General features: G+C 60.0%; 55 protein-coding genes and 1 riboswitch (2 of these 56 only partly in view). Of the genes, 32 read left to right on the top strand and 23 right to left on the bottom strand.

All coding sequences use genetic code 11. The annotated features are described in order from the left end of the window. From rpsE to rplQ, 10 genes are all read left to right on the top strand, one after another. A protein-coding gene (gene rpsE, locus PL597_RS17720; protein ID WP_003495208.1) for a 30S ribosomal protein S5 crosses the window boundary here: on the top strand, positions 1-532 show its 3' portion. Its footprint begins 38 nt before the window's first position; the window shows 532 of its 570 coding nt (coding positions 39-570); the start codon falls outside the window, past its left edge; it ends in the stop codon at positions 530-532. 11 nt (positions 533-543) lie between these two features. Then, positions 544-750 carry a 50S ribosomal protein L30 gene (rpmD, locus tag PL597_RS17715; protein ID WP_003495212.1) on the top strand — a complete coding sequence of 69 codons (207 nt, stop codon included), beginning with the start codon at positions 544-546 and terminating at the stop codon, positions 748-750. Positions 751-766: 16 nt separating this feature from the next. Beyond that, the gene (gene rplO, locus PL597_RS17710; protein ID WP_077983835.1) at positions 767-1,246 is read left to right on the top strand and encodes a 50S ribosomal protein L15; all 480 of its coding nucleotides are present in this window, start codon (positions 767-769) and stop codon (positions 1,244-1,246) included. Positions 1,247-1,464: 218 nt separating this feature from the next. Next, positions 1,465-1,632, top strand: coding sequence for a hypothetical protein (locus PL597_RS17705; RefSeq protein ID WP_165691255.1), 168 nt, complete (start codon positions 1,465-1,467; stop codon positions 1,630-1,632). After that, positions 1,577-2,917, top strand: coding sequence for a preprotein translocase subunit SecY (gene secY / locus PL597_RS17700; RefSeq protein WP_077983846.1), 1,341 nt, complete (start codon positions 1,577-1,579; stop codon positions 2,915-2,917). Before PL597_RS17705 ends, secY begins: the two co-directional genes overlap by 56 nt. Further along, positions 2,914-3,504 (top strand): adenylate kinase, encoded by a 591-nt coding sequence (locus PL597_RS17695; protein WP_077983834.1) that lies wholly within the window; start codon positions 2,914-2,916, stop codon positions 3,502-3,504. The genes secY and PL597_RS17695 overlap by 4 nt, the downstream gene beginning before the upstream one ends. Positions 3,505-3,806: 302 nt before the next feature. Continuing rightward, positions 3,807-4,175: a 30S ribosomal protein S13 gene (gene rpsM / locus PL597_RS17690; RefSeq protein WP_035263425.1), complete on the top strand. Its 369-nt coding sequence runs from the start codon at positions 3,807-3,809 to the stop codon at positions 4,173-4,175. Between the two features lie 137 nt (positions 4,176-4,312). Then, positions 4,313-4,702 (top strand): 30S ribosomal protein S11, encoded by a 390-nt coding sequence (gene rpsK / locus PL597_RS17685; RefSeq protein WP_003495225.1) that lies wholly within the window; start codon positions 4,313-4,315, stop codon positions 4,700-4,702. A gap of 195 nt (positions 4,703-4,897) precedes the next feature. Continuing rightward, the gene (locus tag PL597_RS17680; RefSeq protein WP_003495228.1) at positions 4,898-5,908 is read left to right on the top strand and encodes a DNA-directed RNA polymerase subunit alpha; all 1,011 of its coding nucleotides are present in this window, start codon (positions 4,898-4,900) and stop codon (positions 5,906-5,908) included. Between the two features lie 118 nt (positions 5,909-6,026). Next, positions 6,027-6,452: a 50S ribosomal protein L17 gene (rplQ, locus tag PL597_RS17675; protein WP_003521014.1), complete on the top strand. Its 426-nt coding sequence runs from the start codon at positions 6,027-6,029 to the stop codon at positions 6,450-6,452. 375 nt (positions 6,453-6,827) lie between these two features. On the opposite strand, the gene msrQ is transcribed toward rplQ, so the two are convergent. Both msrQ and msrP read right to left on the bottom strand, forming a co-directional pair. Then, the gene (gene msrQ / locus PL597_RS17670) at positions 6,828-7,481 is read right to left on the bottom strand and encodes a protein-methionine-sulfoxide reductase heme-binding subunit MsrQ (RefSeq protein ID WP_271365823.1); all 654 of its coding nucleotides are present in this window, start codon (positions 7,479-7,481) and stop codon (positions 6,828-6,830) included. A 2-nt stretch (positions 7,482-7,483) separates the two neighbouring features. Next, positions 7,484-8,425 carry a protein-methionine-sulfoxide reductase catalytic subunit MsrP gene (gene msrP, locus PL597_RS17665; RefSeq protein WP_271365822.1) on the bottom strand — a complete coding sequence of 314 codons (942 nt, stop codon included), beginning with the start codon at positions 8,423-8,425 and terminating at the stop codon, positions 7,484-7,486. Positions 8,426-8,738: 313 nt separating this feature from the next. On the opposite strand from msrP, the gene ilvD reads away from it, so the two are divergent. Beyond that, a complete protein-coding gene (gene ilvD / locus PL597_RS17660) occupies positions 8,739-10,574 on the top strand; it encodes a dihydroxy-acid dehydratase (protein ID WP_077983831.1) in 1,836 nt (611 codons plus the stop codon). 433 nt (positions 10,575-11,007) lie between these two features. Beyond that, positions 11,008-12,009 (top strand): serine hydrolase domain-containing protein, encoded by a 1,002-nt coding sequence (locus PL597_RS17655; protein ID WP_191217960.1) that lies wholly within the window; start codon positions 11,008-11,010, stop codon positions 12,007-12,009. Between the two features lie 15 nt (positions 12,010-12,024). On the opposite strand, the gene PL597_RS17650 is transcribed toward PL597_RS17655, so the two are convergent. Next, complete coding sequence (locus tag PL597_RS17650) at positions 12,025-12,375, bottom strand: lysozyme inhibitor LprI family protein (protein ID WP_142911488.1); 351 nt, start codon at positions 12,373-12,375, stop codon at positions 12,025-12,027. A gap of 175 nt (positions 12,376-12,550) precedes the next feature. Between PL597_RS17650 and PL597_RS17645 the strand changes: the two genes are divergently transcribed. After that, positions 12,551-13,957 carry a DegQ family serine endoprotease gene (locus PL597_RS17645; protein WP_077983827.1) on the top strand — a complete coding sequence of 469 codons (1,407 nt, stop codon included), beginning with the start codon at positions 12,551-12,553 and terminating at the stop codon, positions 13,955-13,957. Then, complete coding sequence (locus PL597_RS17640; RefSeq protein ID WP_137410630.1) at positions 13,954-15,270, top strand: replication-associated recombination protein A; 1,317 nt, start codon at positions 13,954-13,956, stop codon at positions 15,268-15,270. The genes PL597_RS17645 and PL597_RS17640 overlap by 4 nt, the downstream gene beginning before the upstream one ends. A 112-nt stretch (positions 15,271-15,382) precedes the next feature. On the opposite strand, the gene PL597_RS17635 is transcribed toward PL597_RS17640, so the two are convergent. After that, a complete protein-coding gene (locus tag PL597_RS17635) occupies positions 15,383-15,697 on the bottom strand; it encodes a DUF1883 domain-containing protein (RefSeq protein WP_077983825.1) in 315 nt (104 codons plus the stop codon). Between the two features lie 242 nt (positions 15,698-15,939). Between PL597_RS17635 and PL597_RS17630 the strand changes: the two genes are divergently transcribed. From PL597_RS17630 to PL597_RS17610, 5 genes are all read left to right on the top strand, one after another. Beyond that, positions 15,940-17,754 (top strand): methyl-accepting chemotaxis protein, encoded by a 1,815-nt coding sequence (locus PL597_RS17630; RefSeq protein WP_269827079.1) that lies wholly within the window; start codon positions 15,940-15,942, stop codon positions 17,752-17,754. A gap of 176 nt (positions 17,755-17,930) precedes the next feature. Further along, positions 17,931-19,214, top strand: a complete 1,284-nt coding sequence (locus PL597_RS17625) for an extensin-like domain-containing protein (RefSeq protein WP_271365821.1) — start codon at positions 17,931-17,933, stop codon at positions 19,212-19,214. A gap of 498 nt (positions 19,215-19,712) precedes the next feature. Then, positions 19,713-20,534: a sulfite exporter TauE/SafE family protein gene (locus PL597_RS17620; protein WP_271365820.1), complete on the top strand. Its 822-nt coding sequence runs from the start codon at positions 19,713-19,715 to the stop codon at positions 20,532-20,534. 105 nt (positions 20,535-20,639) lie between these two features. Continuing rightward, on the top strand, positions 20,640-21,566 hold the full coding sequence (locus PL597_RS17615; protein WP_077983844.1) for an ABC transporter ATP-binding protein: 927 nt from the start codon (positions 20,640-20,642) through the stop codon (positions 21,564-21,566). Next, entirely contained in the window at positions 21,563-22,324 is a 762-nt protein-coding gene (locus PL597_RS17610; RefSeq protein ID WP_077983822.1) for an ABC transporter permease, read from the top strand. Before PL597_RS17615 ends, PL597_RS17610 begins: the two co-directional genes overlap by 4 nt. A 156-nt stretch (positions 22,325-22,480) precedes the next feature. On the opposite strand, the gene PL597_RS17605 is transcribed toward PL597_RS17610, so the two are convergent. The 5 genes from PL597_RS17605 to PL597_RS17585 form a co-directional block, all read right to left on the bottom strand. Then, positions 22,481-23,266 (bottom strand): SDR family oxidoreductase, encoded by a 786-nt coding sequence (locus tag PL597_RS17605; protein WP_077983821.1) that lies wholly within the window; start codon positions 23,264-23,266, stop codon positions 22,481-22,483. A 24-nt stretch (positions 23,267-23,290) separates the two neighbouring features. After that, a complete protein-coding gene (locus PL597_RS17600) occupies positions 23,291-24,250 on the bottom strand; it encodes a sugar-binding transcriptional regulator (RefSeq protein ID WP_162520294.1) in 960 nt (319 codons plus the stop codon). Positions 24,251-24,270: 20 nt separating this feature from the next. Further along, positions 24,271-25,740, bottom strand: coding sequence for an FGGY family carbohydrate kinase (locus PL597_RS17595; RefSeq protein ID WP_271365818.1), 1,470 nt, complete (start codon positions 25,738-25,740; stop codon positions 24,271-24,273). 114 nt (positions 25,741-25,854) lie between these two features. Beyond that, the gene (locus PL597_RS17590) at positions 25,855-26,811 is read right to left on the bottom strand and encodes a transketolase family protein (RefSeq protein WP_271365817.1); all 957 of its coding nucleotides are present in this window, start codon (positions 26,809-26,811) and stop codon (positions 25,855-25,857) included. Then, positions 26,811-27,620, bottom strand: a complete 810-nt coding sequence (locus PL597_RS17585; protein ID WP_137410625.1) for a transketolase — start codon at positions 27,618-27,620, stop codon at positions 26,811-26,813. Before PL597_RS17585 ends, PL597_RS17590 begins: the two co-directional genes overlap by 1 nt. Before the next feature lie 439 nt (positions 27,621-28,059). Between PL597_RS17585 and PL597_RS17580 the strand changes: the two genes are divergently transcribed. The 4 genes from PL597_RS17580 (at position 28,060) to PL597_RS17565 (ending at position 32,504) form a co-directional block, all read left to right on the top strand. After that, entirely contained in the window at positions 28,060-29,040 is a 981-nt protein-coding gene (locus PL597_RS17580) for an ABC transporter permease (RefSeq protein WP_271365815.1), read from the top strand. A gap of 133 nt (positions 29,041-29,173) precedes the next feature. Then, positions 29,174-30,103: a sugar ABC transporter substrate-binding protein gene (locus PL597_RS17575; RefSeq protein WP_173989411.1), complete on the top strand. Its 930-nt coding sequence runs from the start codon at positions 29,174-29,176 to the stop codon at positions 30,101-30,103. A 119-nt stretch (positions 30,104-30,222) separates the two neighbouring features. Continuing rightward, complete coding sequence (locus tag PL597_RS17570; RefSeq protein WP_271365814.1) at positions 30,223-31,701, top strand: sugar ABC transporter ATP-binding protein; 1,479 nt, start codon at positions 30,223-30,225, stop codon at positions 31,699-31,701. Positions 31,702-31,715: 14 nt separating this feature from the next. Further along, on the top strand, positions 31,716-32,504 hold the full coding sequence (locus PL597_RS17565; protein WP_271365813.1) for an SDR family oxidoreductase: 789 nt from the start codon (positions 31,716-31,718) through the stop codon (positions 32,502-32,504). Positions 32,505-32,700: 196 nt separating this feature from the next. Here PL597_RS17565 and ribB read toward each other — a convergent pair whose 3' ends face one another. After that, positions 32,701-33,342, bottom strand: a complete 642-nt coding sequence (gene ribB / locus PL597_RS17560; protein WP_271365812.1) for a 3,4-dihydroxy-2-butanone-4-phosphate synthase — start codon at positions 33,340-33,342, stop codon at positions 32,701-32,703. A 120-nt stretch (positions 33,343-33,462) separates the two neighbouring features. After that, positions 33,463-33,613: riboswitch (FMN riboswitch) on the bottom strand. A gap of 283 nt (positions 33,614-33,896) precedes the next feature. Between ribB and PL597_RS17555 the strand changes: the two genes are divergently transcribed. Then, positions 33,897-34,499 (top strand): hypothetical protein, encoded by a 603-nt coding sequence (locus PL597_RS17555; RefSeq protein WP_271365811.1) that lies wholly within the window; start codon positions 33,897-33,899, stop codon positions 34,497-34,499. Positions 34,500-34,764: 265 nt separating this feature from the next. Here PL597_RS17555 and PL597_RS17550 read toward each other — a convergent pair whose 3' ends face one another. Genes PL597_RS17550 through PL597_RS17540 form a run of 3 tightly spaced genes read right to left on the bottom strand, consistent with a single transcriptional unit; the run spans position 34,765 to position 36,465 of the window. Beyond that, positions 34,765-35,472 (bottom strand): TIGR02281 family clan AA aspartic protease, encoded by a 708-nt coding sequence (locus PL597_RS17550; RefSeq protein WP_077983810.1) that lies wholly within the window; start codon positions 35,470-35,472, stop codon positions 34,765-34,767. Then, positions 35,469-35,660 carry a DUF1289 domain-containing protein gene (locus PL597_RS17545; RefSeq protein WP_137410623.1) on the bottom strand — a complete coding sequence of 64 codons (192 nt, stop codon included), beginning with the start codon at positions 35,658-35,660 and terminating at the stop codon, positions 35,469-35,471. Before PL597_RS17545 ends, PL597_RS17550 begins: the two co-directional genes overlap by 4 nt. 19 nt (positions 35,661-35,679) lie before the next feature. Continuing rightward, positions 35,680-36,465 (bottom strand): adenosylcobinamide-GDP ribazoletransferase, encoded by a 786-nt coding sequence (locus PL597_RS17540; RefSeq protein ID WP_321186475.1) that lies wholly within the window; start codon positions 36,463-36,465, stop codon positions 35,680-35,682. 152 nt (positions 36,466-36,617) lie between these two features. Here PL597_RS17540 and cobT point away from each other — a divergent pair, with 152 nt between their 5' ends. Next, positions 36,618-37,652, top strand: coding sequence for a nicotinate-nucleotide--dimethylbenzimidazole phosphoribosyltransferase (cobT, locus tag PL597_RS17535; protein ID WP_137410621.1), 1,035 nt, complete (start codon positions 36,618-36,620; stop codon positions 37,650-37,652). Positions 37,653-37,660: 8 nt separating this feature from the next. Further along, the gene (locus PL597_RS17530; RefSeq protein ID WP_080790424.1) at positions 37,661-38,065 is read left to right on the top strand and encodes a diacylglycerol kinase; all 405 of its coding nucleotides are present in this window, start codon (positions 37,661-37,663) and stop codon (positions 38,063-38,065) included. Positions 38,066-38,078: 13 nt separating this feature from the next. On the opposite strand, the gene pdhS2 is transcribed toward PL597_RS17530, so the two are convergent. Next, the gene (gene pdhS2 / locus PL597_RS17525; RefSeq protein WP_077983806.1) at positions 38,079-39,614 is read right to left on the bottom strand and encodes a two-component system sensor histidine kinase PdhS2; all 1,536 of its coding nucleotides are present in this window, start codon (positions 39,612-39,614) and stop codon (positions 38,079-38,081) included. A gap of 108 nt (positions 39,615-39,722) precedes the next feature. Here pdhS2 and PL597_RS17520 point away from each other — a divergent pair, with 108 nt between their 5' ends. The 3 genes from PL597_RS17520 (at position 39,723) to PL597_RS17510 (ending at position 41,512) form a co-directional block, all read left to right on the top strand. Beyond that, positions 39,723-40,316: a thermonuclease family protein gene (locus PL597_RS17520; RefSeq protein WP_077983805.1), complete on the top strand. Its 594-nt coding sequence runs from the start codon at positions 39,723-39,725 to the stop codon at positions 40,314-40,316. Then, the gene (locus PL597_RS17515; protein ID WP_162520293.1) at positions 40,309-40,953 is read left to right on the top strand and encodes a uracil-DNA glycosylase family protein; all 645 of its coding nucleotides are present in this window, start codon (positions 40,309-40,311) and stop codon (positions 40,951-40,953) included. Before PL597_RS17520 ends, PL597_RS17515 begins: the two co-directional genes overlap by 8 nt. 70 nt (positions 40,954-41,023) lie before the next feature. Beyond that, complete coding sequence (locus PL597_RS17510) at positions 41,024-41,512, top strand: Lrp/AsnC family transcriptional regulator (protein ID WP_003507846.1); 489 nt, start codon at positions 41,024-41,026, stop codon at positions 41,510-41,512. Here PL597_RS17510 and PL597_RS17505 read toward each other — a convergent pair. The 6 genes from PL597_RS17505 to PL597_RS17480 all read right to left on the bottom strand — a co-directional run bounded on the left by PL597_RS17505 (position 41,473) and on the right by PL597_RS17480 (position 45,594). Next, complete coding sequence (locus PL597_RS17505) at positions 41,473-41,718, bottom strand: hypothetical protein (RefSeq protein ID WP_269825055.1); 246 nt, start codon at positions 41,716-41,718, stop codon at positions 41,473-41,475. The two genes, PL597_RS17510 and PL597_RS17505, sit on opposite strands and share 40 nt — an antisense overlap. Before the next feature lie 14 nt (positions 41,719-41,732). Next, positions 41,733-42,557: a class I SAM-dependent DNA methyltransferase gene (locus PL597_RS17500; RefSeq protein WP_077983804.1), complete on the bottom strand. Its 825-nt coding sequence runs from the start codon at positions 42,555-42,557 to the stop codon at positions 41,733-41,735. 84 nt (positions 42,558-42,641) lie between these two features. Continuing rightward, a complete protein-coding gene (locus PL597_RS17495; protein ID WP_077983841.1) occupies positions 42,642-42,908 on the bottom strand; it encodes an usg protein in 267 nt (88 codons plus the stop codon). Between the two features lie 169 nt (positions 42,909-43,077). Then, a complete protein-coding gene (locus PL597_RS17490; RefSeq protein ID WP_142911477.1) occupies positions 43,078-43,908 on the bottom strand; it encodes an ABC transporter permease in 831 nt (276 codons plus the stop codon). Next, positions 43,905-44,708: an ABC transporter permease gene (locus PL597_RS17485; RefSeq protein ID WP_077983802.1), complete on the bottom strand. Its 804-nt coding sequence runs from the start codon at positions 44,706-44,708 to the stop codon at positions 43,905-43,907. The genes PL597_RS17490 and PL597_RS17485 overlap by 4 nt, the downstream gene beginning before the upstream one ends. Before the next feature lie 112 nt (positions 44,709-44,820). Further along, complete coding sequence (locus PL597_RS17480; protein ID WP_077983801.1) at positions 44,821-45,594, bottom strand: ABC transporter substrate-binding protein; 774 nt, start codon at positions 45,592-45,594, stop codon at positions 44,821-44,823. A gap of 337 nt (positions 45,595-45,931) precedes the next feature. Here PL597_RS17480 and PL597_RS17475 point away from each other — a divergent pair, with 337 nt between their 5' ends. Continuing rightward, the gene (locus PL597_RS17475; RefSeq protein WP_137410617.1) at positions 45,932-48,148 is read left to right on the top strand and encodes an OmpA family protein; all 2,217 of its coding nucleotides are present in this window, start codon (positions 45,932-45,934) and stop codon (positions 48,146-48,148) included. Between the two features lie 281 nt (positions 48,149-48,429). On the opposite strand, the gene PL597_RS17470 is transcribed toward PL597_RS17475, so the two are convergent. Both PL597_RS17470 and PL597_RS17465 read right to left on the bottom strand, forming a co-directional pair. Further along, positions 48,430-49,353 (bottom strand): pseudouridine-5'-phosphate glycosidase, encoded by a 924-nt coding sequence (locus PL597_RS17470; RefSeq protein WP_077983800.1) that lies wholly within the window; start codon positions 49,351-49,353, stop codon positions 48,430-48,432. A 29-nt stretch (positions 49,354-49,382) separates the two neighbouring features. Continuing rightward, positions 49,383-50,324: a carbohydrate kinase family protein gene (locus PL597_RS17465; RefSeq protein WP_269827071.1), complete on the bottom strand. Its 942-nt coding sequence runs from the start codon at positions 50,322-50,324 to the stop codon at positions 49,383-49,385. 246 nt (positions 50,325-50,570) lie between these two features. Between PL597_RS17465 and recA the strand changes: the two genes are divergently transcribed. Together recA and alaS are read left to right on the top strand one after the other, a co-directional pair. Then, entirely contained in the window at positions 50,571-51,659 is a 1,089-nt protein-coding gene (gene recA / locus PL597_RS17460; RefSeq protein ID WP_269827070.1) for a recombinase RecA, read from the top strand. Positions 51,660-51,893: 234 nt separating this feature from the next. Continuing rightward, positions 51,894-54,557, top strand: a complete 2,664-nt coding sequence (alaS, locus tag PL597_RS17455) for an alanine--tRNA ligase (protein WP_269827069.1) — start codon at positions 51,894-51,896, stop codon at positions 54,555-54,557. 99 nt (positions 54,558-54,656) lie between these two features. On the opposite strand, the gene PL597_RS17450 is transcribed toward alaS, so the two are convergent. Then, on the bottom strand, positions 54,657-54,868 hold the end of the coding sequence (locus tag PL597_RS17450; RefSeq protein ID WP_077982014.1) for a glutathione S-transferase family protein. The gene runs 415 nt beyond the window's last position; the window shows 212 of its 627 coding nt (coding positions 416-627); its start codon lies beyond the right edge, outside the window — the gene reads right to left on this strand; the stop codon is at positions 54,657-54,659.

Here is a 54,868-nt window from a genome sequence, read left to right as displayed (position 1 = left end):
GAACCGTGAAGAGCGCGATAGCGAATTCGTCGACAAGCTGGTCGCGATCAACCGCGTTGCAAAGGTTGTTAAGGGTGGCCGTCGCTTCGGCTTCGCCGCTCTCGTCGTCGTTGGCGACCAGAAGGGCCGCGTTGGCTTCGGTCACGGCAAGGCTCGTGAAGTTCCGGAAGCGATCCGCAAGGCAACGGAAAGCGCAAAGCGCGATCTGATCTTCGTTCCGCTGCGCGATGGCCGCACGCTGCATCACGACGTCAATGGCCGTCACGGCGCAGGCAAGGTTCTGCTGCGTTCGGCCAAGGCCGGTACCGGTATCATCGCCGGTGGTCCGATGCGCGCCGTTTTCGAAACGCTCGGCGTTCATGACGTTGTTGCAAAGTCGACCGGTTCGTCGAACCCGTACAACATGGTTCGCGCTACGTTCGACGCTCTGAAGCATCAGGTTCATCCGAAGGACATCGCTGCACAGCGCGGTCTGAAGTATGCGACCCTTCAGGCTCGCCGTGCCGCTTCCGGCAACGCTTCTGAAGAATAAGGAGCTGGATCATGGCCAAGAAGACTACTGAAGCCAAGAAGACTGTTACGGTCGAACAGATCGGCAGCCCTATTCGCCGCCCGGCAATCCAGCGTCAGACGCTGGTCGGTCTGGGTCTCAACAAGATGCATCGTCAGCGCACCCTGGAAGACACTCCTGCGGTTCGCGGCATGATCCGTGCGGTCCAGCATCTCGTTCGCGTCGTTGACGAGAAGTGAGACGGAGTAACCTATCATGAAACTCAATGAAATCAGAGATAACGAAGGCGCCTCCAAGGATCGTATCCGCGTAGGTCGCGGTATCGGTTCCGGCAAGGGCAAGACCGGTGGTCGCGGTGTGAAGGGTCAGAAGGCTCGTTCGGGCGTCGCGATCAACGGCTTCGAAGGCGGTCAGATGCCCATCTACCGTCGTCTGCCGAAGCGCGGCTTTAACAACATTTTCGGTTCCGAATATGCTGTTGTGTCGCTCGGCCGCATTCAGACCGCCATCGACGCCAAGAAGCTTGACGCTTCCGCAACGATCGATGCCGCTGCTCTCAAGGCTGCCGGCGTTATCCGCCGCGCCAAGGACGGCGTACGCATTCTCGCCGACGGCGAGCTGAAGGCAAAGGTCGCTTTCGAAGTTGCCGGCGCTTCCAAGCCTGCGATCGAAAAGATCGAAAAGGCTGGCGGCTCGATCAAGCTTCTCGCTGTTGCAGCGGAAGCCGCCGAGTAATATATAAACTTCAGACGCCCGGTGCGCATGTCGCTCCGGGCGTTTGCGCTCCCTGGCCACTGTTGCTTTCGATCTAAATCGATTTATAGAGCATCAGGGCAATCTCTTCGCGGTGTGCTTTCTTGGCCCCGCTTGCGGCAGAAAGTGCCGCAGGGAGAGCCTCACAGTTCTTGAACTTCCGTAGGGGAGGGGATAGGACATAAAAAACAGGGTGAGGCATGATGGCGGCCAAGAGCTGCATTCGTCCGAAGCCCGGTTTTGACCAGTATCTTTTAGACCTTTCCGCATTGGCCGGTGTTGCTGGCTGGCAAGGGTCATTCGGAGAAATTTATGGCTTCAGCAGCGGAACAACTGGCTTCGAACCTGAATTTTTCGACCTTCGCTAAGGCGGAGGATCTGAAAAAGCGTCTCTGGTTTACTCTTGCCGCACTTCTCGTCTACCGTCTCGGCACCCATATTCCGCTTCCGGGCCTGAACCCCGAAGCCTATGCGCAGGCCTTCCGCGGTCAGGCCAACGGTATTCTTGGTCTTTTCAATATGTTTGCGGGTGGCGCCGTCGAGCGCATGGCGATTTTCGCCCTCGGCATCATGCCTTACATCTCCGCTTCGATCATCGTGCAGCTCATGACCTCGGTCGTGCCCTCGCTCGAAGCGTTGAAGAAGGAAGGCGAAGCCGGCCGCAAGATCATCAACCAGTATACACGCTACGGTACGGTGCTGCTCGGCACGCTGCAGGCCTATGGCATTGCGGTCGGGCTTGAAAGCGGCAACGGTCTCGTGGTGGATCCGGGCATGTTCTTCCGCATCTCCACCGTCATCACGCTGCTCGGTGGTACGATGTTCCTCATGTGGCTCGGCGAACAGATCACCTCGCGCGGTATCGGTAACGGTATTTCGCTGATCATCTTCGCGGGCATTGCCGCGGGCCTGCCCAAGGCGCTGGCCGGCACGCTGGAACTTGGCCGCACCGGCGCGCTGTCGACCCCTCTCATTCTGATGGTCGTCATCATCGCTATCGGCGTCATCGCGCTTATCGTCTTCGTGGAGCGCGCGCAGCGCCGCCTGTTGATCCAATATCCGAAGCGCCAAGTCGGCAACCGGATGTTCCAGGGCGATACTTCGCATTTGCCGCTGAAGCTCAACACCGCCGGCGTCATTCCCGCGATCTTCGCATCGTCGCTGCTGCTTTTGCCGGCAACGGCTGCGGGTTTTGCCGGAAACACCAACCTGCCGGGCTGGGCGACGTCGATCATTGCGTCGCTGCAGCACGGACAGCCGTTGTTCATGGCGCTCTACGGCCTGCTGATCGCGTTCTTCGCGTTTTTCTATACGGCGATCGTCTTCAATCCGAAGGACACCGCAGATAACCTCAAGAAGCATGGCGGCTTCATTCCGGGCATCCGTCCGGGCGAGCGCACCGCGGAGTACATTGATTACGTCCTGACCCGCATCACGGTGGTCGGCGCGATTTATCTGGTCTTCGTGTGTATCCTTCCTGAGACACTTATCGCACGGACGGGCATTCCATTAGCCCTTGGTGGTACTTCGCTTTTGATCGTTGTCAGTGTAACTCTGGATACGGTTGCGCAGATTCAGGGTCACCTGATCGCCCAGCAGTATGAAGGCCTGATCAAGAAGTCGAAGTTGCGTGGAGGAAAGAGGGGACGATGAGACTGATATTTTTGGGTCCGCCGGGTGCGGGCAAGGGAACCCAGGCCAAGCGGCTGACGGACAAGTACGGGATCCCGCAGCTTTCCACCGGTGACATGCTGCGCGCTGCGGTCAGCGCGGGCACCGAAATTGGCAAGCGCGCCAAGGCCGTCATGGATGCCGGCGGGCTGGTATCCGACGATATCGTCAATCAGATCGTTTCCGAGCGCATCGAAGCACCGGACTGTGCCAAGGGTTTCATTCTCGACGGTTATCCGCGCACCGTTCCGCAGGCCAAGGCTCTTGCCGACAACATGCGCAAGAAGAACCTGGTTCTCGACGCCGTCATCGAACTCAAGGTGGACGAAGAGGCGTTGATTCGCCGAATCGAAAACCGCGTCGCTGAGACCATCGCGGCTGGCGGCACTGTCCGTTCGGATGACAATCCGGAAGCTTTCCGCAAGCGTCTTACGGAATATCGCGAGAAGACCGCGCCGCTGTCTGCCTATTACAGCGAGCAGGGCGAGCTTGTGGCGCTCGATGGCATGGCTGATGTCGATGCCGTCACTGAGGCCATCGAGCGCGTTCTCGAGAAAGCCTCTGCCTGATCGAGAGAATGAATGGGTGAGGGCCGTTACGTTCTTGCCCATCTTCCATTTCCGAAAGGCGGCTGATCCTCTGGATCGTAAAAGAATCTTGGCGGAGCCGGTTGCTTTTTTGCGCTGATTCCGTTAAACACCGCGCCAACTCGCGACATCCCAAGCGACTGGCGCGGATTTCCCTTAGGGAAGGGAGATCCGGGTTCAGTCGTTTTGACTTGTCACGGACACCAATTTGAACTGGCGGTCTTTCGGCCGCTCAAATGGAATCACCACTTGCCGGATGGCAACTGGAACCAAGGAGAAGAGACGTGGCACGTATCGCTGGCGTCAACATCCCGACTGCGAAGCGCGTTGTTATTGCGCTGACCTACATTCACGGGATCGGTCCGAAATTCGCGCAGGAAATCATGGACAAGGTCGGTCTTCCGGCTGAGAAGCGCGTTCATCAGCTGACGGATGCTGAAGTTCTTCAGATCCGTGAAGCCATCGACCGCGACTACCAGGTCGAAGGCGACCTGCGTCGTGAGACCTCGATGAACATCAAGCGTCTGATGGACCTCGGTTGCTACCGCGGCCTGCGTCACCGTCGTGGCCTTCCGGTCCGCGGTCAGCGCACGCACACCAACGCCCGCACCCGCAAGGGTCCGGCGAAGGCTATCGCTGGTAAGAAGAAGTAATTTTCCGGTTCTCCGGAAAGGGGAGGCTGGTGCAGTCCGCGCCAGCCTTTCTGAGTTTGGCGTAAGGCTCCAGAAGGGCTGATCGCCGGTGTAGCCGCTGGTGTTACGGCGGTGAAGAGATCAATGAAAGGTATAAAATGGCCAAGGAAGCCGCACGCGTCCGTCGTCGCGAACGCAAAAATATCACGTCTGGCGTCGCGCACGTCAACTCGACCTTCAACAACACGATGATCACCATCACCGACGCACAGGGCAATGCTATTGCCTGGTCGTCCGCTGGTGCCAAGGGCTTCAAGGGTTCGCGCAAGTCGACCCCGTTCGCTGCCCAGATCGCTGCTGAAGATTGCGCGAAGAAGGCTCAGGAACACGGCATGAAGTCGCTTGAAGTTGAAGTTTGCGGTCCGGGTTCCGGCCGTGAATCGGCACTTCGCGCTCTGCAGGCTGCCGGTTTCATGATCACCTCCATTCGCGACGTGACGCCGATCCCGCACAACGGTTGCCGTCCGCGCAAGAAGCGCCGCGTCTGACGCGACCGTGGTTCGGAAATTCCGCCTTTCCTCAGGTCTGGCGGAATTTTCGTGTATCTGGCGTGTGCGCGTCGATTTCGATCGACGGACTTGCGCTCAAGAACCCACCGATGAACCCCTGAATTTGGTTCCTCTCGGTGTTTTCATGCTCGGTCCGTCACGATTGGATGGTGGCGGCGAACGGAAGGTTTAAAGATGATTCAGAAGAACTGGCAGGAACTTATCAAGCCGAACAAGGTCGAGTTCACCTCGTCCAGCCGCACCAAGGCAACGCTGGTTGCCGAGCCGCTGGAGCGTGGTTTCGGTCTTACCCTCGGCAACGCGCTGCGTCGCGTTCTGTTGTCTTCTCTGCGTGGCGCCGCTGTTACGGCCGTGCAGATCGACGGTGTCCTGCACGAATTCTCCTCCATCCCCGGCGTTCGGGAAGATGTGACGGATATCGTGCTCAACATCAAGGAAATCGCCATCAAGATGGACGGCGATGATTCCAAGCGCATGGTCGTGCGCAAGCAGGGTCCGGGTGCCGTAACCGCTGGTGACATCCAGACGGTTGGCGACATCGAAATCCTGAACCCCGACCACGTGATCTGCACGCTGGACGATGGCGCTGAAATCCGCATGGAATTCACCGTCAACAACGGCAAGGGTTACGTACCGGCTGAGCGCAACCGCGCGGAAGATGCCCCTATCGGCCTCATTCCGGTGGACAGCCTTTATTCTCCGGTCAAGAAAGTGTCCTACAAGGTGGAAAACACCCGTGAAGGTCAGGTTCTCGACTATGACAAGCTGATCATGACGATCGAGACCAACGGTTCGGTTTCCGGCGAAGACGCCGTTGCCTTCGCCGCTCGCATTCTTCAGGACCAGCTGGGCGTCTTCGTCAACTTCGACGAGCCGCAGAAGGAAGCAGAAGAAGAATCGGTTACCGAACTTGCGTTCAACCCGGCGCTTCTCAAGAAGGTCGACGAGCTCGAACTGTCCGTTCGTTCGGCAAATTGCCTGAAGAACGACAACATCGTTTATATCGGCGACCTGATCCAGAAGACCGAGGCCGAAATGCTTCGCACGCCGAACTTCGGTCGCAAGTCGCTTAACGAAATCAAGGAAGTTCTCGCTTCCATGGGTCTGCACCTCGGTATGGAAGTGCCGGCATGGCCGCCTGAGAACATCGAAGATCTCGCAAAGCGTTACGAAGACCAGTACTAACAAACAAGAAGGCAGACCTCAAAGACTGCCTTTCCCCGTCAAACAGCAGATAAGTCATCTGCATGTGCCAGGAAACGGCAGGCCTTAGAGAAGGAACCTGCGTAGAAGGAGAATAGCAATGCGCCACGGTAATTCAGGCCGCAAGCTCAATAGAACCGCCAGCCACCGCAAGGCAATGTTTGCCAACATGGCTGCTTCGCTCATCACCCATGAGCAGATCGTCACCACGCTTCCGAAGGCGAAGGAAATTCGCCCGATCGTTGAGAAGCTCGTCACCCTCGGCAAGCGGGGCGACCTGCACGCTCGTCGTCAGGCGATCTCGCAGATCAAGGATCAGGACGCCGTTCGCAAGCTGTTCGACGCGATCGCAGCTCGCTACGCAAACCGCAATGGCGGCTACCTGCGTATCATGAAAGCCGGCTTCCGCCAGGGCGACAATGCCGCTCTCGCCGTCATCGAATTCGTCGAGCGCGACGTTGACGCCAAGGGCGCAGCCGACAAGGCTCGCGTTGCTGCAGAAGCTGCTGCTGCCGAAGCTGCATAAGGTTTGACGCCGTTCAGGCGTCATGAGTTAAAAAAGCCGGGCGAGAGATTGCCCGGCTTTTTTTGTTTTCAGATGATACGTGCGAAGTGATCGACATCACGGGATGAAAAAACCGGCGTTGGTGGGCGTCGGCGTCTGGATTTGGTTGCTTATAGCTGATCGAGGTGGGTTGGGCTTACCCCCCTCTGTCCTGCCGGACATCTCCCGACAAGGAGGGAGATCGGCAAGACGCATTACCTCTACTTTAACCTCAGATGTTGAGATGGGCGAGGCCTCGCCGCATATCGATCTCCCCACCTGCGGGGGAGATGCCCGGCAGGGCAGAGGGGGTAAGCCCCACCCGCCGCGATCCGCCGTCAATGCCAACATCTAGCACTATTGACGCACAGGCCTGCCCGCAGCCTTTTTGCTGCGCTTCGCCGCCATGATCGTCGGTCGCGCCAGCCGGTACCCGAGCAGCACCACCATGGTGCTTATATAAAACACCGGTTCCAGCGTGATCGACTTCCGCGCCAGCACGAAATGCAGCACGCCGACGATGAGGACGAGGTAGACAAGCTTGTGCAGCGTGTTCCAGCGGCTGCCGAGTTTGCGGATCGACCAGCGGTTGGAGGTGAGCGCCAGAGGAATGAGCATGAGAAGGCCGGCCATGCCGAGCATGATATAGGGGCGTTTCAGGATATCGCCTGCGATGGAGCTGAGGATCAGGCCGCGATCCAGCACCAGATAGACGGTGAAATGGGCGAGCACATAATAAAAGGCGATCAGCCCCAGCGCCCGGCGATAGGCGATGAGGTTGATGTTGAAGAGATCGCGCATCGGCGTCACAAGTAAGCCGATACACAGGAAGCGCAGCGCCCAGATGCCGAGCAGGTGCTCGAATTCCTTGACCGGATTGAAGCCGAGGCCGCCGGTTGCGGCGAGATAGAAATACCAGACACCGGGAGAAAGGCCGGCGATATACAGCGCCCAGATGGCTGCCGGTTGGTAACGCTTCGGCAGCGAGGGAAGAGGCAGCGCTAAGGCCATGGTCAGTAATTCGCTTTCAGGTCCATGCCGGCATAGAGGCTTGCCACCTCGTCGTAACCGTTGAACATCAGGGTCGGGCGGTTCTGCGTGCCGAAAAAGCCGCCTTCGCCGATGCGTTGTTCCGTCGCCTGGCTCCAGCGGGGATGGTCCACATGCGGATTGACGTTGGAGTAGAAGCCATATTCCCGGGCATTGGAGTTTTTCCACGTCGTTTCCGGCTGTTTCTCGACAAGCGAAATACGGACGATGGATTTGATGCCCTTGAAACCATATTTCCACGGGACCACGAGGCGGATCGGCGCGCCGTTCTGGTTCGGCAGGGTTTCGCCATAAAGCCCAACGGCGAGGATGGTGAGCGGATGGCGCGCTTCATCGAGACGCAGGCCCTCGACATAGGGCCATGAAAGAGGCTGGAACAAGCCGCTCTGGCCGGGCATTTCCTCCGGCCGCACAACCGTCTCGAAGGACACGTATTTCGCGCTGCCAAGCGGCTCCACCTTGTCGAGAAGGGCGGCGAGCGGGAAGCCGATCCACGGAATGACCATCGACCAGCCCTCGACACAGCGCATGCGATAGGTGCGCTCTTCGAGAGGATATTTCATCAGGTCTTCAATGCCGAATTCCTGCGGTTTGGAAACGAGGCCATCCACCTTCACAGTCCAGGGGGTCGGCTTGAACTTGCCGGAATTTTCCTTCGGGTCGGATTTTCCGACGCCGAATTCGTAGAAATTATTATAGCTGGTGACGGCGTCGAGCGGGGTGAGCTTCTCATCGAGCTTGTAGGCGCCGGGTTTTGCGGAAAGCGGCGCGGCAACAGCCTCACGCCCGGCCAGCCCGATTACCGCCAGCCCCGCCGTCGTGCCGAGGAAGCCACGTCTGGACAGGTAGATATTCTTCGGCGTGATTTCATTTGCCGAGATGATGGGCGGACGATAGGCGGGCATTGGAACCTCCACAAAAGCCGGGTGCATCGGCGATAAATCGACTATGATAGCCAATACGGCCGCTGCACAGTTATGTTTCAGCGATCTGCGGAAAAACAACGGTGGAGCGGCGGAAATCGCGCATTTGTGATGAAAGGCGCGGCCCGATAGCACGCTGAAGAGAAAGCGTACCGTACCGAACCGTACTGTTTTGCCTCAAGGTGACAGTGACAGGGCTCACGGTTTGCGCTAGAAAAACCGCAAATTAGGGCAGAGGCCGTTTTGACCGCGCTGCGGAAGACGCGTCTTTGCCCAAGAGATCGAGGAAAACACCATGCCAGCCTATCGCTCCAGAACGACAACCCACGGCCGCAACATGGCGGGCGCGCGCGGCCTTTGGCGCGCCACCGGCATGAAGGACAGCGATTTCGGCAAGCCGATCATTGCTGTCGTCAATTCCTTCACGCAGTTCGTGCCGGGCCATGTGCATCTGAAGGATCTCGGCCAGCTCGTCGCCCGCGAAATCGAGGCGGCCGGCGGTGTTGCCAAGGAATTCAACACCATCGCGGTCGATGACGGTATCGCCATGGGCCATGACGGCATGCTCTACTCGCTGCCGTCGCGCGAGATCATCGCTGACTCGGTTGAATATATGGTCAATGCCCATTGCGCCGATGCCATGGTGTGCATTTCCAACTGCGACAAGATCACCCCCGGCATGCTGAATGCTGCCATGCGCCTCAACATCCCCGCCGTTTTCGTGTCCGGCGGCCCGATGGAAGCGGGCAAGGTCGTTCTGCACGGCAAGACGGTCGCGCTCGATCTGGTCGACGCCATGGTGGCTGCCGCCGACGACAAGATTTCCGACGAGGACGTCAAGGTCATCGAGCGCTCTGCCTGCCCGACCTGCGGTTCCTGTTCCGGCATGTTCACCGCCAACTCGATGAACTGTCTGACCGAGGCTCTCGGCCTGTCACTGCCCGGCAACGGCTCGACGCTTGCCACCCACTCGGATCGCAAGCGCCTGTTCGTCGAGGCCGGTCACCTGATCGTCGATCTGGCGCGCCGTTACTACGAGCAGGAGGACGAAACCGTCCTGCCGCGCACCATTGCCAACAAGGCGGCATTTGAGAACGCAATGTCGCTTGATATCGCCATGGGCGGCTCCACCAATACGGTTCTGCATATTCTGGCGGCTGCCCATGAAGGCGGCGTCGATTTCGGCATGGAAGACATCGACCGTCTTTCCCGCAAGGTTCCCTGCCTTTCCAAGGTCGCGCCCGCCAAGCAGGACGTGCACATGGAAGACGTACACCGCGCCGGCGGCATCATGCGTATTCTCGGTGAGCTGGAGCGCGGCGGTCTCATCAACCGTGATACCTATACGGTGCACGAAGCGACGCTGGGCGACGCCATCGACCGCTGGGACATTACCCGCACCAACAGCGAGACGGTGCGTGAATTCTTCAAGGCTGCCCCCGGCGGCGTACCGACGCAGGTTGCCTTCAGCCAGTCCTCGCGCTGGGACGATCTGGATACCGACAGCGATAATGGCGTCATCCGCTCGGTCGAAAAGCCTTTCTCCAAGGATGGCGGTCTCGCCGTGCTTTATGGCAACATCGCGCTCGACGGCTGCATCGTAAAGACGGCGGGTGTGGACGAATCCATTCTGAAATTCACCGGTCCGGCGGTCGTTTACGAGAGCCAGGACGCGGCCGTGAAGGGCATTCTCGGCAACGAGGTCAAGGCGGGCGACGTCGTCGTCATCCGCTATGAAGGACCGAAGGGCGGTCCTGGCATGCAGGAAATGCTCTATCCGACCAGCTACCTCAAGTCGAAGGGCCTTGGCAAAGCCTGTGCGCTGATCACCGACGGTCGTTTCTCCGGTGGCACGTCAGGCCTGTCCATCGGCCACGCCTCGCCGGAAGCGGCACAGGGCGGCGCCATCGGCCTCGTGCGTCAGGGCGACCTGATCGAGATCGACATTCCGAACCGCACGATCAACCTCAGCGTACCGGATGCCGAACTGGCATCGCGCCGTGCCGAGCAGGAAGAAAAGGGCTGGAAGCCGGAAGCACCACGCAAGCGCAATGTCACGACGGCACTGAAGGCCTATGCGGCCTTTGCGTCGAGCGCGGACAAAGGTGCTGTGCGGATTCTGCCGGAGTAAGCTGTCGCAGAGTGGGGCGGAAGTTAATTGACCGTCCCGCTGCGCGGTGGCTGGAGCTTGCTGTCCAGGACCGAAAAGCTCTCATCCGTCATGCCCGGGCTTGTCCCGAGCATCTGCGACCGACCGATACCACGCGAGGTTGATAGATCCTCGGGACAGGCCCGAGGATGACGTTGAGAGTGATGTGCGATCTGCAATCGTTCGATCAGCCGCCCTTCGGGGCGGCTTTTTGCTGTCTGAATTTGGTGTGAAGCCCAGCTCATAAACAGATTCAATTGCCTCATAGGGTGATTCTTCTGCGGCCTTCAACATTCTGTTTTTCCATCGTAAATACGAAACTGCTTACAGGCTGTTTCCTGTCCAGCAGTCACATTGGAGTGATGTTCGTCCAGCGACCCTTTTCCAGAACTCGGCGATGCCTAACTTCATCATCATGAAAAGACGAACCGCACTCACCCTTATCGCGTCGCTGCCTTTTGCTCGGCTTGCCCAGGCGCAGGACGCCGGAAACAATATCCGTTTCGATCCTTTGCTGAGGCAGGCGGAGGCGCTTTCCAGCCTCAAGGCGGTCATCGTCAGCATCGATGGCGCAGAGGTGGCAAGCCGTGCCTATCACGGCGCCAGCCTCAACGGCTCCACCAATATCAAGTCGGCCTCGAAATCGGTGATCTCGGCGCTGGTCGGCATGGCGATCGACCGCAAGATTCTGTCGGGCGCCGATCAGCCGGTCGCGACCGTACTGCGCGGAGATTTTCCGCCTAACCCCGATCCGCGGCTGGAGCGGATCACCATTGGTCATCTCCTGTCCATGCAATCCGGTCTGGAGCGCATGTCCGGCCCGAATTACGGCCGCTGGGTCGCCAGCCGCAACTGGGTGAGGATGGCGCTGGGTTCCGGTTTTGCCGGGGAGCCCGGCGGCGGCATGCTCTATTCCACGGCATCAACACATCTGCTCTCGGCGATATTGACCAAGGCTTCCGGCCGCTCGACGCTTTCTCTCGCCCGAGACTGGTTCCGGCCACTTGAGGGGTTCGCAATCGGCGGGTGGGAGCGCGATCCGCAGGGCATCTATCTCGGTGGCAACCAGATGGCGATGACGGCGCGTTCCCTGCTGGCCTTTGGCGAGCTTTATCGTCTTGGCGGCGTGACGCCTGATGGTGAGCGGCTCATCTCGCAGGAATGGATCAGCCAGTCCTGGCAGCAGCGCACCAATTCCGTCTTCAACGGCGATGGTTATGGGTATTGCTGGTTCATCAAGGAGATGGCGGGGGAGATTGTCTATTACGCCTGGGGTTATGGCGGGCAGATGCTCTATATCGTGCCCGCCAGACGACTTTCCGTGGTCATGACCTCGCGGGAAGATGCTCCTTCCGCCAGAACCGGCTATCGCGACCAGCTGCATGGCCTCCTGGAAAACATCATTCGTGCGGTCTGAGGGCAGGCTTAACGGTCAGAGCGGTCGATTGATGCTCTGGAAGGCTTCCCCGAGGCGCTTCATACGTTCCTCGTAAGAACGCGTCAGGCAGGCCACATCGGCTGCGCATTCCTGGCGTTTCTTCAGCCATTGGCTCTGTTCGTCGCGCAAAGTGTCGCGCGCGCCCATCGCCATCAACTGGGTCAGAATGTCGAAGGTGGTGGCCATCTTCACATCCTGGTCGTTCAGCGCGCGGTTGTCACAGATCGCTTTTTCATCCGCCGCCAGATCGGGCTTGGCGCAATCGAAGCTTGCCGCGCTGGCCGGTGAGACGAGGGAGGATGTGAAAAGGATGCCGCAGGCAAGGAGGATCGGTTTCAGATGCATGGGTCGTCTCTTTTAAAGGGCAGTCAGGTGCCGGTGAAACCGAAAAGGGGCGCTGTTGGTTCCAATGTCGCCCGCCGATACCATGCCTGGAAAAGGACGGCCATCATCTTGCCGCTCTTTGCTTTACAGGCTTTGACGTTATAACTCCATCATACTGATGACGATGAGGAATCACATGCGAAGCGTGTTGAAGTATCTGTCCACCGGCTTTCTCGCCGCGCTCATTCTCCTGCCCGTGGGTGCTGCGGCGCAGGATAACAGGACCGTGCCGTCGAGCCACACGGAAATGCAGCTTTCTTTCGCGCCGCTGGTCAAGCGCACCGCAGGCGCGGTGGTGAATGTTTATGCCGAACGCGTCGTGCAACGGCGTCTGTCGCCGTTTGCTGGTGATCCTTTCTTCGAACAGTTCTTCGGCCAGCAGATGCCGAACCGTACGGAAAAGCAGTCATCGCTCGGCTCCGGCGTCATCGTGACCGCCGGCGGCCTCGTGGTGACCAATAATCACGTCATCGACGGCGCCGATGACATCAAGGTGGCGCTGGCGGATGGGCGTGAATTTTCGTCAAAGGTGCTGCTAAAGGATGATCGCGTCGATCTCGCCGTTCTGCAGATCGATGCGAAGGAACAGTTCCCGGTACTGTCGCTCGGAAATTCTGACAAGATCGAGGTCGGTGATCTGGTGCTCGCCATCGGCAATCCCTTCGGTGTCGGCCAGACTGTGACGAGCGGCATCGTTTCCGGCCTTGCGCGTAACCAGGTGACGCAGGGCGATTTCGGTTTCTTCATCCAGACCGACGCCTCCATCAACCCCGGCAACTCCGGCGGTGCGTTGATGAACATGGCGGGTGAGCTGATTGGCATCAACACGGCCATCTTCTCCAAGGGCGGCGGCTCGAACGGCATCGGTTTCGCCATTCCCGCCAATCTTGTCCGGGTTTTCGTCGCTGCCGCCGAGCGTGGCGATGCAAGCTTCCAGCGGCCCTATATCGGCGCAACTTTCGATCCGGTGACATCGGATGTCGCCGAGGCGCTTGGTCTGCACCGCGCCCGTGGCGCGCTGGTCGTCAGCGTCATCAAGGGTGGGCCGGCGGAGAAGGCGGGCATCGAGCCGGGGCAGGTGGTTACAGCCGTCAACGGCTTCGAGGTGGAGCATCCGGATGCGCTGGGTTATCGCCTGACGACCGCCGGCATCGGCAAATCCGCCGAACTGACCGTCATGGACAAGGGGAAAGAGAAGAAGGTGACCATCGCGCTCGATACCGCGCCGGAAACCGCACCGCGCGATGAACGGCTGATTGAGGGGCGCAATCCCTTCGCCGGCGCGACTGTCGCCAATCTTTCGCCAAAACTCGCCGATGAATTGCGTATGCCGTCGCAGGTGACCGGCGTTGTCATTACCGATGTGAAGCGCGGTTCCCCGGCTTATCGTGTCGGTTTCCAGCCGAAAGACGTGATCCTGTCGCTGAACGGCGCGGATATCGGCACCACCGCCGCTGTCGAGAAGGCGCTGGACGACAATCCCGGCTTCTGGCGGGTGGAAATCCTGCGTGACGGGCAGCGCATCCGGCAGTTCCTGCGATGAGCGACGATCTCTTCGCCCCGCAAGTGCCCGTCGAGGTCGCCAACCGGCGGCCTCTTGCCGATCGTCTGCGTCCCAAGACGCTGGCGGAGGTGAGCGGGCAGCCGCATCTGACGGGCGAGGAGGGCGTGCTGCGCCGCATGATCGATAGCGGCTCACTGGGGTCGATGATCTTCTGGGGGCCGCCCGGCACCGGCAAGACCACGGTTGCCCGGTTGCTTTCCGGCGAAGCGGGGCTGGCTTTCGAGCAAATCTCGGCGATCTTTTCCGGTGTCGCCGATCTCAAGAAGGTTTTCGAGGCGGCGCGCACACGGCGGATGAATGGCCGGCAGACGCTGCTTTTCGTAGACGAGATTCATCGCTTCAACCGCGCCCAGCAGGACAGTTTTCTGCCTGTCATGGAGGACGGTACCATTATTCTGGTGGGCGCCACCACCGAAAACCCGTCTTTCGAACTCAATGCCGCTCTGTTGTCGCGGGCGCGTGTGTTGACATTCCGCTCGCATGACGAGGATAGCCTGAGCGAGCTTCTCAAGCGCGCCGAGGAGACGGAGGGCAAGTCCCTGCCGTTGACGGAAGAGGCACGGGCCAGCCTGATCCGCATGGCCGACGGCGATGGCCGCGCCGTGCTGACGCTTGCCGAGGAGGTCTGGCGCGCGGCGCGCAAGGACGAGACCTTCGATACCGAAGGGTTGACGCGCATCGTGCAGCGCCGTGCGCCCGTTTACGACAAGAGCCAGGACGGCCATTACAATCTCATCTCCGCGCTGCATAAGTCGGTGCGCGGTTCGGACCCGGATGCGGCACTTTATTATCTCGCGCGCATGTTCGATGCCGGCGAGGACCCGCTTTATCTTGGGCGGCGGCTGGTCCGTATGGCCGTTGAGGATATCGGCCTTGCCGATCCGCAGGCTTTGACCGTCTGCAACGCCGCCAAGGACGCCTATGACTATCTCGGCTCACCCGAGGGTGAGTTGGCGCTGGCGCAGGCTTGCGTCTATCTGGCGACCGCGCCGAAATCGAACGCCGTTTATACCGCCTTCAAGTCGGCCATGCGGGCGGCCAAGGAAAACGGCTCGCTGGTGCCGCCGAAACATATTCTGAACGCGCCAACCAAGCTCATGAAGGGCGAGGGTTATGGCGATGGTTACCGTTACGACCATGATGAGCCGGATGCTTTTTCGGGGCAGGATTACTTCCCGGAGAAGATGGGGCGCACGACCTTTTACGATCCGCCGGATCGAGGCTTCGAAAGGGAAATCCGCAAGCGCCTCGACTGGTGGGCGAAGCTGCGTCGCGAGCGCGCGACGCGCTAGGGTTTGCGGCGTCCCGGCCGGAAAGTGCGCCGCGGGCGATCTTGAGAAAGAGATTCAAGTCGCTGGTAGATTGAGTCGGAAAATGGGCGTAACTGATTGTTTGTAAATGCGATCAGGACGCCTTGCGATGTGGCGCCGCCTGGGGCTGCGCGGGCAGCATCTTGACCGAGGATTCCGCCAGGCCGCTATGGCCTTCGGCATCGATCACCAGATGCCAGTGCAATGTCTCGGGAACGGCGATGCGGATCGGCGATTTTTTCGCGACGCCGCCGAGATATTTGAAATCGAGCAATTCGGTGAAACGCTGAAAATTGGCGCCCGTCATCAGCCGGACATTGTTGACGGCGGACAGGGATATTTCAAGGGTGGTGCCTGCCCGCAATTCCTTCAGGTCATAATGCGTATAGCGAAAATTCGGCCGGGCCATCGCGCGCCTCCCTGTAAAGTAATTTCGGTCAAAGAAGATAGGAGTCACACGGTTAACGGTGTCTTTAAATGCCGCCAGCTGGTTTGAAAATTCACGCTTGCTGTGCCTGTCCGGCATGATGGCGCCAAGGATTATGAGGATAGAAGAATAATACCGACGTATAATGTGTGTGTTTAATAATAATAAATTTTTCGCCTTTAACATCGACTGGTCGAAGTGCATCAGCGACGTTGAGGGGGAACATGAAAAACGTAACAATATCTGCGCGCCTTTATGCGCTCGTCGCATTGTTTCTGGCAATATTGGCTACGGCCCTGACATTCAGCCTGTTTGAAAGCTACCACAAAATGGAGGGCGAACGGAAAGCTGGGCTTGCGGCGATGAACGAAACCGCTGTTGCCATTCTCGATCAATATTATCGGCTGGAGCAGGCCGGAAGCCTGACGCGGGAGGCGGCGCAACAGCAGGCCAAGACGACCATTGCAGCGATGCGCTATGGCAATGGCAGCGGCTATTTCTGGATCAACGACATGCATCCCAAAATGGTGATGCATCCGATCAAACCCGAGATGAACGGCACGGACCTTACCGCCAACAAGGACCCGAACGGCAAGGCGCTGTTTGTCGAGTTCGTGAACACGGTCAAGGCGGGCGGCAAGGGCTTTGTCGATTATTACTGGCCGAAGCCCGGTGCGCCGGAGCCGGTCGAGAAATTTTCCCATGTCGCCGGTTTTGCTCCCTGGGGCTGGATTGTCGGCACCGGTGTTTATGTTGATGATCTTGAAGCGGTGTTCTGGCGCGACCTCTATTTTAATGGCGGTCTTTGTGTCGTGGCCGGCCTTCTGGTTGTCGGCGTGGCCGCAGCCGTCGTGCGGAGCGTAATGCGGCCGATCGACCTCATCCGCCAAAGCATGCGGCGGATTGCCGACGGTGACGGCGCGGCGGATATCCAGTTCGCCGACCGTCGCAATGAAATCGGCGCGATTGCCAAGACGCTGCTGGTACTGCGCGACAGCGTCAATGAGCGCAGCGCGCTGCAGGCGCGGGAGGCGGATCAGCAGCGGGCGCTGGAGGAGGAGCGGCATGGTAACGAGATGGTTCTGCGCTCCGCATCCGAACGGCAGGCGCATGCCATGGAGCAATTGGGCAATGCGCTCGAAGCGCTTGCCAATGGCGATCTGACCGTCTCACTCAGAGATATTGGCGAGGACTACGAAAAGCTGCGCATGGACTTCAATCGTGCCGTCGGTGCGTTGCACGGTGCGATCGAGGCGATCGCCAGAACCGGGCATGTGGTCAATGACAGCGCCTCCGACATCAGCGGTGCGACCGGCAATCTTTCCCGCCGGACCGAACAGCAGGCGGCGGCGCTGGAGGAGACAGCGGCTGCTCTGGACGAGATCACCGCCACGGTGCGCACCGCTTCCGAGCGTGCCAACGAGGCCCGGCAGATGGTGCAGGACACGAAAACCAGCGCCGGCCGCTCGGGCGAGATCGTGCGCAATGCCGTCGACGCCATGGGCCGTATCGAGGAATCTTCGAAACGCATCGGCCAGATAATCTCGGTCATCGATGAAATAGCCTTTCAGACCAATCTTCTGGCGCTGAACGCCGGTGTGGAGGCGGCGCGTGCCGGCGAGGCCGGGCGTGGTTTTGCCGTGGTGGCGCAGGAGGTTCGCGAACTGGCGCAACGCTCCGCCAATGCGGCGAAGGAAATCAAGACCCTTATCAACCGTTCGGCCGAAGAAGTCGGCGGCGGTGTCGCACTCGTGCGCTCGACGGGCGATGCGCTGGAGGAGATCGTGGCGCTGGTCAACCGTGTCGACGGCCATGTGAACTCCATAGCCACGGCCGCGCGCGAGCAGGCAACGGGCCTGCAGGAGATCAACACCTCCGTCAACCACATGGACCAGATGACACAGCAGAATGCCGCCATGGTGGAAGAAACGACGGCGGCCAGCCAGACGCTCGCCGAGGAAAGCCGGCAGCTGCGCTCGCTGCTTTCGCGTTTCGAACTTGGACATGGTGCGGGGCGGGAGGTTTCGCGGGCCGCGTAATGTCAGGCATCTAGATCTGATTGAAAGGCGCGGTCCTGGCCGCGCCTTTTTGTTTTGAGCCTTCAGAACCAGCCATTCGTTATTTCCGGCAACCAATAAGGTTTCGTTTACCTCATTTCTTTAAAATTTATCCTGTATTGCCGCGAATTGCGGCCGCTGAAGGTACAGGTTCTCGTATGGCGTATGTTTCCCTTCCGCGTCGTCTTGTGACGTTGCTGATGATTTCCACGGTCATGGTGTCGTGTTCGGCGGAGGGCCTCGTGCCGCCGGCGGAGGTGGACGGCACCACGCGCGTCAGCGCCATCCGTTCCTCGCGGCAGCAAGGTTACAGCGCGCCGGCTGGTGCGGTGTATCAGGCCGAGCGGGCCGGGCAGGGTACCGATTATCCTGCCGCCGTCTCACAGCCGATGCCGGAGCCTTACGCTTCGCAGGACCCCCTGTTGCAATCGCCGCAGGGCGGGCAGGGTTATTCGACACTCGATTCCCAGCATCAGGCGCGCATGGCGGCCAGCGGCCATACAACTGCGCCGGCGCAGACCATGCAGGGCCAGGCGATGCCGGCGCAGCAGATGGCCAGCAACCAGATCGCCGAAGGTGAAGGCGGCGTGAATATGGATTCCATGCTGGGCGTGGAGCCGGTTCGCGGACTTGCCGAAGAACAGGATGCGGATATCGCCGAAGGCGCTTCAGCGCAGCCGGTGGTGGATGGTATCGGTACGGATAATCCCGTGGCCGTCTCTCCGGCCCGCCAGACGCAACGGGCCAGCCAATCGCGGCTCGTCCCACCGCCGCCGCTCGGCTCCTCTTCCCGTCGCCAGCCGGTGGAAGAAGTGGCCATGCTGATGCCTGATAATCCGATGGCGGGCGGCGGGCTGCAAAGCAACCGGTCCATGCCGCCCGGCGTCATGCCGCCTTCCGAAGTTGCCTGCCGCTCCGAACTTCGCCGTCTCGGCGTCGCTTTCCGTGATGTCGCGCGTATTGCTGACGGTCCGACCTGCGGTATCGACTATCCGATCGAACTCAGTGGCCTCGCCAGTGGTGTCGCCGTCCGGCCGGCAGTGAAGCTCAATTGCCAGGTCACGCTTGCCTTTGCGAAATGGGTGAAGTTCGAGCTCGTGCCATCCTCGCGCTTCCGTTATCTTTCGGGCGTCGGCCGTATCACGCCGATGGGCGGTTATTCCTGCCGCAAGATGAATTCGCGCTCCAGCAACCCGTGGTCAGAACATGCACGCGGTAATGCGATCGATATCGGCACCATCACGCTGAAGAACGGCAAGGAAATCGATGTTCGCAAGAAAAGCTTCTTCGCTTTCCGAGAGAAAGGGCTGCTGAAGGCGGTGAGGTCTGACAGCTGCAAATATTTCTCGACCGTTCTCGGGCCGGGCAGCGATCCCAATCACTGGAACCATTTTCATTTCGACTTGCGCACGCGCAAGTCAGGTTACAGGCATTGCGATTAGGCCGCGCTGGTGGACGTTAACGGCTGAGTTTGAAAGCGTCTCCGCCGTCATGCTCGGGCCTGTACCGAGTAACTGCAACGTCGTTATTGGCGATATGTTGGCAGATCCTTGGCACAAGGCCGAGGATGACGTCGAATACGGAGTGCGGCTTGTTATCGGGCTGCCGCCGATGACATAGGCGGCGGATTTTTGGATCAGGCCGTAATGACGACGGTTGAGGATGCTTCTCTACCCGCTAACTCGATAATCGCCCGTCACACCCCCAAAAAAAAGACCGGCCCGAAGGCCGGTTGAAAAAGACAGCCTTATCGGGGGGATATCGGCGTCTTTGCAAGGGCATGCAATGGGAAAACGATCCCATGAAGTGGTCCATCCGGCGCGGATAGCGGCAAAAGACATCGCACCGTACTGACCTGCGGCCAACATGGCTTGCCGCACCTTTCAGATACGCTATGAGGGTCACATGTTTGTGACAATGGCCTTCGGGAGCCTGCCTTTATGCCCCCTGTTTCAGAGCTGATGGTCTTTGCTGCGGCGCTTGCGGCAGCGGGTGTGGTCGCCGGTCTTCTGGCGGGGCTATTCGGCATTGGTGGCGGCGCGGTGCTGGTGCCCGTCTTCTACCAGGTCTTTGGGCTGCTGGATGTGCCGGAGGCGGTGCGCATGCATCTGTCGCTTGGCACGTCGCTTGCCATCATCGTGCCCACTTCCATTCGTTCGTTCCTGGCGCATCGTCAGAAGGGCGCGGTCGATGTCGATCTGCTGAAGGGCTGGATTGTCGCCGTGCCGCTCGGCGCCATCCTCGCATCCGTGGTTGCTGCCCATGCCTCGAGCGTCGCCCTGCGGCTGATCTTCGCCTTCATCGCGCTGGTGCTCGCCTTCCGGATGATCTTCAACCGGGCGAGCTGGCATCTCGGCTCCGACCTGCCGAAAAATCCGGGCCGTTTTCTTGTTGGCACCGGCATCGGGCTCTTTTCCGGCCTGATGGGCGTGGGCGGCGGGGTGATGAACAATACCTTCATGACGCTTTACGGACGCACGATCCATCAGGCGGTCGCAACCTCTTCCGGTGTCGGCGTGCTGATTTCGCTGCCGGGGCTTCTGGGTTACATCTGGGCTGGCTGGGGTGATGCGGGCCTGCCGCCGTTTTCCACCGGTTTCATCAACTGGATCGCCGTGGTGCTGCTGATCCCCATCACGCTTGTCGTTGCGCCCTATGGCGCTAGGCTCGCCCATGCGCTCAGCAAAAAGCAGCTGGAGCGGGCCTTCGGGGTATTTCTGGTCTTCGTCGCAGCGCAGTTTTTCTATAGCGTCTACAGCTGATTTTCCGTCTCTGCCGAACGCAGTGTTCGGTCCGCTGGGGTGGCATTTGCAACCTCTGCGGTCTATATGGCGATCATCTTACTCGGTTTTTCGAAAGAATTTGCCATGAATGCCATTGTTTCGATACGGAATCTGACAAAATCCTACGCAAACGGCTTTCAGGCGCTCAAAGGTGTCAGCCTCGATATCAAACAGGGGGAAATCCTCGCTCTTCTCGGTCCGAACGGTGCTGGCAAGACGACATTGATCTCGATTGTCTGCGGTCTCGTCAATCCGGGTGAAGGTTCGGTGCTTGTCGGCGGGCACGATGTGGTGAAGGATTTTCGCCAGACCCGCGCCCTGATCGGCCTCGTGCCGCAGGAGCTGACCACAGACCAGTTCGAGACGGTGTGGAACACCGTCAGCTTCTCGCGCGGCCTGCACGGGCAGAAGAAGAACCCGGAGCTGATCGAGCGTATCCTGAAATCCTTGTCGCTCTGGAACAAGAAGGACAATATGCTGCGGGAGCTTTCCGGCGGTATGAAACGGCGCGTGCTGATCGCCAAGGCGCTGGCGCATGAGCCGAAGGTTCTGTTCCTTGACGAGCCGACGGCCGGTGTGGATGTGGCGCTGCGCCGCGACATGTGGAATGTGGTTTCCGAGCTGCGCGCCAAAGGCGTCACCATCATCCTCACCACACATTACATCGAAGAGGCGGAAGAAATCGCCGACCGGGTGGGCGTCATCAATGGCGGCGAATTGCTGCTGGTGGAAGAAAAGACGGCGCTGATGAAAAAGCTCGGCCGCAAGCAGCTTTTCCTGGAGCTTGCCCAGCCCGTGGAGCAATTGCCTGACAGTCTTGCGCCCTTCGGTCTGACGCTTTCCGATGACCGCTCCACCATCACCTATGAAATCGAGGATAATGGCGAGCAGGTCCGCATCGCGGATGTTCTGAACGCCCTTTTCGCCGCCAACATCCATTTCAGGGATATTTCCACGCGGCAGAGTTCGCTTGAGGATATTTTCGTTTCGCTGGTGGGAGGCCAGAAATGAATTTCGAAGCCATCAAGGCCATCTATCTGTTCGAAATGGCGCGCACGCGTCGCACCCTGCTGCAAAGCGTGGTCTCGCCCGTCATTTCCACCTCCCTTTATTTCATCGTCTTCGGAACCGCGATCGGTTCGCGGATTCAAGAAGTTGGCGGAGTTTCCTATGGCGCCTTCATAACGCCCGGTCTCATCATGCTGACGTTGCTGACGCAATGTATCGGCAACGGGTCCTTCGGCATTTATTTCCCGAAATTCACCGGCACGGTCTATGAGATATTGTCCGCGCCCGTATCGATGACGGAAATTGTCGCCGGCTATGTCGGGGCGGCGGCGACCAAGGGCTTGATGATCGGGACGATCATTCTGATAACAGCCACCTTCTTCGTGGATATCACGATTGCTCATCCGTTCATGATGGTGCTGTTCTTCGTGCTGACGGCTGTCAGTTTCAGCCTGTTCGGCTTCATCATCGGCATCTGGGCGACGAATTTCGAGCAGCTGAACCTTATTCCCATGCTGGTGGTGCCGCCTTTGACTTTCCTTGGCGGCAGCTTCTATTCCATCGACATGCTGCCGCCCTTCTGGCAGACGGTCAGCCATTTCAATCCGGTGCTTTATCTCATCAGCGGTTTCCGCTGGAGTTTTTATGAGATCGCCGACGTCAATCCCGCCATCAGCCTTGCGATGATCACGCTGTTTCTGGCGCTGTGCCTCGGTGTTGTTAGCTGGATCTTCAAGACGGGGTATAGGCTGCGCAACTGACGGCTCAATCGTTAGAGATAGCGGAAAGCTTCACCTCACACGCTACGTCATCCTCGGGCTTGTCCCGAGGATCTGCAACCGATTGATTTTATTGGACGTGATTAGATCCTCGGGACAAGCCCGAGGATGACGGAGGAGAGGCTTTAGCAAGCCCCTTTACGACATAATCAAGCCACCATCGACATTGATGGTCTGGCCGGTGATATAAGCCGCATCGTCCGACGCCAGAAATGCCACCAGTGCGGCCACTTCGGCGGGGGTTCCGGCGCGGCGCATGGGGATGTTGCGCACCCATTCGGCCATCAGTTCGCCGGGCTTGTACTCACCCAGCATCTGGCCCCAGACGCGGTCGTTATAGTCCCACATTTCGGTGTGGATGATGCCGGGGCAGATGGCGTTGACGGTAATGCCCTCAGGCGCGAGCTCCTTGGCAAGACTTTGCGTCAGGCCCACAACGCCGAATTTTGAGGCGGCATAATGCGGTGTATAGATGAATCCCTGACGCGCCTGACCCGAGGCGGTGTTGACGAGGCGGCCTTTGGTGCCGCTTGCGCGGAAGCGGCGGATCGCTTCCTGGCAGCAGAGGAACGCGCCCTTGGTGTTGACGTCAAGATTGAAGTCCCACTGTTCCTGCGTCAGCTCTTCGATTTTCGAAATGGTGATGACGCCGGCATTCTGGACGGAAATGGAAAGCGGGCCGATCGCCTCTTCGGCGGCGCCATAGGCCTCGCGCACCGCTGCCGCGTCGCGCACATCGAGGATGACGCCATGGGTAACGGTGCCGGTTTCGTCCGCCAGTTTTCTGGCGGCGTCATGCGTGTCCTTGTCGACTGAGGCGATGGCGACTTTTGCGCCTTCATCGGCAAAACGGCGGGCTATGCCGTAACCGATGCCCTTGTTGCCTCCGGTCACGAATACGGATTGACCTTCAAAGCGCCTCATGTCTCCTCCTTTATGGGAACTTGGCTATGTTTCCTGACCGACCAGTCGTTCGGCAGTGAATTTGTCGGTGACGAGCACATCGATCACACCGGTTCTGAGCGCCCCGGCAATGGCCTCTGTCTTCTTCGAGCCGCCGGCGAGCGCAATGACACGGTCGACGTTCGAGAGGTTTTCCAGCGGCAGGCCGATGACCCGGTCATCGAGCGGCGTCTTTACCGGTTTGCCTTGCCTGTCGAAGAATCGTAGAGATATGTCGCCCACGGCGCCTGCCTGGGCGAGATCGGCCAGTTCCTTGGCGGAAAAGATGTTGCCGGAGCGGGCGAGAAGTTCCGATGGCTCCACCGCGCCGACGCCGACGATGGCGAGAGTGATGGACCCGAAGAGATCGATGGTTTCGCGCACGAAGGGGTCTGCGAGCATCAGAAGCTTGGCTTCCCGCGAAGTGGCGACGCCGGGTACTGGCAGCAGCTTTGGTTCGGCCTCCGTCAGCCGCGCCAGCCGGGTGGTGATCTGGGTCGCATGAGTCTGGACCGAGGGATCGCCCATGCCGCCCAGCGTCTGGACGATATAACGCGCCTTGGCGCCTTTAAGCGGGTGGATGTTTTCCACCATCTTGAAGATCGTCTGGCTCCAGCTGGAAACGCCGATGATCTCGTTCTGCGACAGCGTCACCTCGAGAAAGTGCGCGGCCGCTTCACCGATGCGGGCCATGATGGCGCCGTCACGGTCCTCGCTGCAATCGACAACGATGGCCTCCGGCAGGTCGAAACGTTCGCGCAGCTGCGCCTCCAGATCGCTATAGGTGCCGGGCGGGGGAATGATGCTGGTGCGGACGATGCCTTCCGCCTCCGCACGCTTCAGCATGCGCGAGACGGTGGCTTGGGAAAGGTTGAGATGCTGGGCGATTTCCGCCTGACGTTTATGCTCGCTGAAATACATCTGCGCCACGCGGGAAATCATTCGAAGTTCGTTTAGCCTGCCCATAAGCCCTCCAGGGTGAATTTTTATTCACCATTACCCGAGGTTACAGGCAAGGTCGAGCGGGCAATCGCATCGCGCCAGATGCCAAGCCGCTGCCGGTTTTCGCCGTTTGCCGGCGTGATCGTGTTGCCTTGGCTGGCAAGGGCGGCGATGGCCGTAAGATCGCTCCAGAAACCGAGGGCGAGGCCGGCGAGATAGGCCGCACCCAGCGCGGAGGCTTCCGGCGCATCGCGCTGGATGACCGGGTGTTCCAGCATATTGGCGACGCACTGCATCAGGAAACGGTTCTGGCTCGGCCCGCCATCCACGAACAGCCGTCCAAAGCCCGAAGGCGATTGCGCGCGCATGGCGGCGAATACGTCGTGGACCTGAAAGGCGATGGAATCGGTGACGGCGCGGGCCATCTGGGCGCGGGTAGTGCTGAAATTGATCTGAGAGAAAAGCCCACGTGCATTCGTATCCCAATAGGGCGCACCGAGACCCACGAAGGCCGGCACGAAACCGGGGCCGTTTGGCTCGGCAGTGGCGGCAAGCTCGACAAGGGCCGCGACATCGGGCAGGCCGAGGATATCCGTCATCCAGGGCAGGGAGGCGGCCGAGACGAGAATATTGCCTTCGAAGGCGAAGGTTGGTTTGCCGCCCAGCCGCCATGCGACGGTCGTCGTGATGCCGCGTTCGGGCGCGATGAAATGCGGAAGCGTCGTCATGACGGAGGAACCGGTGCCGAAGGTCACCTTGCCGTCGCCGGGGTTAAACGCGCCATGGCCGAAGAGGGCGGCATGGCTGTCACCGATGGCGGCGAGGATCGGCGTACCGCCCTTGATGCCGGGAACGCCTGATGTGACGCCAAAATCGCCGCTGCTGTCGCGCAGGTCTGGCAGTGTGTTGATGTCGATGCCAAAGAGCTCGCAAAGCTCCTCGCTCCAGACCTGGCGGTTGAGATCGAGCACCTGGCTGCGGGCGGCGTTGGAGGCATCGCAGGCATGGACCTTGCCGCCTGTGAAGCGATGGATGAGCCAGCTATCGATGGTGCCGAGGCGGAGCTGGCGGCCTTGCGGCGCGCGCTCCAGCAGCCAGCGCATTTTTGCGCCCGGAAACATCGGGTCAATCGGCAGGCCGGTCAGCGCCATCACACGCTTGGAATGGCCCTTTTCGATCAGTTCGGCGCAGTCCTGCGCCGTGCGGCGGCATTGCCAGCTGAGCACTGGTCCGAGCGGCTCACCGGTTTCGCCGTCCCAGATGGTCACGGATTCGCGCTGGTTGGAAATGGCGATGGCTACGACATCGACGCCAGAAGGTGCGGCGGCAAGGCAGGCGGAGATCGCTTCACAGACCGAGGCCCAGATGCGCTGCGGTTCCTGTTCCACCCAGCCGGGCTGCGGATAGGTGATGCCGACGAGCGATGAGCCGCGCGCCAGCAATTCGCCGGTTTCTGAAACAAGAATGGCCTTGGAATTGGTGGTGCCCTGATCGATGGACAAAATAGCGCGCATGATGGGTCTTTCGTCGGCAGTTTTTCGTTTCTGCCTTGCGGCGATTGAACGACGATATTGCAGAAAGGGTGTCGCCGCGCATCCGAAGACACGCGACGACTCTGGGAGGAGACCTTATTTTCTCTTGATCAGCGCTTCAGCGGCATCGGCAATGGCGCACGGTGCCATGCCGAATTCATCGAGCAGCCATTCGGCTGAACCGGTATGGGCGAAGACGCCGGGAACGCCGAGACGCTTCATCGGCACAGGTGCATGATCGACCACGACTTCGGCGACGGCTGAACCGAGGCCGCCGAAGATCGAATGTTCCTCGGCCGTCAGGATCGCGCCGGTTTCCTTTGCTGCTGCTACGATGGCCGCCTCATCGATGGGACGCACCGTTGCCATGTTCAGTACGCGCACCTTGACACCGCGGCTGGCCAAAATGTCGGCGGCCTTGACGATACGGTGCGTCAGCGTGCCATTGGCGATCAGCGTCACATCGGAGCCTTCGCGCAACAGGTTGGCGCGGCCGAGTTCGAAGACGTGGCCTTCCGGCAGCAGGTCCGGCACGCCGACACGCGACAGGCGCAGGAAGCAGGGGCCGGCATAGTCCGCCGCCCATTTGACGGCGGCTGCCGTTTCGATACGGTCGCAGGGGGCGATTACCGGCAGGTTCGGCAGAACGCGGGTCCAGGCGAAGTCCTCGATGGAATGATGCGTCGGGCCGAGTTCGCCATAGGCCATGCCGGAGGAGATGCCGACCAGCTTCACATTGGCGTTCGAATAGGCAAGGTCCGCCTTGATTTGCTCCAGCGCGCGGCCGGTGAGGAAGCAGGATGCGCCGCAGACGAAGGGCAGCTGGCCGCCATTGGCGAGGCCGGCGCCAACGCCGACCATGTTCTGTTCAGCAATGCCGACATTGACGAGGCGTTCGGGGAATTTCGACTTGAAGCCGCCGAGCTTCGAAGAGCCGACCGAATCGTTGCAAACGGCGACGACCTTGTCATTGTTGGTAGCCAGCGCTTCCAGTGTCTCGGCGAAAGCGTCGCGGCAGTCATACAGCTTGGCGGCGGTTACGGGCGCGTTCATCACAATGTCTCCGAAAGTTCTTTGACGGCGATTTCATATTGTTCCCTGCTCGGAACCTTATGGTGCCAGTCGACACGGTCCTGCATGAAGGAAATGCCGTGACCCTTGTTGGTGTGGGCGACGATGCAATGCGGGCGGTCGCCGCGATGCTCCAGCGCCGGCACGACGTCCGCCATGGCGTTGCCGTTGATTTCGCTCACTTCCCAGCCGAAAGCCTCGAGCTTCGGGCGGAGCGGCGCGACATCATTGGTTTCCGAGAGCGCCGCACCCTGCTGGAAGCGGTTGTGGTCGACGATCAGCGTCAGATTGTTCAGGCCGAACTGCGCTGCGGACATGATGGCTTCCCAGTTGGAGCCTTCCTGCATCTCGCCGTCGCCGGTCATGACATAGGTGTGATAGTCCGCACCGGAAAGCTTGGCCGCCTTGGCCATGCCGACGGCAACAGGCAATCCATGGCCGAGCGGGCCGGTATTGGTTTCCACACCCGGCACCTTGTTGCAGTTCGGATGGCCGTTGAGGCGCGAATTCGGCTGCAGGAAGGTCGAGATTTCCTCTTCCGGAATGAAGCCGCGCTTGGCCAGTGTCACATAAAGCGCACAGGCCGTATGGCCCTTGGAAAGCACGAAACGGTCGCGGGTAGGGTTCTTCGGATCATCCGGCCAGATGCGCAGGACGCGGAAATAAAGGGCTGTCATGATGTCGATAGCCGACATTTCGCCGCCGACATGGCCCGCACCCGCTTCAAAAACAGCCTGTACGTCGCGAAGGCGAATCTGGCGCGCAATGCGCTCTAGCTCCTGGGGCTGCATGGAATCCTCTTCAAAACATGCGTGTGAATATTTATACAGATGTTTATATAATTGCAGAGATGGCGTTTCTGTCAAGCCGGAATTGTGGATTGTCTTGTTTCGGTCGAGCCGTTCTGTTCCGGTGTCGCAGAATTTTTCTTACGGAAGGATATTCGCGGCGTCCTCATCCCCGTATTTGTAACAGGGATTCCGCCAGCCAAAGTCCTGGGGTCGAAAGGACTCCTTCCGCCGCGTAGACGCGCGTCGGCTGGTTTCCTGTGACAGGCACAGGAATGAGGATAGGAACGCAAGTCGACCGCCTTGCCATCCTCCGCAGGGTCCCTTCTGCCATTAACGCCCTATTGACAAGCTTCGCGGAACTGGCTTATGCATGTTTCACCGGTCATGAATAATTATTCTAATCGGTTTAAAAAGTGCAAGGCAGTCACCGGGAGGAGCCATGTCCGCGATTGAACGCAACGAGGGGGTCACGCATACCAGGAGCCCGCTTGCCTGGCTGAGCGGCGCGACCGGACCTCTTTTGGGCCTGGTGCTGCTCTGCGTGTTTCTGACCTTCGCCAGCGAGAATTTCCTCTCGCTCAGAAATGGTCTCAACATTCTCGACCAGATCACCGTTCTCGGCATCATGGCCATTGGCATGACCTTCGTGATCCTGCTCGGCGGCATCGATCTGTCCGTCGGCTCGGTGCTGGCGCTGTCGATGATGATCATGGGCTGGACGGCCAATGTCGCGGGCATGCCGATGGGCATGGCCATCGTGCTGGCGCTGATCGCTTCTGCCGCCTGCGGCCTTGTTGTCGGTATTCTGGTTACGGCCTTTCGGGTGCCTGCGTTCATTGCCACGCTGGCCATGATGTCTGTGGCGCGTGGTCTCGCCAACATGATCACGGACGGACAGCAGATCGTCGGGTTTCCCGACTGGTTCATGATGCTGGCGATTGAGCGCCATTTCGGCGTGCTGACCGCGACCGTGCTACTGATGCTGATCGTGGTGCTGGTTTCCTGGGCTTTCCTGCGTTTCCGCTCCGAGGGCCGTACCGTCTATGCGGTGGGCGGTAATCCGGAAGTGGCGCGTCTTGCCGGCATCAACGTGCCGCTAGTGACGATCTGCGTTTATGTCGCCTGCGCGGTTCTTGCCGGTCTTGCCGGCATCGTTCTTGCCGCACGTCTCGACTCGGTTCAGCCCTCCAGCGGCTTCGGTTACGAGCTGGATACGATTGCGGCCGTTGTCATCGGTGGAACCTCGCTTTCGGGCGGTGCGGGCGGCATCGGCGGAACGCTGATCGGCGTGCTGATCATCGGCGTGCTGCGCAACGGCCTCAACCTGCTCAACGTCTCTCCCTTTCTCCAGCAGGTCATCATCGGTGTGGTCATCGTGCTGGCCGTGGGTGCTGAAACATTGCGTCGCCGCAGAAGCTGAATTTGCCTGCGGACGGTGCTGAGCCGTCCGCGCAATAAACGACCCTCCCGGCATGGGAGGCGTGAAAAAACGGCCGGAGGGGAGGAGGTTTGATCTGCCCGAAGGTCAAAAATCAACAAATGGAGGAATAATCATGAAATTTTCACGCATTCTGCTGACATCCGCCGCCCTTCTCGCCCTGTCGCTCGGCTCTGCCAATGCCGCAGAAGTCAAGAAGATCGGCCTTGCCGTCGCCAATCTGCAGGCGAACTTCTTCAACCAGATCAAGCAGGCCGTCGAAGCCGAAGCCAAGACGCGCGGCATTGCCGTCGTTACCGTCGACGCCAAGGGCGACGGCCCGACGCAGGTCAACCAGATCCAGGATCTGCTGACCCAGAATATCGATGCGCTGATCTATATCCCGGCCGGTGCCGCCGCCGCGACCGTTCCGGTGAAGCTTGCCAAGGCCGCCGGCGTTCCGGTCATCAATATCGACCGCAATGCCGATGGCGCGCCGGGCGATACCTTCCTCGCCACCGATTCCGTCGCTTCCGCCAAGGCGGTTTGCGACTACATCATCAAGCAGGCTGGCGGTTCGGGCAAGATGGTCATCATTCACGGCCAGAAGGGCACGACACCGGAAGTCGACCGCACCAAGGGCTGCATGGAATCGGTAAATGCCAATTCCGGCGTGAAGATCGTTGCCGAACAGTGGTCCAACATGTGGAGCCAGGACGAAGGCTTCCAGATCATGCAGAACATGCTGCAGGCCAATCCTGATGTCTCGATCGTCTTTGCGCAGGCGGACGGTCTGGCGCTCGGCGCGGCACAGGCGATCAAGGTCGCCAACCCTTCGCAGAAGATCGTCGTCGGTGGCTTCGATGGTGACACGGCCGCGCTTGAGGCGCTGAAGAACGGCGTGTTCGACGTGACCGCGACACAGCAGACCCAGAAGATGGGCCGCATGGCTGTTGACATGGCGGTCAAGATCGTCGGCGGCGAGAAGGTTCCGGCGGTGCAGCTCTCCGATGCGACGCTGACCACCAAGGAAAATGTCGAAGGCTTCATCGCCAACCATCCCTGATCCCTATGCCCCGCGCGTCCGACTGGATGCGCGGGGCATTCATTGGTTTGTCTTTACGCAATTTCGGACACGGAGCCGTGGTGTATCGCCACTGCGATTATGTCCTGGGAGGTCCCGTCATGCGCGAGCCGGTTCTTTCGCTCCGTGGCATCAGCAAACGTTACGGTCCGCTCGAGGTTCTGAAAGCCGTCGATCTCGACGTCTATCCGGGCGAGGTGGTCGCGTTGCTGGGTGAAAACGGTGCGGGCAAGTCCACGCTGTCCGGCATCATCGCCGGTTCGCGCGAGCCGTCCGAGGGCAAGATGACGTGGCTCGGTGAGCCCTTTGCGCCGTCGTCGCCACGCGAGGCGATCGACAAGGGTGTCGTCCTCATTCATCAGGAATTGAAGCTTCTGCCGGAGCTTTCCATCGCCGAAAACGTCTTCATTGGCCGCTGGCCGATGAAAAACGGGGTTGTCGACCGCGCCGAGATGCTGCGCAGAGCCCAGCAGCAGCTGGCGCGCCTCAACCTCCACATTCCCGCAACCCGCAAGGTGGCGGGTCTCTCGACCGCGAACCAGCAACTGATCGAAATCGCCAAGGCGCTGGCGCTGGATGCTAAACTCCTGATCCTCGACGAGCCGACGGCCGCACTTGGCGGTGCGGAAACGCAGGCGCTGTTCGAGCAGGTGCGCAAGCTGCGCGCCGAGGGCGTGGGCATCATCTATATTTCCCACCGCATGGAAGAGATCAAACAGATTACCGACCGTATCGTCGTGTTGCGCGACGGCGAGCGGGTGCATGAATTTGCCGACAGCGCGACGCCGGTGCGCACCATTGTTGAAAGCATGGTCGGCCGCTCGCTGGAACGCCTGTTCCCGGCGCTGCCGGAGCCGCAGGACAAGACGGTGCTGGAAGTGAAACGGTTGACTGGCGCGGACAATGCTTTCCGCGACATCAGCTTCAGCGTCCGCGCCGGTGAAATCCTTGGTATTGCCGGTTTGATCGGCGCGGGACGCACCGAGTTGGTGCGGGCCATTTCCGGTGCCGATCCGACTTTTGCAGGTGAGGTCCTGCTTGACGGAAAGGTGCTGACGCTGAAAAGCCCGGCAGACGCTATCGCCAAGGGCATCGTCATGGTGCCGGAAGACCGCAAGTTGCAGGGGCTGGTGGTGGAGCACGAGATCGGTGAAAACCTGATCTATGCCAATCTCGACCGTGTCGGCACCGGCTGGATCACGCCGCGCATCAAGCGCGCCTTTACAAAAGAGGCCATCGCCAGATTTGGGGTCAAGGGCCGTAGCGAACAGCCTGCCTCCGATCTTTCCGGCGGCAACCAGCAGAAGGTGGTCATCGCCAAATGGCTTGCCCGAAATCCGCGCGTGGTGGTGCTGGACGAGCCGACGCGCGGCATCGATGTCGGCGCGCGCGCGGGAATCTACGATATCATTGTCGGTCTGGCGAAAGACGGCGTGGCCGTCATCGTCGTCAGCTCCGATCTGGAAGAGGTGCTGGGCGTTTCGAACCGCATTCTCGTGCTCGCGCAGGGAAAACAGGCCGGCATCCTCAACCGCGACGAAGCAAACGATGTCTCGGTCATGGAACTGGCGACGATCTGAAGAAGGAAATAAAAATGTCCACCATCACCCTCAACGCGCCGAAATTGTTTGATCTTTCCGGTCAGGTGGCGCTTGTCACCGGCGCCGGCTCGGGCATCGGCCAGCGTATTGCCATGGGGCTTGCACAGTCGGGCGCCAATGTCGCGCTGCTCGATCGCCGTACCGATGACGGTCTGGCGCAGACGGCTGATTTCATCGCCAAGGCCGGGCGCAAGTCGGTCCAGATTGCTGCCGATGTCACCAGCAAGCAGGCGCTGACTGAAGCGGTTGCCCGCACGGAGGCAGAACTCGGCGCACTTTCGCTCGCCGTCAATGCGGCCGGCATCGCCAATGCCAATCCGGCCGAGGAGATGGAAGAAAGCCAGTTCCAGACGATGATGGATATCAACCTTAAGGGCGTTTTCCTCTCCTGCCAGGCGGAAGCCAATGCCATGCTGAAAAACGGCCGCGGCGCAATCGTTAACATTGCCTCCATGTCGGGCGTCATCGTCAATCGCGGGCTGATGCAGTGCCATTACAATGCCTCGAAGGCAGGCGTCATCCACATGTCGAAATCCATGGCGATGGAGTGGGTGGGGCGCGGCATCCGCGTCAACACCATCTCGCCGGGCTACACGGCGACGCCGATGAACACGCGGCCGGAAATGGTGCACCAGACCAAGCTGTTCGAAGAGCAAACGCCAATGCAGCGCATGGCGGGCGTGGATGAGATGGTCGGTCCGGCGATCTTCCTGCTGTCAGATGCGGCTAGTTTCGTGACGGGCGTGGATCTGCTGGTGGATGGCGGTTTCTGCTGCTGGTAGGGTTTTCGACGCGGAAGTATTGAGCTTCCTGGTCTGATAAACATGGACGTCCGTGCCAACCGACGGTTCACCACACTCCAGGTCATCCTCGGGTCAAGCCCGAGGATGACGGAGCTGGGAGGTTTCAGCACTTCAGTTACCCATTTCACGCCCGGCTTGCGCCGGGCGTTTTCGTACCCACAACACGAGCAGCAGCTCACGCAACCTGCTTCTGCGCCACTTCCTCGACAACCTCGCCCTTGAGGTAAGCGACAAGGTCCTTGATGGTCACGACGAGCAGGCCGTGGCGTTCGGCGAAAACCTTGAGCTGGGGCAGGCGGGCCATCGTTCCGTCGTCATTGGCGACTTCGCAGATGGTGCCGGAGGGGTATTTTCCGGCGAGGCGGCAGAGGTCCACGGCGGCTTCGGTATGACCGGTGCGGCCAAGGACGCCCTGAGGGTTGGCACGCAGCGGGAAGATGTGGCCGGGACGGGCGAAATCTTCCGGGCGCGATTCCTCGGAGACCAGCGCGCGAACAGTCTTTGCCCGGTCGGCGGCGGAAATGCCGGTCGTGGTGCCTGGAATATAGTCCACCGAGACGGTGAAGGCCGTCTTGAGGGATTCGGTATTGCGCGACACCATCAGCGGAATGTCGAGCGCATCGAGACGCTCGCCCGGCATGGCGACGCAGATCAACCCGCGCGCATGGTTCATCATGAAGGCGATCTGTTGTGGGGTGATGCTGTCGGAGGCGGCGATGATATCGCCTTCATTTTCGCGGTCTTCGTCGTCAACGACAATCACCATCTCGCCACGGGAAATGGCTTCGATGGCGTCTTTAATTCTAGCAATGGTCATTTTCTTTCAAGCCTTTCAAGGGTTATGCCGTTTTGCGGCATTTTCGCGCTTCGAGAAGCGCCAAATATCCCTTGGGCGAACAATGCAATGCGAAGCCCGCTCACGCGCGTGCGTCCTATGCCTTGTCCTCTTCCATCCGGACTATACCGTCGGCTCCGGCCTCTCACCGGATCTGCTGACCTTCCGGCTTTGGAGACCGGAAGCGCTCGCGGGCTCCGGGAAAAATCCCGATACCGCCGGTGGGGAATTGCACCCCGCCCTGAGAACGGAACCAACATAATTTATCCAATAGGGAGGAATCAAGGGGCGATGGTTCGTCGAACAAGAATCGCACAGAAAGAAATCTCCCGGAAAATGGTTCCTTCGAGCATTTTATTTCAGCGTGGTTCAGGTCGAGTTCCTGGCCAATATTTCCGTCGAAACAGACCCGATATTGGTGTAAAAAATCGTTGCCCGCCATTTGAATTGTTATATTTATATTGTTAATTTTGTTTGTGATTTTTATATTTCATTTATTAAAAGTAAATATAATTTATATTTAAAAGGATTGTTGCATGTCAGCGACGCAGCAAATATCTGAAAGTCCGCAATTGCTCGCCGCGATGGTCGCGGCGTCCACTGCTTTTACACTGTGGATACTTGGACAGTTTGTAGCGGTGGGGGTAGGATTCTGGAAAAAGTCCCGAGAAAAAGAGAAATTTATTAGGTCTCTCTATGCTGAGATCGACTTTAATACAGCCGATATGGCGATCTTTCTTGCCGCGCCTATTTCCTATGTGACTTTCAGGGAGCGTATCATGGAAAACAAAGATTTCGTTCCGCACATTACAGATGCACGACACACCCATTTCTATCTGAAGAATATCGATTCAATATCGGCCACTGGAAGAGAGTATATTGGCGATGTCGTCTATTTCTATGGTGTTCTGGATAAAATTCGCGCCAAGATAGATGGAATATACCGGAAGAGTTTTACCAATATTTCACTCGAAGGTCGAGAAAGTGCCATTCGCAGCCTCTACGAACACGCGGAAGAGGCAAAGAAAACCGGCGAGAATCTTTTGCAGACGATGGAAGGAAAATACAGGGGATACAAACTAAAGCGAAAAATCCGTTCGCCGGGAATCTCAAAAAAACAAAAAGCGCCGAAACCATAGTTCGACGCTTCGCTTCTTACAGTGGAAGCACGCTTAGATCAAAGTAGGATAGGATCTGGCCCGATCATGTTGAGAACTCCCGCGTTGAATATGTAATCTTGTCTCATGATCAGTGTGGCATGTCAATGATTTGCCGAAGTGACAAAATTTGCGAGTAAGCCGCCGGTTTCAGCGGGTCAGTGTCGGCCAACCTTTTCCTCGTTACTTCACATATATTGTGATGAAAGCGTTTGATCGCAAGATAAGAGCCTTCTCCGAGAGAAGCTTACCGATCCCGCAAACGCAATTCATCGGTCTGCATCTGCAGTGAGCCGAGCGTCGACAGGAAGCTCATGCCGAGCAGGCTCTGGCCCAATTGGCCATCCTGCGCGACGAGGGCGGGGATGTTGCGTCTGGCTATGGGGCCGATGCCGATTTCGGAGAGCGTAACGGGGGCAGCCGCCGTGCGGCCATTCGCGGTCATGACAGGTACGGTATAGCGGAGGTTTGTGGTGTCGATGCCGATTGCTGCCGCATCCGCATTGGCGAGGACCACCGAGCTTGCGCCGGTATCGACCAGCATATGGATCGTCTTGCCCTCGACGGTGACATTCGCCTCGAAATGGCCGCTCATCGATTTATGCAGCACGATCTCCTGTTCACCGCCTGATGTCGTCACCACCACGGCACGACCGGGCATCAGGCCGCCGAGCAGCCGGTCGCCGAAGGATTGCAGATCGTAGCGATAGAGATAGAGCGAGACGAGGCCGAGAATGATGACGAGCCAGACAGCGAGCTGGCGGATGACGGTACTGAGGCTGCCGCGTCTTCCCGCCAGAATGCCGGCGGATAACAGGCCGGCAATCGGCAGAAGATAAAGCACGTGGGCGAATTGATCATTGTCGATGCCGAGTGTCCGGCCGCCGTCGTGATTGATGAGAAGCAGGCCAAGGCCGACGGCCAGCAGAAGGAGAACGATGGTCAGCCTGTTCATGCGGTATGTGTCTCCTTGGCGGTCTTGGGCAGGTTTGCCAGTCTTTGCGGCAGCAACGCCATGATTTCGCGCCTCTTCTCATCGCTATATCCCGCCCAGCCGCCGATTTCATCCAGCGTACGGCCGCAGCCGATGCAGAGGCTCACGGTTTCATCGAGGCGGCAGATATGAATGCAGGGTGTTTCCATGATGATTTATATCAGGCCGTCACGCTGCAAGGGCAAGGGCGACGAGAATCACGATCTCCGTGATCTGCTGGCAGGCGCCGATGGTGTCGCCGGTATGGCCGCCGATCTTGCTGTCGCAGAGCCTGCCGAAAAACGCCGCCGCCAGAAAGGCTGCCGCCAGCACAAGGGCAATCGACAGAAGAGGCAGGGCGTGCAGCGTGAAGAGTGTGAAAAGCAGCAGCCCGATCACCAGCGCGATGTTGCGCTCGTTTGTTCCCGGCTGGCCGGCGCCGGCAGCGATTCCGGAGGTTTTGGCAGCGGGCAGGGACTGCCAGTGCCACACCATCGGGGCGCGGCTGAGGACGAGTGCGGCAATCAGGCAGGCGGCGGCGGTTTTTCCCGGCAGGGTCTCGACCAGCGATGCGAGTGCCGTGGCGCGCAGCGCGAAGGACAGGACCATGGCGATGGTGCCATAGCTGCCAATGCGGCTGTCTTTCATGATCTCAAGGGTGCGGGCCTTGTCCTTGCCGCTGCCGAAACCGTCAGCCGTGTCGGCCAGCCCGTCCTCATGCAGTGCGCCTGTGATGAGCGCTGTCAGGCCGATGGCAAGCCAGCCGGTGAGCTGCGGTGACGCGTCGAAACCGGCGAAAACCACCACAAGGAAAGCGGCGGGCAGGGCGATCAGCAGGCCGGCGGCTGGAAAGGCGCGGGCAGTGCGACGCATCGACACGCCGTCGGTATTGTCGAAAAACCGTGAGGGAACCGGCAGGCGGCTGAGAAAGGCAACGGAATGCATGACATCTGTTATAAAATCCCCGGCCTTCATGCTCTCTCCGTTGCAGTCGCTGCATTTCCGGTTGTTCCGCGGCGCATCCGCGATTATGAGAGGCGCAACAAAGACCGATTTGCCGGAAAACACAAGTTCCGGACGCATGAGCCGATGCGAAAGCCAACCCGGCGATGAGAGAGACAGATATCATGAGCATGAGCGGATTGCCCTTCGACGATTTTCGCGCGCTGCTGCGCGAGCTTCCCGGCCCGGATACCCATGCGCTTGTGGCGGCCAAGGAGCGCAATGCGCAGCTGACCAAGCCTGCCGGTTCGCTCGGACGTCTGGAAGAAATCGCCATGTGGCTCGCCGCATGGTCCGGCCGTTCGCCCGCCGTCACCCGTCCGCTGGTGGCGATCTTCGCCGGCAACCACGGCGTCACCCGGCATGGGGTTACGCCCTATCCGACATCCGTCACCCAGCAGATGGTGGAAAATTTCGCCGCAGGTGGCGCGGCGATCAACCAGATCTGTGTTGCCAATGATCTCGGCCTGAAAATCTTCGACCTGGCGCTCGATTATCCGACCGGCGACATTACCTGCGAGCCGGCACTTTCGGAGCGCGACTGTGCCGCCACCATGGCCTTTGGCATGGAAGCGATTGCCGGCGGCACCGATCTTCTCTGCGTCGGCGAAATGGGTATCGGCAACACGACGATTGCCGCCGCCATCAATCTGGCGCTCTACGGCGGCACGGCGGAAGAATGGACCGGCCCCGGCACCGGCTCGGAAGGCGAAGTCATGGCCCGCAAGATCGCGGCGGTGAAGGCCGCGGTGGAGTTCCACAAGGACCATCTGTCCGATCCGCTCGAAATCATGCGCCGCCTCGGCGGGCGTGAGATTGCGGCGATTGCCGGCGCGATCCTTGCCGCCCGCGTGCAGCGCATTCCCGTGCTGATCGACGGTTATGTGGCGACGGCCGCTGCCGCTCTCCTGAAGGCGGCCAATTCTTCGGCGCTCGACCATTGCCTGATCGGCCATGTCTCGGGTGAGCCGGGCCATCTAGCCGCCGTTGAAAAACTTGGCAAGACGCCGCTTCTGGCGCTTGGCATGCGGCTTGGTGAAGGCACGGGGGCAGCCCTTGCCGCCGGCATCGTCAAGGCCGCTGCCGCCTGCCATTCCGGCATGGCAACGTTCGAGGCGGCGGGTGTGGACACCCGTATCAGCTCCCGCACCGACCACTGAGGCCGAAGATGGACGCGACGCCGCAAAGCCCGAAACCGGAACCCGTCTTTCGCAAGGAAAAAGGCTGGCGGCATCTTTTTGCCGCCGCGCGTTATTCCGTGCAGGGGCTTGGCCGTCTGTGGCAGGAGGCAGCGTTTCGCCATGAGGTTCTCGCCTTCGGCGTCGGGCTTGCCCTGCTTCTTGCGGTCGGCTCACCCTTTGCGCATCTTCTTGTTTTCACGGTGCTGATGCTGCTGCTGTTTTCGGTGGAGGCGTTGAATACGGCGATCGAGGAGCTGGTGGACCGCATTTCGCCGGAAATCTCCTCCGTTGGACGGCATGCCAAGGACCTTGGCTCCTTTGCCGTCTTCTGCCTGTTGATGGCGAACGGATTTTTCGTGCTGTATTCGCTGGTGACGACGCTGTTCTTCTAAGGTCTCTTCAGCCTTATGCGAAGGACCGGCGGCGCGGCTGGATGGCGTGGGTTTCTTCCACGGCCGGCAGGCTCTGCAACACACGTTTTGCCGGCAGGATGGCGATCCCTTCGGTGCCTTCGCGCAACTTCGATTTCAGGATGAACTGGCCATCATGCTTGGCGAGGATGGCCTGGACGATGGGCAGGCCAAGGCCGGTTCCCTGTTCCGCGCTCTTGATCGCAATCGATCCTTGACCGAAGGCGGACAGCACCACCGGAATTTCATCTTCGGGAATGCCGGGGCCGTTATCCCTGATCGAAACATATTGCCCGCCGCCCGCCGTCCAGCCGGCCTTCACCAGAATCTCGCCGCCCTGCGGGGTGAATTTCACCGCATTGGAGAGCAGGTTGAGAATGACCTGACGGATGGATTTCTCGTCGGCCCAGACCTGCGGCAGGCTGCTTTCGAACTGCTGGGAAATCCGGATATTCTTGGCGCGGGCGCGCAGCTGGATCATGCCGATGCAATCCTCGGCGATTTCCAGCATGGAGATGGACTCTTCGTTGAGATCGTAACGGCCGGCCTCTATGCGCGACAGGTCGAGGATTTCGTTGATGAGGTCTAGCAGATGCTGGCCGGAGCGGTGGATATCGCCGGAATATTCCTTGTAGAGCGGATTGTTGAGCGGACCGAGCACCTCTGAAGACATGACCTCGGAGAAGCCGAGAATGGCGTTGAGCGGGGTTCTGAGCTCATGCGACATGGAGGCGAGAAAGCGCGATTTCGCCAGATTGGCTTCTTCCGCACGTCGTCGCGCCTCGTCGGACATCGAATTGGCGACTTCGAGTTCGGCGATCAGGTCGTCTTTCTCCGTCTGAGATGACAGGAGCTTGATGCTGGTCTGGTAAAGCCGGCTGGTGATGCGATGACAGAAGAGGATGGCCATGCCGAACATCAGCGCGAGACCGACATCGAAAGGATTGCGTGAGATTGCCGAAGTCATGCAGAGAGCCGCAAGCACCGGCAAAAAGGTCATGAAGGTCGCCCGCCGCAGCATGAAATTGGCCATGGCGGTGAGCGACAGCGCGATCAGCAGCGTCGAGCCCTTGAAGAAAAGGACGAGCGTCGGGTCGTTGCGAACCGGTTCGGTCAGCGCAAACATCGCCCAGGCGCAGCCGATGAGGATCTGCATGCCGAGGAAGAGGCTTTTCCAGCGCTTAAGATTGTCGGCCGTGATTTCCTGTTTTGCCGCACGCTTGGCCAAGAGCAGAGAGAAAGCGTGGAAGCTCAGCGCCATCAACGACCAGATGATCAGACTGATGTCGCGGGTGATGTAAAGGCCGATGATGGAGGCGAGCACGATGAAAAGCGGCATGATCATCGCGCCCTGCAGGGTTTCGGCGATGTGCATGGTTAGCATTTCGCGTTCATAGGCGTCGCTTGCGCCGGCCCCTTGTTGCAGGCGTTCACGCGTCGTCTTCACCGTGTCGAAAACCGCCTTGTTGCGGTGTTTTTTCGACCGGTCGACGATGATCTTGTCGGTGGACGTGCTGACGCTTTTACTCATTGTTACAACGCAGGGTGACATGAACCCTTGCAGACTACGCGCAAAATCTTAAGAAGATGCTGCTGGGAAAGGATTTGTTTGCCATTTCTGACAAGGGTTTGTTGTTACATGAGACGAAATGGAGGCAAGAGCAGGCGTTTTTCTGCATTTCGCGATGGCGGACTTTTTGTCGCCACGGTTTTTCTCGGCATTCTGATTGCCGCCAAGCTCGACCAGATCAACAGCGAGACCTATAAGGGCCGCTTCTTCGTGATCGACGGCGATACGCTCTCGATGGGTGAGGAACGTTTCCGGCTGCTTGGCATCGATGCGCCCGAGCTTGCGCAGACATGCCTGCGTGGCAGCGAAAGCTGGCCGTGCGGCGAGGAGGCGCGTCGTGTCCTGCAAAGGCTGGCCGGGGTGGCCGACTTTTCCTGTTCCGGCAGTTCCAGGGACAGTTACGGGCGGCGGTTGGTTTATTGTTCCGCCGGCGGCAGGGATGTCTCGTCGGAAATGGTGTCGGCGGGTTTTGCCGTCGCATCCGGTTATTTCCAGTTCTCCAGCGAGCAGGCGGCGGCGCGCAGGCGGGAACGCGGAATCTGGGCGGGAGAATTCGAAAAACCGTCGCAATGGCGACGGGAGCATCGCGGCGCGGATCTGGAAACGCCGCCGTGGGGTTTTCTCACAATTGTCCGTCATCTTCTGGGGTGGGATCATGGTTGAGCTGGCGCCGGTGCGTGATGACGGGCTGGACGGATTACGCGGCGAAATCGCGCGCTGTCGGCTCTGTCGCGACAAGCCGCTCAAGGGAATGGCCGATCGCCTGCCGCACGAACCCAGGCCGGTGGTCGTCATGTCGACCAAGGCGCGCATCCTGATTGCCGGGCAGGCGCCGGGGCTTCGCGTCCATGAAACAGGGCTGCCGTTCAACGACGCCTCGGGCGACAGGCTGCGCCTGTGGCTGAACGTCGATCGGCAGACGTTCTACGATCCGGATCGTTTCGCCATCGTGCCCATGGGCTTTTGTTTTCCCGGTTATGACGAGAAGGGCAGCGACCTGCCGCCCCGGCGCGAATGTGCGCCGCAATGGCGTGAGCGGGTAATGGCGGCGATGCCGCAGGTGGAGCTGATCCTCGCTGTCGGCCAATATGCGCAGGCGTTTCACCTGGGGGAAAGGCGGCGCAAGACCATGACGGAAACGGTGCAGGACTGGCGCAGCTATCTCCACGCGAATTCCGGTCCCGGAATTCTTCCCTTGCCGCATCCAAGCTGGCGCAATACCGGCTGGCTGAAGAAGAACCCGTGGTTCACGTCGGAACTGCTGCCAGTTCTGCGGCAATATGTGGAAATGCGGCTTTAGTGAAACAATTTTCTGTTTTTTTGCGAAAATTAGTGTATTGAAAGGAAATTAATTCAGGAGGATAGACGCATTGGATCGCCTTGACCGTAAGATTTTGCGCATTCTGCAAGAGGATTCCACGCTGGCCGTTGCCGATCTGGCGAAAAAGGTCGGTCTTTCCACGACGCCCTGTTGGCGGCGTATCCAGAAGATGGAGGAAGACGGCGTCATCCGCCGGCGCGTGGCCTTGCTCGATCCGGTCAAGGTCAACACCAAGGTCACGGTATTTGTTTCCATCCGCACAGCCTCCCATTCCATTGAGTGGCTGAAGCGTTTCTCCGAGGTGGTTTCCGAGTTTCCGGAAGTCGTCGAATTTTACCGCATGAGCGGCGATGTCGATTATCTGCTGCGCGTGGTAGTGCCCGATATTGCGGCCTATGACGCCTTCTATAAGCGCATGATCGCCAAGATCGAAATTCGCGATGTCTCCTCCGCCTTCGCGATGGAGCAGATCAAATATACGACCGAGCTGCCGCTCGATTACATGCTGCTGGACAATCCAAAATCCGGCGAGGAGTGATCCGCCGCCAATCCGGTTTTGGAGCAATGCCCTTTCCGGTAGTCGGGGAGGGCATTTTTCGTTTTGCGGGTTTCGGTGACGGAAAATCGAATCTCTTCAAGCCGCTGGGTGGTCTTGATGAGATATTGATTCAGCAAAGAAGCAGACGTGGCGTTGAAACGAGCGTCCGCCGCTTGTTTCTTCTCCCCGGCGGAGAGAAGAAACATGCCGCGACGCTGCCTCAGCCTTTGAGCTTGGCGATAATCAGATGGCCGGGCGTCGGATTGCCGTCCTGCATGCGCACGTTGATGTCGGTCACTTCAACGACCTCGAAACCGGTCGCGGCCAGTCTTTCCCGAACATAGGTTTCCGCATGGGCGAAACGCTGGTGCGGGCCGACCATATAGGGACGTCCGGCCAGGGTATCTTCGGGCAGGGTTTCCGACGAGAAGATCAGCAGGCCACCGGCGTTGAGGTTTTCGGCGGCGCCGAAAAACAGTGGCTCCAGCGCGCCGAGATAGGGCAGCACATCGGTGGCAGTGATGATGTCGAAAGGTTCGTCGTCATTGTCTTCAAGAAAATCCTCGGCTTCGGCGACGTAGAGCGTCTCGTAGAGGTCTTTCTCGTGGGCGATTTCGACCATGTTTTCGGAAATGTCGATGCCGGTGATGTCGTCTGCCATATCGCGCAACGCTTCGCCGGTGAGGCCGGTGCCGCAGCCGAGATCGAGCAGGCGCTTGAAGGGACCGAGGTTCAGCGTCTGCAGCCGCTGGCGCACCATCATCGGCACGGCGTAACCGAGCTGCTCGACAAGAATGTCCTCGAAAGCTTCGGCGTGCTGGTCGAACAGGGTTTCGACATAGGCGTCAGGCGCTTTCGGCGGGGTTTCGCCCCGGCCCATGGCGGCGATGCGCACGGCCGCGCCGCCATGATCGTCCGGATCGATGGCCAGAACCTCTTCATAGGCCTTGACCGCCGCGTCCACATCGCCGGCTTTTTCAAGCGCGAGCGCACGGTTATAGGCCTCGGCAAGCGCCTCTTCGTCGATTTTCTGGTTCTTCGTCATCGTGCCTTATCCGTCAGCATCTTCAGTTGAGGTTTGCTGTAAGCCGCATCGGGGACGGGCGCAATGTTTATGTGGTGCGACGGCTCAGTGGATGATGAACTCCCCTTTGAGCGCGCGCCATTCCTGCGCCGAGATTACCTGCCGGTGCACGTAGCGGACGGAGTGCAGCGGTCCGTCGAGCTTTTCCTTCCAGAATTGGAGGAAGCCATGCATTTCGGGGAAGTCTGGGGCAAGATCATAGTCCTGCCAGACATAGGTCTGGAGAACCAGCGGATGATCCGGCAGGCGATAAAATATCTGGGCGGTGGTGAGGCCGTAGCCCCTCAGCATCATTTCCATGTCCTTGTTCATGACGGCGGTTCCCGTTTCCATGATTGCCGATCACAGCGTTGCCGCTGTATCGAATATGGGAACACGTCATGGTTAACCCAAGCTTGCCAAAGACATGGATACGTCACAAATTTGTTATATTTTTCAGAGTGTTGGCAGCCTCTCCTGATGAGTGCTGCCAACTTTGCGGCTAGCGCTTGAGGTGACGGGTCAGGCGTGCTTCCAGCCATGCCCAGACATGCCGCAGCGTTTCGACGATCGCCAGGTAGAAGATCGCGGCCCAGAGGTAGGCCTGATAGTCGAAGGTGCGGGAGAAGGCGTAACGGGTCTGGCCCATCAGGTCGAAGACCGTGACGATCGAGACCACGGCCGAACCCTTGATCATCAGGATGATCTCGTTGCCATAGGGACGCAGCGCCACGATGAGCGCCTGCGGCAGGATGATCTTGCGGAAAGTGACGAATTTCGACAGGCCGAGCGAGGCGGCGCCCTCATGCTGGCCGCGCGGTACGCTGCGGATCGCGCCGCGCAGGATTTCGGCCTGATAGGCGGCGGTGTTGAGTGTGAGCGACAACAGGCCGCAATACCAGGCCTCGCGGAAAAACCACCACAGGCCGACGGTTTCCAGCCCCTGGCGGAAACTGCCGAGGCCGTAATAGATCAGGAAAAGCTGCGCCAGTAGCGGCGTGCTGCGGAAGACATAGACATAGGCATAGGCCAGCGCGCCGACGATGCGGTTTTCCGACATGCGGCCGAAGGCGATCGGCACGGAAAGAATGGCGCCGAGAATGATCGAGCTGCCGACGAGGGTGATGGTGGTGATGAGACCGTCGATATAGCGCGGTCCGTAGCGCTGGAATTTGTCCCAGTCCCAGCCCTCGATCATGGCGAAGATCAGCGCGGCGGCGAGCAACAGCCAGAGCGTGATGACGGCGACGCCGACGATGCGCGAAATATTGAGCGGCTTGTCCGCGACGGCCGGTGCGGGGCGGGGCGGGATGAGTTCCTGAATATGGCTCATCTGCTCGCCTCCGACTTGCGCGACCAGCGATCGATGAAGCCTATGCCAATGGAGGATAGCAGCGCGAGGATGAGGTAGAGCAGGCAGGCGATGCTGTAGAAGAAGAAGGCTTCCTTGCTGACGCGGGCGGCGATGCCCGTCTGGCGAACGATATCGGCAAGGCCGATGATCGACACGTAGGACGTGTCTTTGAGCAGGATGACCCAGAGATTGGTCATGCCGGGCAGGGCGATGCGGACAAGTTGCGGAATGATGATGAGCACCATTGTGCGGCCCCGCGAAAGCCCCAGCGCCGCACCCGCCTCATATTGTCCCTTCGGTATGGCCTTGAAGGCGGAGAGCAGCACTTCAGACGCATAGGACGAAAACACCACCGAGAGCGCCACCATGCCGGCCACGAAGGCGTTGATCTCGATCGGACCGGTGAAGCCGACATAACCGGCCGCCGATTGCAGCAGCATCTGGATGCCGTAATAGACGATGAAGAGCGTCAGCAGTTCCGGCAGGCCGCGGAAGATGGTGGTGTAGATGCCGGTCGCCAGCCGCAGCGATTTTTCTTCCGATTGTGCGGCGAGCGCGATGAGAAAACCGATCAGCAGCCCCACGGGCAGGGTGGCAAGCGCCAGCGAGATGGTGACCTTGACGCCGAAGGCGATTTCATCGCCCCAGCCCGCATCGCCGCAGGCGACGAGAGTGCCGTTTCCGAAAAGCGAGAAGAGACCGACCGGCCCGCAAAAGGGATCGAGAAGTGTCGAGACATAGGTCCAGAACGCACCTATGGCGGAAAATGCTCCGCTCATGCCAATTTTCCCCTGCGGTCTTAAGCCGCCGTGATTGTTATTGTGACGTTTTCAAACAAAAATGGCGGAAGGGCAACCCTTCCGCCACGAGATTTCAACAGGCCGAACGGGCTTACTCGCCGTAAACGTCGAAATCGAAGTATTTTTTGTTGATCTCCTGATACTTGCCGCTGGCACGAATGGCGGCGATGGCGGCGGTGAACTTGTCGGCAAGCGCCGTGTCACCCTTGCGGACGGCGACGCCCGCGCCATTGCCGTTGATCTCGACATCGACCGGAAGCGGCGTCAGGATCTTGCAGCAGGCGCCCGCATCCGTCTTCAGCCATTCCGACAGCACGACGATATCGTCGATGACGGCGTCGATACGGCCATTGGCGATGTCGAGCTTATATTCGTCGGCGGTCGGATACATCTTCACGTCGGCATCCGGGAAATGCTTTTCTGCATAGTTGGAGTGGGTGGTGGAACCTTGCGCGCCGAGCGCCTTGCCCTTCAGATCGTCGACGGACTTGATCGGAGAATCCTTCGGCACGGCGATGGCCGGCGGGGTGTTGTAATATTTCTTGGAGAAGTCGACCTTCTCGAGACGCTCGGGCGTGATCGACATGGACGCGATGATGGCGTCGAACTTCTTGGCCTGCAGGGCGGGGATGATGCCGTCCCAGTCATTGGTGACGAAGGTGCACTCGGCCTTCATTTGCTCACACAGCGCCTTGGCGATGTCGATGTCGAAGCCGGTCAGCGTGCCGTCGGCTTCGAGATTGTTGAAGGGCGGGTAGGCGCCTTCCGTGCCGATGACGATCTTGTCCTGCGCAAGCGCAGCGCCCGAAAACAGCGAGATGGCGGCAATCGATACGGCTGCGAGCAGACGGGTGGAAATAGGCATTTCGATCCTCTCTTTTGGTCGTTCATCCGCGGTCTGTTGTTGTTTTCAGTGCGGACGCCATGGTCGCTGGGCGCAGCGGTGTACCGCCTGCCGCCTGAGCGCGATTGGGATTATTCATCCGGTTGGTCAAAAAATGCAACTGCAATATTAGTGATCGCGTTTGTGCCGCAGAGCTTCCACGAAAAGGCCTTGATCTGTTCATTTCCGGTACAGAAGCATCTGGTCATCATGGGAACCGGAGCGTGTGTTAGGCGTTGAACAGCGCCTGCGTGCCAAGCCGGGCCCACGACGTCGCATAATTTGCGACCCATAAATGACGGCAGATGAGGAAGCACTGATGCTGAAGAAGAAAAACACATTGCTGACCGGGGTGGTTTTTCCGCTCATGTCTCTCGCGATCGCGGTCGAGCCAGCAGCGGCGGGCTTTGCCGGTGCGTCCCGCGCGCAGGCGCCGATCTCGCAGGTAGCGCCCGGACAGATCATTCTGGCGCAGGCGGAGCCGGCACAGGAAAACCCGGAAGAGGAACTCAAGAAGAAGCGTCAGCAGGCGGAGGAGGCGCAGCCCCAGGCCGAGCCCAAGCGTGAGGAACGCGCCCCGGAGCCCCAGCGCGAGCCGGAACCAAAGCGCGAGGCGGCCCCGGCCGAACCTCGCCCCGAGCCCAAGCGCGAGGCGCCTCCAGAACCGCAGCAGCGTGAGGCGCGTCCCGAACCGGCACCTGCCGAGCAGCCGCAGGAGCGTCCCCGCACGCCTGAGCGCGCGAAGGAACCGCAGGGCGAGGGCGAACAGCGCCCGGCCCGCCAGCGCGAAGCAGCCCCGGAAGCAGCGCCTGCCGAACAGCAGCCGCAGGAACGCCCGCGCAAGCCCGCCCGCGCTGAACAGCCGGCGGCAGATGGCGAGCAGCGACCCGAGCGCCCGCGCAGGGAGCCAGCGAAGGAACCGGCCGCCGAGCAGCAGCCTGCCGCGCGGCCTGAAAATTCCGAGCAGCCTGCCAAGCCCGCGCCCGAGAAGAAGCCGGTAGAAGAAAAAGCACCGGAGCAGAAAGCGGCACCGGCCGAAAAACCCGTGCCCGAGAAGAAACCCGCAGCGCCCGAGCCGGCTGCGAAAGAAGCACCGGTTCCGACAGAGGCGCCCACGCCCGCACGCCCGCCTGCTCCCGAAGCACAGCCCAACCCCGCTCCCGGCCAGCAGCCTTCAGAGCAGCCACCGGTTAAGGGTGAACCCGCAGCCCCACTGCCGGGCACACCGACGCCGCCGCCAAGCGGTGCGACAACCGGACAGGCGCCGGCCGGAGAAGCCGTTCCCAATCAGGTCGCTATTCCACAAACGGAAGCGCCGCCGATGACGAAGGAAGAGCTGGACAAGGCCAAGGCAATCGCCAAGGACCCGTCCAAGACCGCCGATACCGTCATTCTGCCGGTCGATAAGGGCGCCGCCGTTCTCGACAGCGACAAGGAAGTGGAACGTTCCGGCAATCGCCAGACCCGCGAGGAGCGCCGCCGTGAACGCGAACAGGCGGGTGACGTGAAGGTTCCGACCTCCGACGCGGAGGCGCAGCGCGCCGGCGCGGCTGAAGGCAAGGCTCCGCCGCCGCCCGTCAAGATGGAGGCCATCACCTCGCAGCAGGGCGAGCGTGTCGACCGTCGCCCGCAATATGAGCGGCCGGAAGGCGTGCGCGAATGGCAGCCACGCGAAGGCCGCCCGCGTGATCGCGACCGCAATGCGCCGATCATCCTGCAATTCGGCGACCGCGTCGTGGTGCGCGGCGACGACAACCAGCGCTTCATCCGCGATGGTGGCGAGCCCTATTACGAGCGTCTGCCTGGCGGCCGTGTCCGCGAAACCGTGGAGCGCCGTGACGGAACGCAGGTGGTGACGATCCGCAACCGTTATGGTGACGTGATCCAGCGCTCGCGCATCGACGATCGCGGCCGCGAATATGTGCTGTTCTATGCGCCGGAACTGATGGAAGATCCCGACCGCGACTACGTCTATCGCGATCCGGGCCTCGACCTGCCGCCGATGCGCCTGCGCATTCCCGTGACGGACTACATCATCGACACCTCGAGCGATCCGGACCGCGATTATTATCGCTTCCTGGAACAGCCGCCGGTCGAGCCGGTGGAGCGGGTCTATTCGCTGGATGAAGTGCGATACTCGGCCCGTATCCGCGACAAGGTGCGCCGTATCGACCTCGATACCATCACCTTCGCCACCGGCAGCGCCGAAATTCCGATGGCGCAAGCCCGTTCGCTGCGCAAGGTGGCGGATGCAATCAACAAGGCGCTGGATAAAAATCCGGGTGAAACCTTCCTGATCGAAGGTCATACCGATGCCGTCGGTTCGGATGAAAGCAACCTCGTTCTGTCCGACGAGCGCGCCGCCTCCGTCGCCAATGTGCTGACCGATGTCTACGGCATTCCGCCGGAAAACCTCGCGACGCAGGGCTATGGCGAGCGGTACCTGAAGGTCCAGACGCTCGGCCCGGAACAGCAGAACCGCCGCGTCACTATCCGCCGCGTGACGCCGCTGGTGAAGCCGGTCGCTCAGAACTGATTGGGTTCCGATGAAAAAAAGGGCCCGGAAGGCGTAAGCTCTCCGGGCCTTTTTGTTGTCGTGACGGGTCTTTCCTGCAACTCGACGTCATCCTCGGGCTCGTCCCGAGGATCCAATCACGTCTCACCGGGCGAGGCGTCGCAGATGCCCGGGACAGGCCCGAGCATGACGGAGGGGAAGTTTGCGACCTGCGACTTCCGGGAAGTCAAAAGCTCGCGACTCTTCTTTATTTTGACGAAGCCTCTCTGCTGTCAAACGGAACGAAGAGGGCAGAAATGGCCTCAGCTCAACGCCACGGCGATTTCCGCAGCAAGCTGCGCATTGTTGCGCACCAGCGCGATATTGGTTTCCAGGCTGCGGCCATCCGTCAGGCGGAAGATGTCGCCAAGCAGGTAGGGGGTAACTTCCTTGCCGGTCACTTCGTCGCGTTCGGCGTGGGATATGGCACGGTTGATGTAGATTTCCATCTCCTCGCGCGGAATTTCATCCTCTTCCGGCACGGGATTGGCCACCAGCATTCCGCCATCGATACCCAGCTGTTCGCGGGTCGCCTGGAAATTGGCAATGGCTGCGGGGCTGTTGAGAGAGAGCGGGCTCGGCAGGCCGGAGGAGCGCGACCAGAAAGCCGGGAATTCTTCCGAGCCGAAGGTTACGACCGGTACGCCGTTGGTTTCGAGGACTTCAAGCGTCTTCGGGATGTCGAGGATAGCCTTGGCACCAGCGCACACGACGATCACGCCGGTCTTGGCAAGCTCGGTCAGGTCGGCGGAGATGTCGAAGGTCTCTTCAGCACCCTTGTGCACGCCGCCGATGCCGCCGGTGGCAAAAACGCGAATGCCGGCGCGAGCGGCGGCGATCATGGTCGCTGCAACCGTGGTCGCGCCTGTCCGGCGCTCGGCGATCGCAAAGGCGATATCGGCGCGCGAGACCTTCATGGCGTCGGTGGTCTTCGCCAGCGCCTCGAGCTGGTCTTTCTCAAGGCCGATATGCAGGGTGCCGTGAATGACCGCGATTGTGGCCGGAACCGCACCCTGATCGCGGATGATCTGTTCGACGCTTTCCGCCATTTCGATATTGCCGGGGTAAGGCATGCCGTGGGTGATGATGGTCGATTCGAGCGCGACGATCGGCGCGCCGCGCTGCTTGGCGGCGGCGACTTCCTGAGAATAGACGATGGGCAGGAGCGGGGAGATGGGGCGGGTCATTTCATCTGTTCCAGTTTTTAAAAGCGGGTTCATGCCAGCATTTCAGCCTGGGGAACAAGCCCCAACATGGCATCGACACTGTCTTTTGATAGGTCTTGCGAGGTGGCGAAGGGCGATTGCACGGTGATAGCCGCTGCCGCAGCCCCCCGTCTCAATGCCTCCGAGATTGTTTCTCCCTCGGCAATGGCGGCGAGATAACCGGAGGCCATGGCATCACCGGCGCCGGTGACATCCTTCACCTCGCGGATAAGGGGTGGGTGGAGGATTGCTTTTCCCGTCCCGTTGAAGGCCACGACTTCGCTTGCGCCGCGCGTGACGACGCCGCCGGAAAGCCCGGCCTTGCGCAGAATGTCCGGCCAGTCACGGACATTGGCCGCCGTCTCGCCGGTCAGCGCGCGGGCTTCCGCTTCGTTCATGAAGAGGATGTCGATATCGCCGAGCGCCGCCTTCAGCTTCACAGCCTTGGCCGGCGAAATGGCTATGGCCGCCAGCGGCTTCTCACAGGTGCGGGCGATGAGGCCAAGCGCCGTCAGCGTATCCTCGGGCAGGTTGGCATCGCAAAGCAGGATATCGCTCGTCGTTATCGCCTCGCGCACGGCGCGTATCTTGAGGCGGCGCGGGGTGAAGAGTTTGTAGAGATCCATATCGGCAAGCGCGATGACGAGGTTGCCATCGCGCTCCAGAATGGCTGTGTAGCTTGGCGTGCGCCGGTCGAGGAAGGTGAACGGCGTGTCTTCCACGCCCGCCTGACGTGCGGCCTCCGCCACCGCTTCGCCCGTCACGTCGCCGCCGCGCGGCGCGATGATGCGGACCTGAAAGCCGAGCCGGGAAAGATTGCGCGCGGCGTTGAAACCGCCGCCGCCCGCCTCTTCCATCCACGAGCCGGGGTTGCTGGCGCCCGGCGCCGTTTCAGTCTCGATCATGCCGCGTCTGTCGATATGCGCGCCGCCCAGAACGAGTATTTTCTTCACGCTTGCGTTTCCCTCTCTGGCGGATGGAAAGACCGGACGATTCGGCCTAAACTGACGTCTTCCTGACCTCGCCTCCGGTTTGCGGCTATGGGCCGCGCACAGAAAAACGAAAGCAGAACAAACGACTTATCACTATTTGTTTTCAATATGCTGGCTCAGCCTTGTGAAATGAGAACAAATAGAGTACATACCGTTTCCATACTGCTTCATTGCCTGTGCGGCTTCAATAACCTAAAGGTGGTTCGGATGGCACAAAATTCTTTGCGTCTCGTAGAGGATAAATCGGTGGATAAAAGCAAGGCACTGGAAGCGGCGCTCTCCCAGATCGAACGGTCGTTCGGCAAGGGATCGATCATGAAGCTCGGTTCCAATGAAAATGTGGTTGAGGTGGAGACCGTTTCGACGGGTTCGCTCAGCCTGGATATCGCGCTCGGCATCGGCGGTCTGCCGAAGGGGCGCATCGTTGAGATTTACGGTCCGGAAAGCTCGGGTAAAACGACGCTGGCGCTGCAGACAATAGCGGAAGCCCAGAAGAAGGGCGGCATCTGCGCCTTCGTCGATGCCGAACATGCGCTCGATCCGGTCTATGCCCGCAAGCTTGGCGTGGATTTGCAGAGCCTGTTGATCTCGCAGCCGGATACGGGCGAGCAGGCGCTTGAGATTACCGATACGCTGGTGCGCTCCGGCGCGGTGGATGTTCTCGTGGTCGACTCCGTTGCGGCGCTGACGCCGCGGGCGGAAATCGAAGGCGAGATGGGCGACAGCCTGCCGGGTCTTCAGGCGCGTCTGATGAGCCAGGCGCTGCGCAAGCTGACGGCTTCGATCTCCAAGTCGAAGTGCATGGTCATCTTCATCAACCAGATCCGCATGAAGATCGGCGTCATGTTCGGTTCGCCGGAAACGACGACCGGCGGTAACGCTCTCAAGTTCTACGCCTCGGTGCGTCTCGACATCCGCCGTATCGGCGCGGTCAAGGAACGTGAAGAGGTTGTCGGCAACCAGACGCGCGTCAAGGTCGTCAAGAACAAGATGGCGCCGCCCTTCAAGCAGGTGGAATTCGACATCATGTATGGCGAAGGCGTTTCCAAGACCGGTGAGTTGGTCGATCTCGGCGTGAAGGCCGGCATCGTTGAGAAATCCGGCGCATGGTTCTCTTATAACAGCCAGCGTCTGGGGCAGGGGCGTGAAAACGCCAAAACCTTCCTGCGCGACAATCCGGATACGGCAAACGAGATCGAACTGGCGCTGCGCCAGAATGCCGGCCTGATTGCGGATCGTTTCCTGCAGAATGGCGGTCCTGATGCCGGCGATGACGGCGACGGTGACGAGGGTTGATCCTGTCGTTGAGTTTCAGGAATCCGATGCAGGTTCGCCTGTCTTGATGTGAATTGATTGAACAAAATGGGCCGTGCGATTTCTGTCGTGTGGCCCTTTTTGTTTGTCGGTACGCCTTCACCGGTCTCCATGGCTGGACAGGGCTGGATACGGACGATAAAAGCCATTGATTTTGCAATATAGCCATCGTTGCCGATGGCGGTGATGGACTCCAGTTGTGAGCGGTGTGTGGGCATGAGCGGTGTAAATGAAATTCGGTCGACCTTCCTCGACTACTTCAAGAAGAACGGACACGAGATTGTGCCCTCCAGCCCGCTGGTGCCGCGCAACGATCCGACGCTGATGTTCACCAATGCCGGCATGGTGCAGTTCAAGAACGTCTTTACCGGTCTTGAAAGCCGTCCCTATTCCACCGCGGCATCCGCGCAGAAATGCGTGCGCGCTGGCGGCAAGCATAATGACCTCGACAATGTCGGTTATACTGCCCGCCACCACACTTTCTTCGAAATGCTCGGCAATTTCTCCTTCGGCGATTATTTCAAGGAAGAAGCGATCACCCATGCCTGGAACCTGATCACCAAGGAATACGGCATCGACCGCAACCGTCTGCTGGTCACGGTCTATCACACCGACGACGAGGCCTTTAACCTCTGGAAGAAGATTGCCGGTTTCTCCGACGACCGCATCATCCGCATCCCGACCAGCGACAATTTCTGGGCGATGGGCGATACCGGTCCGTGCGGCCCCTGTTCGGAAATCTTCTATGATCACGGCGATCATATCTGGGGCGGCCCGCCCGGCTCGCCGGATGAGGATGGCGATCGCTTCATCGAAATCTGGAACCTCGTCTTCATGCAATATGAGCAGGTGACGAAGGAAGAGCGCATCGACCTGCCGCGCCCGTCGATCGACACCGGCATGGGGCTGGAGCGTATTTCTGCGCTGCTGCAGGGCAAGCATGACAATTACGATACGGACCTGTTCCGTGCACTGATCGCCGCTTCCGTCGAAGCGACCGGCGTTCCCGCCGAAGGCGAAAAGCGCGCCAGCCACCGCGTCATCGCCGACCATCTGCGCTCGTCCGCCTTCCTCATTGCCGATGGCGTGCTGCCGTCCAATGAAGGGCGCGGTTATGTTCTGCGCCGTATCATGCGCCGCGCCATGCGCCACGCCGAACTTCTCGGCGCGCGCGAGCCGCTGATCTACAGGTTGCTGCCGTCGCTGGTGCAGCAGATGGGCCGCGCCTACCCGGAACTGGTTCGCGCCGAGGCGCTGATCTCCGAAACGCTGAAGCTTGAGGAAACCCGTTTCCGCAAGACGCTGGAGCGCGGCCTGTCGCTGCTGTCCGATGCCACTTCGACGTTGCACAAGGGCGACATGCTGGATGGCGAAACCGCCTTCAAGCTCTATGACACCTACGGCTTCCCGCTCGATCTGACGCAGGACGCGTTGCGCGCCCGCGAAATCGGCGTCGATATTTCCGGCTTCACCGATGCGATGGAGCGTCAGAAGGCGGAAGCCCGCTCGCATTGGGCCGGCTCCGGCGACAAGGCGACTGAGACAATCTGGTTCGAGCTCAAGGAAAAGCTCGGCGCCACCGAGTTCCTCGGTTACGACACGGAAACGGCAGAGGGCGTTGTGCAGGCGATCGTCAAGGACGGCAAGGCTGTCGAAAGCGCTGCGGATGGTGAGGCCGTTCAGGTCGTCGTCAACCAGACGCCGTTTTATGGCGAGTCCGGCGGCCAGATGGGCGATACCGGTGTTATCACCGGCGATAATGGCGCCTTTGCCGTTTCCGATACCCAGAAGCGGGGCGAAGGCCTCTTCGTCCACATGGGCACCGTTTCCAAGGGTGGCCTGAAAGTGGGCGACGCCGTTCAGCTGACGGTCGATCATGACCGCCGCTCGCGCTTGCGTGCCAACCATTCCGCCACTCACCTGCTGCATGAGGCGCTGCGCGAAGTGCTCGGCACCCATGTCGCGCAGAAGGGGTCGCTGGTCGCGCCCGAGCGCCTGCGCTTTGACGTCTCGCATCCGAAGCCGATGTCGGCCGAGGAGTTGAAGGTCGTCGAAGAAATGGCCAACGAAATCGTGTTGCAGAACTCGCCAGTCGTCACCCGTCTGATGAGCGTCGATGACGCCATTGCCGAGGGCGCTATGGCGTTGTTCGGCGAGAAATACGGCGATGAAGTTCGTGTCGTTTCGATGGGCACTGGCCTGCATGGCGCAAAAGCCAACCGTCCTTATTCGGTCGAACTCTGCGGCGGTACGCATGTGGGCGCGACCGGCCAGATCGGTCTCATCCGCATCCTCGGTGAAAGCGCCGTCGGTGCTGGCGTTCGTCGTCTCGAGGCTGTCACGGGGCAGGGCGCGCTTGCCTATCTTTCTGAACAGGATGAGCGAGTGAAGGCGCTGGCCTCGTCGCTGAAAGTTCAGCCGGGCGATGTTCTGTCGCGCGTTGAAGGCCTGCTGGACGAGCGCAAGAAGCTTGAGCGTGAGCTTGCCGATGCCCGCCGCAAACTCGCCATGGGCGGCGGCTCGGCGGATGCCGGCGCAAGCGACGTCAAGCAGGTCGCGGGCGTCAACTTCCTGGCAAAATCCATGTCTGGCATCGATGCCAAGGATTTGAAGGGTCTTGCCGATGAGGCCAAGGCTAATCTCGGCTCCGGCGTCGTGCTGCTGATTGCCGTTTCCGAAGACGGCAAGGCAAGTGCTGTTGCGGCCGTGACCGAAGATCTGACGGGCCGTTTCAGCGCCGTCGATATCGTCCGCACCGCTTCCGCCGCCCTCGGCGGCAAGGGTGGCGGCGGCCGCCCTGATATGGCGCAAGCCGGCGGCCCTGACGGCGCCAAGGCGCAAGATGCCATCGAAGCGGTGGCGGCGGCACTGGCTGCCTGATGCGAGAAAATTGAAGAGGGCGGGGCTTTTACCCCGCCTTTTTAATTACGGTTTCAAGCCGTCCGGCGCACAATAGTGGCCTATGCGGGCTTTCCCGTCTTATCCCGTCGCCTGCAAGTCCTTCGCTGCCTCTTCGTCAAGCTGGGCGGCGCGCTTGAAGGCCGGTCGGTCAGTGAGATGCGCCATGTATTCCAGAAACGCCGGGCGTTTTTCGATCGTGCCGAAATGCAGCCCCCAACCGACATGCGCGCCGACATAGACATCCGCGGCGGTAAAGAGATCACCGGCGATGAAGCGGTTTTCACTGACCG

It is taken from the genome of Agrobacterium sp. ST15.13.013 (genome assembly GCF_027956525.1).
GTDB lineage: Bacteria > Pseudomonadota > Alphaproteobacteria > Rhizobiales > Rhizobiaceae > Agrobacterium > Agrobacterium salinitolerans.
Note: the sequence above shows the minus strand (reverse complement) of the source record. Positions and strands in the feature narration are given on the sequence as shown.

Excerpts from the sequence above, each read along its gene's own strand:
- secY (WP_077983846.1), top strand. The coding sequence starts at position 1,577 with ATGGCTTCAGCAGCGGAACAACTGGCTTCGAACCTGAATTTTTCGACC.
- PL597_RS17620 (WP_271365820.1), top strand. The coding sequence starts at position 19,713 with ATGCCCCCTGTTTCAGAGCTGATGGTCTTTGCTGCGGCGCTTGCGGCA.
- PL597_RS17695 (WP_077983834.1), top strand. The coding sequence starts at position 2,914 with ATGAGACTGATATTTTTGGGTCCGCCGGGTGCGGGCAAGGGAACCCAG.
- PL597_RS17610 (WP_077983822.1), top strand. The coding sequence starts at position 21,563 with ATGAATTTCGAAGCCATCAAGGCCATCTATCTGTTCGAAATGGCGCGC.
- PL597_RS17475 (WP_137410617.1), top strand. The coding sequence starts at position 45,932 with ATGCTGAAGAAGAAAAACACATTGCTGACCGGGGTGGTTTTTCCGCTC.
- rplO (WP_077983835.1), top strand. The coding sequence starts at position 767 with ATGAAACTCAATGAAATCAGAGATAACGAAGGCGCCTCCAAGGATCGT.
- PL597_RS17615 (WP_077983844.1), top strand. The coding sequence starts at position 20,640 with ATGAATGCCATTGTTTCGATACGGAATCTGACAAAATCCTACGCAAAC.
- PL597_RS17600 (WP_162520294.1), bottom strand. The coding sequence starts at position 24,250 with ATGGGCAGGCTAAACGAACTTCGAATGATTTCCCGCGTGGCGCAGATG.
- PL597_RS17580 (WP_271365815.1), top strand. The coding sequence starts at position 28,060 with ATGTCCGCGATTGAACGCAACGAGGGGGTCACGCATACCAGGAGCCCG.
- PL597_RS17575 (WP_173989411.1), top strand. The coding sequence starts at position 29,174 with ATGAAATTTTCACGCATTCTGCTGACATCCGCCGCCCTTCTCGCCCTG.
- PL597_RS17585 (WP_137410625.1), bottom strand. The coding sequence starts at position 27,620 with ATGCAGCCCCAGGAGCTAGAGCGCATTGCGCGCCAGATTCGCCTTCGC.
- PL597_RS17490 (WP_142911477.1), bottom strand. The coding sequence starts at position 43,908 with ATGAGCCATATTCAGGAACTCATCCCGCCCCGCCCCGCACCGGCCGTC.
- PL597_RS17565 (WP_271365813.1), top strand. The coding sequence starts at position 31,716 with ATGTCCACCATCACCCTCAACGCGCCGAAATTGTTTGATCTTTCCGGT.
- PL597_RS17635 (WP_077983825.1), bottom strand. The coding sequence starts at position 15,697 with ATGGCCCGGCCGAATTTTCGCTATACGCATTATGACCTGAAGGAATTG.
- PL597_RS17625 (WP_271365821.1), top strand. The coding sequence starts at position 17,931 with ATGGCGTATGTTTCCCTTCCGCGTCGTCTTGTGACGTTGCTGATGATT.
- recA (WP_269827070.1), top strand. The coding sequence starts at position 50,571 with ATGGCACAAAATTCTTTGCGTCTCGTAGAGGATAAATCGGTGGATAAA.
- rpmD (WP_003495212.1), top strand. The coding sequence starts at position 544 with ATGGCCAAGAAGACTACTGAAGCCAAGAAGACTGTTACGGTCGAACAG.
- rplQ (WP_003521014.1), top strand. The coding sequence starts at position 6,027 with ATGCGCCACGGTAATTCAGGCCGCAAGCTCAATAGAACCGCCAGCCAC.
- PL597_RS17545 (WP_137410623.1), bottom strand. The coding sequence starts at position 35,660 with ATGGAAACACCCTGCATTCATATCTGCCGCCTCGATGAAACCGTGAGC.
- msrQ (WP_271365823.1), bottom strand. The coding sequence starts at position 7,481 with ATGGCCTTAGCGCTGCCTCTTCCCTCGCTGCCGAAGCGTTACCAACCG.
- PL597_RS17505 (WP_269825055.1), bottom strand. The coding sequence starts at position 41,718 with ATGTTTCTTCTCTCCGCCGGGGAGAAGAAACAAGCGGCGGACGCTCGT.
- PL597_RS17680 (WP_003495228.1), top strand. The coding sequence starts at position 4,898 with ATGATTCAGAAGAACTGGCAGGAACTTATCAAGCCGAACAAGGTCGAG.
- PL597_RS17705 (WP_165691255.1), top strand. The coding sequence starts at position 1,465 with ATGATGGCGGCCAAGAGCTGCATTCGTCCGAAGCCCGGTTTTGACCAG.
- PL597_RS17530 (WP_080790424.1), top strand. The coding sequence starts at position 37,661 with ATGGACGCGACGCCGCAAAGCCCGAAACCGGAACCCGTCTTTCGCAAG.
- PL597_RS17645 (WP_077983827.1), top strand. The coding sequence starts at position 12,551 with ATGCGAAGCGTGTTGAAGTATCTGTCCACCGGCTTTCTCGCCGCGCTC.
- PL597_RS17520 (WP_077983805.1), top strand. The coding sequence starts at position 39,723 with ATGAGACGAAATGGAGGCAAGAGCAGGCGTTTTTCTGCATTTCGCGAT.
- PL597_RS17485 (WP_077983802.1), bottom strand. The coding sequence starts at position 44,708 with ATGAGCGGAGCATTTTCCGCCATAGGTGCGTTCTGGACCTATGTCTCG.
- msrP (WP_271365822.1), bottom strand. The coding sequence starts at position 8,425 with ATGCCCGCCTATCGTCCGCCCATCATCTCGGCAAATGAAATCACGCCG.
- rpsK (WP_003495225.1), top strand. The coding sequence starts at position 4,313 with ATGGCCAAGGAAGCCGCACGCGTCCGTCGTCGCGAACGCAAAAATATC.
- PL597_RS17590 (WP_271365817.1), bottom strand. The coding sequence starts at position 26,811 with ATGAACGCGCCCGTAACCGCCGCCAAGCTGTATGACTGCCGCGACGCT.
- PL597_RS17555 (WP_271365811.1), top strand. The coding sequence starts at position 33,897 with ATGTCAGCGACGCAGCAAATATCTGAAAGTCCGCAATTGCTCGCCGCG.
- PL597_RS17500 (WP_077983804.1), bottom strand. The coding sequence starts at position 42,557 with ATGACGAAGAACCAGAAAATCGACGAAGAGGCGCTTGCCGAGGCCTAT.
- PL597_RS17470 (WP_077983800.1), bottom strand. The coding sequence starts at position 49,353 with ATGACCCGCCCCATCTCCCCGCTCCTGCCCATCGTCTATTCTCAGGAA.
- PL597_RS17595 (WP_271365818.1), bottom strand. The coding sequence starts at position 25,740 with ATGCGCGCTATTTTGTCCATCGATCAGGGCACCACCAATTCCAAGGCC.
- ribB (WP_271365812.1), bottom strand. The coding sequence starts at position 33,342 with ATGACCATTGCTAGAATTAAAGACGCCATCGAAGCCATTTCCCGTGGC.
- PL597_RS17630 (WP_269827079.1), top strand. The coding sequence starts at position 15,940 with ATGAAAAACGTAACAATATCTGCGCGCCTTTATGCGCTCGTCGCATTG.
- PL597_RS17480 (WP_077983801.1), bottom strand. The coding sequence starts at position 45,594 with ATGCCTATTTCCACCCGTCTGCTCGCAGCCGTATCGATTGCCGCCATC.
- pdhS2 (WP_077983806.1), bottom strand. The coding sequence starts at position 39,614 with ATGAGTAAAAGCGTCAGCACGTCCACCGACAAGATCATCGTCGACCGG.
- PL597_RS17540 (WP_321186475.1), bottom strand. The coding sequence starts at position 36,465 with ATGAAGGCCGGGGATTTTATAACAGATGTCATGCATTCCGTTGCCTTT.
- PL597_RS17640 (WP_137410630.1), top strand. The coding sequence starts at position 13,954 with ATGAGCGACGATCTCTTCGCCCCGCAAGTGCCCGTCGAGGTCGCCAAC.
- PL597_RS17655 (WP_191217960.1), top strand. The coding sequence starts at position 11,008 with ATGAAAAGACGAACCGCACTCACCCTTATCGCGTCGCTGCCTTTTGCT.
- PL597_RS17605 (WP_077983821.1), bottom strand. The coding sequence starts at position 23,266 with ATGAGGCGCTTTGAAGGTCAATCCGTATTCGTGACCGGAGGCAACAAG.
- alaS (WP_269827069.1), top strand. The coding sequence starts at position 51,894 with ATGAGCGGTGTAAATGAAATTCGGTCGACCTTCCTCGACTACTTCAAG.
- cobT (WP_137410621.1), top strand. The coding sequence starts at position 36,618 with ATGAGCATGAGCGGATTGCCCTTCGACGATTTTCGCGCGCTGCTGCGC.
- ilvD (WP_077983831.1), top strand. The coding sequence starts at position 8,739 with ATGCCAGCCTATCGCTCCAGAACGACAACCCACGGCCGCAACATGGCG.
- PL597_RS17515 (WP_162520293.1), top strand. The coding sequence starts at position 40,309 with ATGGTTGAGCTGGCGCCGGTGCGTGATGACGGGCTGGACGGATTACGC.
- PL597_RS17570 (WP_271365814.1), top strand. The coding sequence starts at position 30,223 with ATGCGCGAGCCGGTTCTTTCGCTCCGTGGCATCAGCAAACGTTACGGT.
- PL597_RS17650 (WP_142911488.1), bottom strand. The coding sequence starts at position 12,375 with ATGCATCTGAAACCGATCCTCCTTGCCTGCGGCATCCTTTTCACATCC.
- PL597_RS17550 (WP_077983810.1), bottom strand. The coding sequence starts at position 35,472 with ATGAACAGGCTGACCATCGTTCTCCTTCTGCTGGCCGTCGGCCTTGGC.
- PL597_RS17495 (WP_077983841.1), bottom strand. The coding sequence starts at position 42,908 with ATGAACAAGGACATGGAAATGATGCTGAGGGGCTACGGCCTCACCACC.